The following is a 57,671-nucleotide window of genomic DNA, read 5'->3' on the forward strand; positions in this document are numbered from 1 at the left end:
GATCGGCCGGCTGGGCACCCTGGTCGCCGAGGTCATGCCGGGCGGCGTACGGCTGACCCTCACCGCGGCGACCGCCGAGGACGACCGGGTCGTGATCGAGGGCACGTCCCAGGGGGTCTCCCCGGCGGGAAAGACGTACGACAACCAGATCTGCTTCAGCCTCGTCGTACGGGACGGGCTGATCCGGTCCGTGCGCGAGTACTACGACACCATCCACGCCAACGACGTCCTGTTCGACCGGACTTACCCCGCCGAGACCCTCGGCGCCCGCCAGGAGACCGTCTGACGGGAGCGGGTTCACGGATGGCTCGCGCCGATCCGCGCCAAGGGCAGCCGTTATCATGGGGCCGACCGTCAGGAAGCCCGGCGTCCCCTGTTGCGAGAGGGCCATGGACCGACCCGCCAAGCGCGCCACCAGCGCTGATGTCGCCCGCGTCGCCGGTGTCTCCCGCACCACCGTCAGCTTCGTCCTCAACGACAAGCCCGGCCAGACGATCCCGGCGGAGACCAGGCGCCGGGTCCTCGAAGCCGCCCGGAGCCTCGCGTACCAGCCGCACTCCTCCGCGCGCGCCCTGGCCGCCGGGCGCAGCGACATCGTCCTTCTCTCCCTTCCCGCGATGCCCATCGGCGCGGGCATCAGCAGGTTCATCGAGGAGCTGGCGACCGCGCTGGCGGAGCACGGGCTGACCCTGGTCACGCATCTGTCGGGGGCGCAGGTGCGACCGCTGCCGGCCGTGTGCGCGAGCGTCAACGCCTCGGCGGTGATCGGGTTCGAGCCGTTCGACGCCGACACCGCGCGGGCCCTCCATGGCGCGGGCGCCGTGTTCGTGTTCCCGTTCCGTACGGCGGACGCGGACCCGATGCGGTCGGTCGGCCGCCTCCAGGCCGCGTATCTGATCGGCCGCGGACACCGGCGTATCGGCTACGCGATGCCGCTCAGCCGGGGACTGCGCGCGATGGCCGAGGACCGGCTGGACGGCGCGGCCGAGGCGTGCGCCGAGGCCGGGATCGACGCGCCCGTCGTCGCGAGCACGGACCTGGAGGCCGCGACCGCGGCCCGGGCGGTGAGCGAGTGGACCGCGCGGTCCGTCACCGGGGTCTGCGCCTTCAACGACGAGACGGCGATCGCGGTGCTGGCCGGTATGCGGACACACGGACTCGCCGCCCCCGCCGATCTGGCCGTGGTCGGGATGGACGACATCCCCACCGCCCGCCTGACGGTCCCGCCGCTCACCACTTTCGCCTTCGCCCTGGCCGATCTGAGCAGACGCCAGGCGAAGGCGATCGTGGCCGGGCTCGCGGGCGGCGTCCCCAGCGCTCCCCTCGCCGCGATCGCCCCCCGGCTCGTGGAGCGCGCGTCCGCCTGAGGCGGCCCGAAGAAGCAGTCCGGCGGGGCTGCCGGCTATTCGGCGACCGTGACCGTCACCTCGGCCGGCTCGCACCCCGCGGCGGTGGCGGTGAGGCGGATTCCGCCCGGCCCGGTCGGGCGGACGACCGCGAGGACACGGCCCTGGTACGTACGGCGCTCCTTCGCGTCGAACCGCTCCTCGGTCGACGGATCCGCGCTCCCGAACCCGGCGAGCACACCGTCCCCGCCGACCTCGACGCTCACCGTCCGGTCGGCGCCCGTGTGGAGCGTGCCGGCGGCGTCGGTCAGGCTGAGGGTGATGTACGCGAGATCGCCGCCCCCGGCCGTGATCACCGGCCGGTCGGCCTCGGCGCGCAGCAGCACCGGTCCGGTGGCGGAGCGCAGGACGGCACGGCCGCTCTCGGCGCCGTCCCGGTAGGCGACGGCGAGGAGTTCACCGGGCTCGTGGACGGTGTCGTACTCCGTACGGAAGCGGTGGTCCGCGCCGGCCGGCCGGCGCCCGAGGGAACGGCCGTTGAGCAGCAGCTCCACCTCGTCGGCGTCGCTGTAGACCTCGACGGTGACCGGGGCGCCCTCGAATCCGGGCCAGGTCCAGCTGGAGACGGTGTCGCTCCAGGCCCAGGGCGTCGAGGCGACGGTCCGCCCGTGGTGCTCCGGGCGCCGGACCGCCAGATACGGCGCGGCGCGCCGGCCGAAGACGATCTCGCGGTAGTAGGAGGCGGGCCGCCGGTGCCCGGTGATGTCGATGTCGCCGCAGCCCGCCAGCAGATACGGGTACGGGGCGACGAAGGCGGGCCGGGGGGCGTCGGGGGTGAGGTACTGGGGCCGGCCGATGCCGACCTCGCCCAGGTAGTCCCAGCCGGTCCAGGTGAAGTCGCCGATGACATGGCCGTACCGCTGGACCAGCCGCCAGTTGCCGTCGATACGGGTCGGGAAGGTCTCCGTGCCCAGGATGATCCTGTTGGGGAAAAGGTCCTTGTCCAGGGCGTAACGGCTCTCGGCGTAGTTCATTCCGGCGACGTCCAGCAGGGCGAACGACTCGGCGGTGCGCCGCGAGACCAGCTCGGAGGAGCTGACCGCGTTCATCATGTCCCCCGGGTCCGCCATGGAGGTGTTGATGCCGCCGCCCTCCTGCGCACCGTCGGCTGCCTTCTCCCCCGCCGACTGCCTCATTTTCGACAGCTCTGCCATCACCGCGAGCATCCCGTTGACCGCGTTGGTGACATAGCGCGTACCGTCCAGCGAGCGCACCTTCTCGGCGAGCGCGCGGCCCTGCGCGGCGCCGACGGCCGAGCCGGTCTCGGGAATCTCGTTGCCGATCGAGTAGAGGATGACGCTGGGGTGGTTGAAGTCCTTGGCGACCATCGCCTCGATGTCGCGCTCCCACCATTCGGGGAAGCTCAGGCTGTAGTCGAACTCGCTCTTGGCCGAGGTCCACACGTCGAACGCCTCGTCCACGACGAGCATGCCGAGCCGGTCGCAGGCGTCCAGCATCGCGCGGCTCATCGGGTGGTGGGACATCCGGACCGCGTTGAAACCGGCCTCCTTGAGGATTTCGACGCGGCGTTCCTCGGCGCGGGCGAAGGTCGCCGCGCCCAGGACTCCGTTGTCGTGGTGGACGCACGCGCCGCGCAGTTTCACGGTCTCGCCGTTGATCCGGAGGCCGCGGCGCGGGTCGAGGCTCAGTGAGCGGATGCCGAAGCGGGCGGTCGCGGCGTCCACCTCGCCGTCGTCGTCCGTCAGGCGCACACCGCACCCGTACAGCGCGGGTGAGTCCGGGCTCCAGAGGGCCGGGTCGTCAATGTAGAGGCGCTGGCGGCAGAGCGCGGGCTCGCCGGGCAGCACGGTGATCCTTGATACGTCGCTCGCGACCACCGTCCCGGCGCCGTCCCGGATCTCGGTGTGTACGTCGACGGTCCGGATCGCGATCGAGTCGTTCTCGACCCTGGTCACAACCTCGGCCACCGCGGTCTCCGGCTCGATGCCGGGTGTGGTGACCCGGAGGCCGTCGGGTGCGATCCGGACCGGGTCGCCGACGAGCAGCCAGGTGTCGCGGTAGATGCCCGCTCCGGTGTACCAGCGGGAGTCGCGGTGGCTGCGGGCCTCGACACGGATCTCGTTGTCCTCCCCGAACCGCAGGAAGCGATCGGCGTCGATGAGGAACTGCGAGTAGCCGAAGGGGCGTTGGCCGGCGTAGTCGCCGTTGATGTACACGGTGGCGTCCCGGTGGACGCCCTCGAACTCCAGGGCGATCCGCCGGCCCCGGTACTCCTCGGGTACGGGGAAGGTCTTGCGGTACTCGAAGGTCCCGCCGGGGAAGTAGGCCCCCGCGCCACCCTCCGCGCCACCCTCCGCGCCGCCCTCCGCACCGGCACCGGGCGGGACGCGCTCCTGCCCGAGCATCGCGTCGTGGGGCACGGTCACCGGACGGTACGGGGCCGATTGACCGCCCAGCTCGGCGAAGGGGTTGACCTTCGGCCTGGCCTGCCAGCCGTCATTGAACGAAACGCGGATCAAGGGAACGTCCTCACTTCGGGGTGTCCATCAGCGCGGGATCGGCGGGGTGCCGCGTCACCGAACGGGCCCCTCCCCGACTGATGCGCATTAGTGACGCGCGTTAGTACGCTAAATCCGCCGACCCGGAAGCGACAAGCCACGGGTTTATCACGTTCCCGTAACGGACGAAACGGTGTGGACCCCCTGCCGGAGCAAGGGGTCCACACCGTCTCAGCGCTGCCGGAGGAGGGACTCAGGACACGCCGCGGGTGAGGACCGCGGCCGTGCCGTCCGCCCTCGGGTCGCTCGCCGCATCGAGTACGCCCGTACGCAGCCGGGCCGTCTGGACGTGGCCCGCCTCGTCGTGCGGGCCCGGCACCTCGGCCACGTCCAGGCCCAGCCCGCCCGCGACGGCGGTCAGCCGGTCCGCCTCCGGAGTGCCGGGCTCCAGTACGAGGGTGGGCCGCGGCCGGTCGAGGTCCCGGGAGCCGATGACCCAGCGCGGGCGGGCCAGCAGCGCCGCCGGGTCCGGGGCGTCCAGCAGCGCGTCGGCCACCTGCGACAGGATCCACGCCTGGGCCCGGCCGCCCTGGCAGCCGAGCGCCACGACCCGCCCCGGCCCGGTGGCGAGCGCCGGGCACAGGGTGTGCGGCGGCCGTGCCCCGGGACGCAGCGCACCCGGGTGCGCCGGGTCCAGACTGAACGCCGAGCCCCGGTTGTGCAGCACCACACCGGTCGCCGGGTCCGCGATACCGGATCCGAAGGTCTGGAACACACTCTGGATGAGGGTGACCGCGCCGCCCTCGTCGTCAACAGCCGTGACGGCCACCGTGTCCCCGGCCGGCTTGGGCCCGGCGGGCAGGGCCGCGAGGTCGCGCTCCTCGCGCAGCAGCAGACCGTCGAGGTCGATACCGCCCGCGCGGGGGTCGCCCAGGAGCGCGTCCCGGCTCAGCTCCGCCCGCCGGGCGGCGGTCAGCGGGTCGCCGCTCCCCCGCTCCAGTACGGCCAGGAGCGCCGCGCCCTGGCTGGGCGGCGGGGCCACCCACCAGGTGACACCGTCACGGGTCGCGCTCAACGGATCGGTGTTCTCGGCCCGGTGGGCGGCGAAGTCCGCCAGGTCGAGGAGGCTGCCGCGGGCGCGCAGGCCCGTCACCAGGCGCCGGGCGGTCGGCCCGGTGTAGAAGTGGCGCCAGTCCGCGGCGAGTTCGGCCAGCGTCGCGGCCAGCGCGGGCTGGCGCAGCGTCGCCCCGGCGGGCAGCGGCTCCCCCGCCGGGTCCAGCAGCAGCGCGGCGAGTCCCGGGTCGGCCCGTACGACATCGAGGCGGTGCCGGATCGCCCGCGCCAGGCCCTCGCTGACGGCGACGCCCTCCTCGGCCAGGGCCGCGGCCGGCGCGAGCGCCCTGGCGAGCGGCAGGCGCGCGCCGAGGCGGGCGAGTTCCGCCCAGCCGGCGACGGCGCCGGGCACCGTCACCGTGTGCGGGCCGCCGGCGGGCATCCGGTCCCCGGCCGCCCGCAGCGGCGCGGGGTCGGTGGCCGCGGCGGCGGCGCCCGCTGACACGATGGCGCGTACGGTGCCGCGCGCGCCGTCGCGGAACAGTGCGACGAGGTCGCCGCCGAGGGAGCACTGATGGGGGTAGGCCACCGTGAGCGCGGCGGCGGCGGCGAGCGCGGCGTCGACCACACCGCCGCCCTCGGCCACCACCCGGCGGGCCGCCGCCACCCCGGCGGGATGGGGTGCGGCGATCGCGATCGAGGCCATGGTCAGTCCCGGGTGGTGAGAATGGCGCGGGCGAAGGAGCCGTCGGCGCCGACCAGTTTGGCGGGCAGACAGGCCAGATCGTACGTACCCGGGGGTACGTGGTCGAGGTCGGCGTTCTCCAGGATGAGCACACCGGCGCCGAGCAGGGAGTGGTGGACGTCCCAGGTGTCGGTGCGGTGGTGGCTCTCGATGGTGAGGTAGTCGATGCCGACGAGTTCGACCTCGTGCGCGATCAGCCAGTCGGCGGCCTTCGGGGACAGGCCCACCCAGCTAGGGGCGCGCTCGGTCTCCTTGAGCGGACCGGCGGAGTTGGAGGTCTTGAGCAGTACGCGCCGGTGTCCGGCCGCGCCGCCCTCCTCCAGGTGGTGCGGTTCGACGTCGCCCTCGACATGGGTGAGATCGAGGACGAGCGCGGGCCCGACCAGCGCGTGCAGGGAGACCTCGTCGATGGGTGTGGCACCGTCGCGGAAGTGCGCGGGGGCGTCGACATGGGTGCCGGTGTGGGCGCCGAGCCGCCAGCGGGTGACGTTGGAGGCGTCGCCCCGCGCCAGCGACTCGACGGTCTCGACCTCGGGCTTGCGTCCCCAGTGCAGCATCTCGGGGTGGATGGGCAGGGTGATGTCGTAGATCTTCACGCGGTCGCTCCAGGACGGTGGGCCGGGTCGGGCCAGGGCTCGCGGACGGCGGCGGACACGGCGCGGGCGGTGGTGAGCAGACAGCGGTCGAACTCCTCGCCGCCGTGCTTCGCGTCGGCGTCGGCCACATCGCGGCCCCAGACGCCGGTCTCGCTGACCTGGTCCATCCGGTAGTCCCAGAAGGAGTCCACGTCGAGGTGCGAGGTGGCCCGGTCCATCCGTACGAGTCCGGGGTGGAGGTGGAGCATGACGGAGGTCTCGAAGAAGTTGGCGTGCATCAGGCCCCGGCCGTACTGGACGTGTCCGTCGACCTCGGGGCCGGGGTACATCGTCACGTAGCCCAGGGCCCGTACCCGGGCGTCGCGGTGGCGCACACGGAGCTTCTCGGCGGAGACGTCGAGCGCGCCGTTGTTCCAGATGTGTCCGTTGAGCAGGATGAACTGCCGTACTCCGGAGGCGTACAGGGAGTCGATCACATCCTCGACGACGGCGATCATGGTCTCGGGGCGCAGCGCGACCGTACCGCCGAAGTCGCCGTGGGAGGCGGAGACGCCGAAGGCGAGCGGCGGCACCACCGGTACGCCGGTCAGCGCGGAGACGCCGAGGGCGACCGCCCGGCAGATGAGGGTGTCGACGGCGAGCGGCAGGTGCGGGCCGTGCTGTTCGGTGGCGCCGACGGGGATGATCACGGCGTTCCGGTCGGCGGCGGCGGTCTCGGCCTCCGGCCAGGTCAGCTCCTCCCACCGTACGGGGGCTCCGGAGCCGCCCAGTTCGGCGGCGAGGGAGGCGATGTCCAAGCCGGTGGGGATGTCCGAAGCGGTGGCCGGGGGGACGGGAACGGCGGTCGGGACGGGGGCGGTTGGGGGCATGCTGCTTCCTTCTCTCTCGCGGCCGGGGCTCACCACGCGCGCCGGCTCTTGTCGGGCAGCAGGTCGAGGGCCCGGACGGGGACGACCTCGTTCTCCTCGACCGTGGTGATCCAGACGGTCGCGTCCGGGCTGTAGTCGCTGATCAGTTCCCGGCACACACCGCACGGCGCGATCACCCGGAACCGGCCCGCGGGTTTGATCTGTACGGAGACGACCGCGGTGACCTCCAGCGGCCGGCCGCCCGGATAGGCCCCGCGGGCCGCGCCCAGGGCGACGCCCTCGGCGCAGATGGAGCTGCGCCGGCAGGACCCCTCCAGATGGACCCCGGTGTGCACGGCGCCGTCGGCCGTACGTACCGCGGAGGCGACCTCGTGCCGGCCCTCCCGCCAGACACGGCCCAGCAACTCCTGCGCCAGGGTGAGCAGTTCGGCGTCCTCGGTGCTCATCGAGGCGGGTACGGAGACGGGCGCGGCGATGTCCGCCGCCGCACCGGGGGACGCGGCGCTCACGCGGTGATCCCGAGCAGGCGGGCCATGTTCCCGCCCTCGACGAGCGCGCGGTCCTTCTCGTCCGGTACCGCCTTCGCGATCTTCATGCGCTCCAGGTCGAAGTCGGAGCCGGGCCACTCGCTGCCCATCAGGATCTTCTCGGGCCCCAGCCGGGCGTAGGCCCGCTTCACATCGCTCATCAGCGTCGCCGAGGTCTCCAGATACACATGGGGCTGCCGCTCGGCGACGATGATCGCTTCGGGGACGTTCCACACGGCGCCCATGTGGGCGATGACCGTCGGCACTTCCGGGTGGTCGCGGGCGATCTCCTCGATGGCCAGCGGCGCGCAGAAGGAGTCGTCCAGGGCGTTGACCAGCACCATCAGCCCGCGCCGGGCGCATGCCTCGAACAGCGGGTCCAGCAGGCCGTGGTCGGCGACGTGGTAGCCGTGCAGGCTGGGGTGGAGCTTGAGGCCCACCAGCCCGGCGTCGGCCATGCGGTCGATCTCCTCGATGGCGTCGTCGGCCTGCGGCAGGACCTGCCCGAAGCCGAAGAAGCGGTCCGGGTGCGCGGCGACCAGGGAGGCGATGAAGTCGTTCTCGATGCGCTGGGCGAGCGAGCAGATCATGGCCATGTCGACGCCGGCGGCGTCCATCCGGTCCAGGATGCGCCGCGGTTCGAACGGGGTGTACGGCGGCGGCGCCTCCCCCTTGCGGACGCCGGTGAGGTAGTCCGAGCGTCCCCGGACGTCCTGAGTGGTGTTGTACGCGTCGATGATCACGCGGGTTCAGCCTTTCTCTCTGTTGCCGGGAGGGGCACTGGGCACCAGCGGCAGATGGCAGCGCACGGTCCGGCCGGGCGCGATCTCGCGCGGCTCCGGCATCCGGGTGCGGCACTCGTCCTGGGCGAAGGGGCAGCGGGTCTGGAACAGACAGCCGTCCGGCGGGTTCGCCGGGTCGGGCAACTCGCCCTCCAGCAGCTGCCGTTCACGCCGTCCGCCGGCCCGCAGCGACGGGACGGAGGAGAGCAGCGCGGCGGAGTAGGGATGGGCGGGGCCGGCGAAGAAGTCGTCGCGGGACGCGATCTCGATGATCTGCCCCAGGTACATGACGGCCACCCGGTCGGCGATATGCCGTACGACGCCCAGGTCGTGGGAGATGAACAGCATGGTCAGACCGCGCTCGCGGACCATGTCCGTCAGCAGGTTCAGCACCTGCGCCTGGATGGAGACGTCCAGCGCGGAGACCGCCTCGTCCGCCACGACGAATCTGGGCGAGGAGGCCAGCGCGCGGGCGATACCGATGCGCTGGCGCTGGCCGCCGGAGAACTCGTGCGGCTTGCGCCGGCCCGCGTCCGCGCCGAGGCCCACCCGCTCCAGCAGCTCCCGTACGACCGGCTCGGCCTCCGCGCGGCTCGCGCCGCGGGCGCGCAGCAGCGGTTCCGCGACGATGTCGGCGATCCGGCGCCGGGGGTTCAGCGAGCCGAAGGGGTCCTGGAAGATCATCTGGAGGTCGGCCCTGGTGCGCCGCAGCCGGGGTCCGCTGAGCCCGGTGATGTTCAGGCCGAGGAAGTCGACGGTGCCGGACACGGGCTCGACCACCCGCAGCAGGGCCCGGCCCAGGGTGGACTTGCCGCAGCCCGACTCACCGACCAGGCCCAGCGTCTCGCCCTCGACGATCTCCAGGTCGATGTCGCGCAGCGCCCGGACCCGGCCGCCCGAGCGGCCTCGGTACTCGACGCGCAGCTTCTCCGCGCGGATGAGCGGGGTCCCGGGCCTGGCCGGCGGTACGGGCCCGGTGGCGGCCGGGGTGACGGATGCGGTGGGCGGCGGGGTCATGCGTGCCCCCTTTCGTTCGGTGCCAGGACGCAGGCGTCCAGATGGCCGGGACCGCCGTACCGGCGCCGCAGCTCGGGCGGCTCCTCGCACGCGTCCCGGGCGTGCGCGCAGCGCGCGGCGAACGCGCAGCCGCTCGGGCGGTCCACGCCGGTCAGCGGGGTGCCGGGGATGGCGGGCAGCCGGTCGGTGACCGGGCCGTCGATCGGCGGTACGGAGCCCAGCAGGCCGATGGTGTAGGGATGCTGGGGGTCGAACAGCACCTCGTCCCGCGAGCCCTGCTCCACGATGCGGCCCGCGTACATCACGGCGACCCGGTCGGCGACCTCCGCGACCACCCCCAGGTCGTGGGTGATGAGGAGGATCGCGGTGCCGTGGTCGGCGCGCGCCCGCTCCAGTACGGAGAGGACCTGGGCCTGGATGGTGACGTCCAGCGCGGTGGTGGGTTCGTCCGCGATCAGTACGGCGGGGTCGTTGGCCAGGCCCATGGCGATCATGACCCGCTGGCGCATACCGCCGGACATCTGGTGGGGCAGGGCGCGGGCGTTGTCGCGGGGGCTGGCGATACCGACCTCGCCGAGCAGTTCCACGGCCCGGTCCATGGCCCGCGCGCGGGGCATCGCGCGGTGGGCGCGCATCATCTCCACGACCTGGGCGCCGACCCGGTGCAGCGGGTTGAGCGCCGCCAGGGAGTCCTGGAAGACGACGGCGATGTCCTTGCCGCGGATCGCGCGCAGTTCGCTCTCGGACGCCTCGGCCAGATTGCGTCCGCCGAAGTCCACCTGGCCGCTGATGTAGGTGCGCGGGCCGCGGTTGAGGCCGACCAGGCTCATGGAGAGCGCGGACTTCCCCGAGCCCGACTCGCCGACGAGCGCCAGGATCTCGCCCTGACGCAGGGTCAGATCCACTCCGGCGACGGCCGGGAGCCGCCCGGCGGGCACATCGAACGCGACCCGCAGATCACGGATTTCGAGAACGGCGGGCGGCGCTCCGGCGGCCGGCCTCTCCTGCCCGGTCGCGGCGGGCCCGGTTTTTGCGTGCCCGGTCACGGTGTGCCGCTCACAGCCGTGGCCGCGGTGTGGACGAGGTCGGCCACCCGCCGGGGGTGCACGAGCGTCGTGTAGTGGCTGCCCGGTACGTGCTCGGTGACGGCGCCCATCCGGGCGGCCATGTCCCGCTGCGCGTCCGGGCGCAGGGTGCGGTCGTCGTCGGCGACCAGATACCAGCTGGGCAGAGTGCGCCAGGCGGGCTTGCCGGTCGGCTGGGTGAAGATACGGTTGTCCGCCTGGCGCCCCTCGGCCTCGACAACGGCCCGGTGCGCGGGCGACAGATCGGGGCCGATCTCCGCCCAGAACTCCTCGCTCGCCTCCGACTTCCACTCCCCGTTCGGGCCGCGCCGCATGAACGCCGAGATCTCGGCGGGTTCGTACCGTTCGACGATGCCGTTGACCGTCTCGCCCTCCTCAGGGCCGAAGGCGGCGACGAACACCAGGCCCCGGACGGAGGGGTGCTGGCCGGCGTTGGTGATGACGGCGCCCCCGTACGAGTGGCCGACGAGCAGCACGGGTCCCTCCGTCTCCTCAATGGCGGCGGTGGTGTGCGCCACGTCCTCCGCCAGGGAGGTCAGCGGGTTGGTGACGGCGACGGTCCGGTGTCCCCGGGCGGCGAGCAGGGGCTCGACCTCCGTCCAGGTGGTGGGACGTCCGCCCGCTCCGTGGACCAGCACGATGTTCATGCGGCTCAGCCCTTCCGTATACGTGGATCGAGGATCATGTAGAGCACGTCCACCGCGTAGTTGACGAGGACGAAGAGCAGGGCGATGGCGAGCGCGGCGCCCTGCACCACGGGGTAGTCGCGCTGGAGCACGCCCTGCACCAGCAGCCGGCCGACACCGCCGTAGGAGAAGACGGTCTCGGTGATCACGGAGCCGCCCAGCAGGGACCCGAACTGGAGGCCGAGGACGGTGACGATCGGGAGCCAGGAGTTGCGCAGCACATGCCGCCGGACGACCACGCCCTCCGTGAGTCCCTTCATCCGGGCGGTGCGGACGAAGTCGTCGCCGAGGACGTCCAGCACGGAGGCGCGCACGATACGGGTGATGTATCCGGCCATCGACAGCGCCAGGGTGGTGGCGGGCAGGATCAGATGCTGGATCCAGGGGCCGATCAGTTCGGGACGGTTCTGGAGCACGGCGTCGAGCAGGACGAAGTTGGTCGTGGGCCGGTAGTCGAGCGAGCTGGGCAGCCGTCCCAGGACGGGCAGCCAGCGCAGCCAGACACCGAAGACGACAATGGCGATCACCCCGAGCGCGAACCACGGCAGGGAGAAGCTCACGGTCGCCACGGCCCGGGTCGCGGTGTCGATCCAGGTGCCCTTGCGCAGCGCGGCGGCGATGCCCGCGCTCACGCCGAGGAGTACGGCGACGGTCATCGCCGCCAGGGTCAGTTCGATGGTGCCGGGCAGGGCGTCGCCCAGCATGTGCAGGACGCTGTTGGAGCCGAAGAACGAGGAGCCGAACCGCAGATGCACCAGGTCGTCGAGGTAGCTGACGTACTGGGTGAGGAGCGGCTTGTCGAGGCCGAGGGCCTCGCCGGCCCGGGCCTCGTTACGGGCTATCTCCTCGGCGGTGAGGTTCGTCCCACCGCCCGCGAGGGCGGCGGTGGGTGATCCGGGCAGCAGCCGCATGGCGACGAAGACCAGGGTGGCCAGCGCGAACATGACGAGCGGGATGCCGAGGAGTCTGCGGGCCATCGCCCGCAGGGTGGCGGTCCGTTCGGAGCCGGTACGGCGCGGACGCCGGACGCGCGGCAGCGGGAGGGCGCTCATGCGGTGCCCTTCGGGTCGAACGCGTCCCGCAGGTCGTCGCCCACGAAGTTGCAGGCCACGACGGACAGCAGGGTCAGGGTCGCGGGCAGCACCACCAGCCGGGGCGCGGAGTAGAGGAACTCCTGGCCGGCCTGGACCATATAGCCCCAGTCGGCGGTGGGCGGCTGGATACCGAGGCCCAGATACGACAGGCCGGCGGCGAAGCCGGCCGCGACCGACAGGGTCATGACGACCTGGGCGACCATCGGTCCGGCGATGTTGGGCAGGATCTCCTGCACCAGGACGCGCGGGGTACGGGTGCCGCCCAGCCGTGCGGCGACGACGTAGTCCCGGGCCGTCTCACGGGCCGTGAGCGCCCGGGCCAGCCGGGCCAGGCCCGGGGCGAGGGACACCCCGACGCCGACGACGAGGCTCGTGGTGCCCGGTCCGGCGGCGGCGACCAGCAGGATGACCAGGAGGATGGACGGGAAGGCGAGGGCCAGGTCGACGGCGCGCATCAGCACCTGCTCCACGGCCCCGCCCGCGTACCCGGCGAGCAGCCCGGTGCCGGTGCCGAGCACGGCCGCCAGCGCGGTCGCGGCGAACGCCACGAACAGCAGCGGCCGTCCGCCGTGCACCAGCCGGGACAGCTCGTCGCGGCCCAGGTCGTCGGTGCCGAGCGGATGACCGGGCGAGCCGAAGGGCAGCAGCGCCGAGGAGGTCTGGCGGACCGGGTCGGCCGTGATCAGCCAGGGCCCGACGAGGACGGTCAGGGCGATCGCGATCAGGAACACCCAGGACACCAGGGCCGGCCAGGAGGTGCCGATCCCGCGCCGCCGGAGCGCCGCCGGCCATCCCCGGAGACCGGCGGCCCGGGACGGGGGCGTGGACGGGGACGGAGACGAGGGCGGCGCCGCGGCCGGGGGCCCGGTGATGCCCGTCGCGGCACCCGCGGGGTCAGACACTGGCTTTCTCCATGAAACACCGGTGGTTGCCCAGCGCCGCCGCGTTGATCCCCTTCACCTTGGAGCCGCTGACCACGAGGTTGGTGGAGCAGGCCAGCATGGCGATCACCATGTACTCCTCCGCCCAGCGCCGCTGGATCCTGGAGTAGGCGGCGGTGCGCTTCTTGCCGTCCGGCAGGTTCTTGGCCGCCACCAGCTCCGCGGCCAGGGTGGCGGCGCCGTCCAGGGTGTCCAGGCCGGTGATGGTGGAGCCGTAGAGACCGGCGGGGTTGGCCATGGAGCCGACCATGTTGTTGGGGTCGGGGACGTAGGAGTTGCGCTCCCAGATCATCAGGTCGTGGTAGTCGTCCTTGCCGTCGCTGAGCCGGCTGAAGTACGAGGCGGGGTCGACGGAGGTGGTCCGTACCTTGAAGCCGGCGTCCTCCAGGTTCTGCTTGACGATCTGCGCGGCCTTGGGGTGCCAGGAGTCGCTGGCCGCCATGAGGCCCAGCTCGCGGCCCTCCGCGCCCGCCTCCTTCAGCAGCTTCCTGGCCTGCGCGAGGTTCTTCGTGCTCAGGTCGGCGAGGCCGGGGTCGTAGCCGTTCTGGGCGGGCGGGATCGCGTAGCCCTTGGGTTCGCTGCCGACGCCGAAGAACGCCTGCTGGACGATCGTCCTGCGGTCGATGGCCAGATTGATGGCCTTGCGCACCTTCAGCTCGGGTATGCGCCGGGCGTCGATCATCAGGATGGCGTCGAAGCCCTCCGGGGTTTCGTGGACGGTCACCGACGGGTCGGCCTTGAGCTGTGCGACGGCGGAGTAGGGGGTGAACTGGGTGGCGGACACATCGCCGCTGAGCAGGGAGCTGACGATGGCCGAGGGGTCCTGGACCTGACGCAGGACCAGCCGGTCGATCGGCGGCCGGCCGAGCCGGAATCCGTCGAACGCCGTGAGGGTGATGGACTGGCCGGAGGTGGCCGAGGAGAACTGAAAGGGCCCGGTGCCGACGAGGTGCTTGCCGATGTCGGCGCCGTACTTGTCGAGGGCGGCCTTGGAGATGACGCGCCCGCCGATGTCGGAGAGCTGGGCGAGGACGGTGCGGTCGGGTGCCTTGAGCACCAGCTTGACGGTGAGGTCGTCCTCGGCGGTCAGGGCGGCGACGTTCCCGCCGAGGGAGGCCAGCGGTCTGGAGGCGCCCTTGGGGAGGGTCTTGTCCTCCGGGTCGAACTGCCGGCCGAGGGAGGCCAGGACATCGGCGGAGGACAGTGTCGTACCGTCGTGGAACTTCACGCCCTTGCGGAGGGTGAAGGTGTAGGTGAGCTGGTCGTCGGAGACCTCCCAGCTCTCGGCCAGGTCCGGCGCGGGCTCGTTGGACTCGAAGGAAATGAAGGTGAGACCGCGGCAGACGCAGTCCACCGCCATCCAGTCCCCCAGGGTCGTGTAGAAGGCGGGGTCGTTGACCGCGCTGGTGGAGTCGATCGCGAGGGTCAGGGTGCCGCCCTTGCCGGATCCACCGCCGGACTTCGCGGACCCGTCGTCGGCCACACCGCAGGCGGTGAGCAGAGGGGTCAGTCCGAAGCCCACTCCGACGCCGAGGACACCGGCGCCGCGCAGCATGGAGCGGCGGGACAGCCGTGCTCCGGCCGGGCGGAGTGCGGGCGATCCCTGCGACTGATCCGGCATGAGGGCCTCCTTGGGGCACCGTTCCTCTGAAGGAATGGATCTAATCTTGCGTTGATTGGATCCAAATACATGCTGTCCGGCTCGCGCTTCCGCGCCATGTCCCGAACGTTACGAGCGTATGAAATCGGGATCTTGCATATTTTCTGCCGTGATGTGTTGACACATACGGCTTCTGACGCTTCGTCAACTCCCGCAGCATCCGTCGGCGGCGGTGGCCGACGGGTCGGGGATGTCCATGGCCGGGTTGCGGTCGAAGAAGCCGTCGGGTTCGAGGACCAGCCGCACCCGGTCGACCGGCATGACGGGCCACTGCTCGGGCCGGGGGAAGTGGTGTGTGCCCACGACCGGCCACAGCACCAGCTCCGCCCCGTCCAGCGAGCGGTCCTGACGCTGCCAGACCTGCACACCGTCCTCGCCGGGCTCCGCCTGGTTGGGGTACTGCCCGCCGACGTACCGCTCGGCGGCGTCGGACACCGTCGCCCACAGATGCTGGTGGACGAAGGGCGCCCGGCGGGCCATCACCGAGTCGGGCCGGGCGAAGGGCCGGGTGGTGTTCGGCAGCAGCAGCCGGTACGCGGTCGGCTCGCCGTAACGGTTCTCCTTGTCCGCGCTCTCCACCCGCCAGTGCCGGGACGTCGCCGGGTTCGTCCGGCGGGCCGCGCCCGCCTCCGACAGCAGCGGGGTGCGCACCATACGGACGGCGTTGCCGTACGGGTCGTGGCGGGGGTCGTCCTCCGCCTCCGCGTTCTCCTCCACCAGCCGGTTGAGCGGACCGTCCACGGCGACATCCAGCCGCAGCCCGAAGTAGTGCTGGTGGGTGGGGGTCTGGACGTGACGGGAGACCACCCGGCCGTGCCGCACCTCCGCGCCCTCCTCGATGCCGGAGGCCGACAGCATGCCCGTCAGCTTGATCTCCAGCTCGATACGGCCGTCCTGGTAGAGCGACCAGTAGAAGCCGTAGTCGTAGTTGGCGACCGTCTGGAAGCTGGAGATGATCAGCCGCCGCGAGCGGCGCACCTCGCTCACCCCGCGGCGCAGATCGTTGTGCTTCCAGAGGATGCCGTCGTCCTCCTCGTGCATACAGATCGCCTGGGCTATCTCCTGGGCGTCCCCGTCGCCCCCCAGACAGGCCGCGTCGAAGTAGTGGATGACGCCCAGGCAGTCGCAGCCGAGCGCGAGCGAGTTGGTCAGCGGACCGGCGCCGTACTCGCCCCAGTCGAAGAAGTTCTTGCGGAACTGCGTGGAACTCGGGTCGAGGTAGGGCACGTACATCTCGTTGCAGGCGGCCCGCTTGAGCACCGAGCGCCCCAGGAAGTTCAGGTCGTACAGCACCAGGCCCTCGCGGTGGGTGAAGCCCACCCGCAGCTCCCAGCCCTGCCAGCGCACCCGGTGCCCGTCGACGGTGAAGCTCGGCCCCTCGGGCTGCACCACCTCCAGCGGCTTCAGCCCCTCCCGGTCCGGCCCGAATCCGCCGGCCGACAGCGGCCCCGGCTCCTCGGAGACCGGGACGACACCGTGGTCCTCGACCTCCAGCACCTCCATCGTCGCCATGTCGATGAGCGGGATGACACCCTGCACCGGGCGCACATAGGCGTTGTCGTCCTCCCGCACCCGGTGCCAGACCGAACCCCAGGTGATCCTGCGGTCCTTGTACTTCTCCGGGACGAAACCGCCGATGGACTCCGCGTCGATCACCGTCAGCGACACGTCGTGGATGCCCCGCCGGGCCAGCGCCTCGCGGAAGAGCGGGCTCTCCCGGCACGCCCGCGCCGCCGCGCGCGCCTCCGTCGAGGTGATGCCGGGCCGCCGGATGTCCACCGGCCGCCACGCGGTACAGCGCGGCTCGGCCCCCAGGCGTACGTCGATCTCCCAGGCGCCGGGCAGATCGTGGTCCATCGCGACCAGTCCGACCAGCACCTCGCCCGCGCCGTGCCGGCCGGCCATCACCTCACGGGCGAAGGTCTCGTCCAGCGTCGCGCCCCAGAACCTGGTGCGCTCGCCGAGCCGTCCGTCGGCCCGGGCCACGGCGACCGCCGCGTCGATCTCGGCGGGAGACAGCGGGTCGAGGGGATGGGTGCGCTCCCGCCGCGCGAGGACACGGGTGCTGACACTTCCGGGGGAGTTGTTCATGGGGTGCTCCGCTCGCTTGCACAGATCGGAATTCTTGGATCCTGATTGCTATAGAATGGATACATAAAGCGGTACGTGGCCCGTCCCGGGCGCCCGCTCCGCGGCATCCCGCCCCGGCCACCGCCGGCCCTCGCCTCCCCGACCCCACGGAGACCCCATGGACACCGCCCCGCCCGCCGCCGCGGACTCCACCGCGGACTCCCCCGCGGGAAAGGGCAAGGCGCTCGTCGACGACACCGCCGCCGCGATCCGCGCGCGGATCCTCTCCGGCGAGATCCCCATCGGGGCCCAGCTGCGCCAGGCCGAACTCGCGGGCGCGCTCGGGGTGAGCCGTACTCCCGTACGGGAGGCGCTGCGGCAGCTCCAGGCGGGCGGTCTCATCGAGGTGCTGCCCAACCGCGGCGCCGTGGTCCGGGTCCCCTCCCCCTGGGAGGTCCGCGAGGCGTACGAGATCCGCGCCGAACTCGAAGGGCTCGCCTGTGTACGGGCGGTCCGCGCGATCACCCCCGCCATCCTGCGGGAGCTGCGCGAGGCCAACGAGACGGTGCGCGCGGTCAGCGGCGGCGGCACGCCGGGCGAGGGCGCCTCGCCCTCCACCGCGGCGAACGACTGCTTCCACACCCTCATCCACACCGTCGCCGGCAACCAGCGTCTCGCCCGCGCCATCAAGGACGTCAACGAGGCGTTTCCGCGCAATGTCTCCGCCCTCGTCCTGCACGACAACCCCCGCCACCGCGAGGACAACATCCGTGAGCACGAGCGCATCGTCGAGGCGCTCGCCGCGGAGGACGCCGAGCGGGCGCGCGCCGAGATGAAGGCCCATGTGACCAGCGCGGGCGAGCAGTTGGCCCGCTGGTACGAGCAGCGGTCGGCCACCGTCTTCCGGGGCTGAGCGGCCGGCGGCCCGCCGGGACCCGGGGCTCACGCGCCGGCTCCCGGGCCGGGCGCGTCGGTGATGCCCATCGCGGCCGGGGACAGGAAGTCCAGGTCCGGCCGTGCCTTGCCCTCGGCCAGGTCAGCGAGCGCGGCCCCCAGCGCGGGCCCGAACTTGAAGCCGTGCCCGGAGCAGGCCGCCGCCACGGACACCCGGTCCTCCCCCGGCAGCGGTCCCACGGCGAACCGGTTGCCCGGCGCCATCGTGTAGCGGCAGGTGACCGTCTCCTCCACCGGTCCGTCCGCCGCCGGCAGGAAGCGGGCGGCCAGGCCGAGCAGCCGGTCGCGCTCGGCCCCGGTGACCGGGCCGGCGGGCACCGAGGGGTCCTCCGGGGGCCCGTCGTCCAGCCCGATCTTGACGCCCGCGCCGCCCAGGGCCGGGATGCCGTACAGCAGGCCGATGTCCGGGACTTCGACGGAAAAGGCGCCCAGCAGCGGCGGTTCCAGCAGATGCGCCCGCGAGGAGCCGAGGTGCGCATTGACGATCCGGACCACCCGCAGCGGCGCGGCGAAGGCGGGCAGCAGCTCCCCGGTCCACGGGCCCGCGCAGACGACCAGCCGGTCCGCGCGCAGCACACCGCGCTCCGTCTCGACCCGCACCCCGTCGCCCTCCCGGCGCCAGCCGCGTACCGCGCAGCCGTCCCGCCGGTCCACACCGTGCGCGCGGCCCAGCGCGGCCAGCGCGGTGAGCGCTCCCTCGGCGTCGATGACACCGGCGGCCGGGTCGTGCACCGCGGTGAAGCCCTCGCACAGGCTCAGCCCGGGGAAAAGCTCTCCGGCGCGGACGTGGTCCACCTCCGCGCAGCCGGGGCCGCGCAGGGTGCCGGGGGCACCGACGGCCCGGGCGTACAGGCCACCCGTGATCGTCAACAGCCGCTGTCCGGCGGCCTGTTCGAGTTCCTCCCAGGCCCCGTACGCGGTGTCGACCAGGCCGTCCCAGACCTCGGCGGGGTAGGCGCGCCGGATCATCCGCGTCCGGCCGTGCGAGGAGCCCCGGGTGTGGCCGGCGGGGAACCGGTCGAGGTGGATGACGCGCGCGCCGCGGGCCGCGAGGTGCCAGGCGGCGGCGGAGCCGTGGATACCGGCCCCGATCACGATGACATCGGCCCGGTCCCGTCCGCCGCCCGCGGGCACGGGCGCGGACGAAAGCGCGGGTACGGGTACGGATTCCGGGAGTACGGGCGCGGTCTCGCGAGCGCCGGCGGCGGCAGCGGCACCCACAGCGGCCACCGGCCCGCGCCGGCGCTCACGGGCCGTCAGCGCCGCGACGAGCGCGTCCACATCGTCCTCGGTGTTGTACACGTGCAGGGAGGCCCGGGCGACCCGCTCCAGACCGCGCCTGCCCAGGTCCCACTGACCGTGCGAGGCGGGCACCGTCGACAGCCGGAATCCGGTGGTGCGCAGGTCCCGTACCGTCTCGCGCGGATCCTCCCCGTCGCGCAGGAAGGTCACGATGCCCGAGGCCGCCGCCGCCGGATCGGTGAGCCGTACGCCCGGCACGGCCGGCAGCGCGGCCCGCAGCCGGCCGGCCAGCGCGGCCACATGGTCCCGGATCCGCTCGACACCGAGGTCGAGCGCCTCCTCCAGGGCCGTGCCGAGCCCCAGCCGCAGCGCGTGGGACGCCTCCCATGTCTCGTAGCGCCGCGCGCCCGGCACCACCTCGTAGCGGTAGGCCGCCGACCACTGGGCGCCCCGTACGTCCGGCGCGTCCGGCCGGGCCCTCGCGCGCAGCCCGGGGGCGACGTACAGCAGTCCCGTACCGCGCGGCCCGCGCAGGAACTTCCGGCCGGTGGCGACGACGACACCGCAGCGCAACTCCTGCACGTCTACGGGGAGTTGGCCGAGCGACTGTGTCGCGTCCAGCAGCAGCGGCACCCCCGCGCGGGCGGCCAGCGCGCCGGCCTCGGCGACCGGCTCCACCAGTCCGGAGGAGGTGGGGACATGGGCGAGGGTGACGAGGGCCGCCGGTTCGCGCAGGGCCGTCTCCAGCGCGCCGAGGTCGAGCCGGCCGTCCGCGTCGGCGGGCAGCACCTCCAGCACGATGCCGTGCGACTCCCGCAGCTCCAGCAGGTGCAGGGCCGAGCTGACATAGGTGGAGGACGAGGCCAGGACCCGGTCCCCCGCCCTGAGCCGCAGCGCGCCCAGCGCCCGCTGCCACGCGGTGGAGGCGCTCTCCACCAGGGCGATGTCCTCCGGAGCGGCGCCGAGCAGCCGGGCCGCCGAGCGGTAGACCCGCTCGGTGCGCGCGCTCAGCGCCTCGGCCGCCTCGTAGCCGCCGAGCAGCGACTCCATGCGCAGGTGTTCGGTGACGGCGGCCAGCGTCGCCCGGCTGGGCAGTGCCGCGCCGGCGGCGTTCATGTGGCGGGCGTGGAGCGTGCCGGGGGTGGCGGCGCGCAGGGCGGCCACGTCGAGGGCCGCGGTCCGGGACGCGGGCGGCGGGAGGGGAACCGCGGCGGTGTGGGTACTCATAGTGCGACGACCACCGCCTTGCGCTCGCAGTAGGAGAAGAGGGCGTCGTCGCCCAGCTCCCGGCCCAGTCCCGAGTCCCCGAACCCGCCGAAGGGCAGCGCCGGGTCGAAGATGTTGTACGTGTTGATCCACACCGTGCCGGCGCGCAGCCGGGCGGCGGTGCGGTGGGCGCGCGACAGGTCCCTGGTCCACACTCCGGCGGCGAGCCCGTAGGAGGTGTCATTGCCGAGGGCGACGGCCTCCTCCTCGTCCTCGAAGGGGATCACCCCGAGGACCGGGCCGAAGATCTCCTCCCGGGCGATCCGCATGGTGTTGGTGACGTTCGTGAAGAGCGCGGGTTCGACGAAGTAGCCCGGCCGGTCGGGGACTTGGCCGCCGGTCACGAGTGTCGCGCCGTCCGCGACACCGGCCTCGATGTACGAGAGCACCTGTGCGCGCTGCTCCTCCGAGACCAGCGGGCCGACGGTGATCCCGCCGTCCAGGCCGTTGCCGACGGGGACCTTGCGCACCGCTTCGGTGAGGCGCTCCTCCATCTCGGCGAGCACGGAGCGCTGGACGAGCAGCCGGCTGCCGGCCGTGCACATCTGCCCGGAGTGGCCGAAGGCGGCGCGGATCGCGGTGGTGACGGCGGCGTCCAGGTCGGCGTCCGCGAAGACGATGTGCGGGCTCTTGCCGCCGAGTTCCAGGGTGAGGCGCTTGACGGTGGGGGCGGCGGCGCTCATCACCAGCCGGCCGACCTCGGTGGAGCCGGTGAAGGACACCTTGGCGACATCCGGGTGCGCGGTGAGCGCGGCGCCCACCTCGCCGTCGCCGGTGAGTACGTTGAGCACCCCCGGGGGCAGCCCGGCCTCCGTACACAGGGCGGCGACGCGCAGCATGGTCAGCGGGGTCTGCTCGGCGGGTTTGACGACGACGGTGCAGCCCGCGGCGAGCGCGGGGGCGAGCTTGAAGCAGCCCGTCATGATCGGGAAGTTCCAGGGCAGGATCAGCGCGGCCACGCCGGCGGGCTCGGGCACCGTGTAGACGTGGTGGCCGGCGTCGAGGGGGACGACCGTGCCGGTCAGCCGGGTGGGGGCGCCCGCGAAGTGACGGAACGTCCGGGCGCTCATCGCCGTGTCGGCGCGCGAGCGTTCGATCGGCTTGCCGTTGTCGCGCGTCTCCAGCACCGCCAGCTCCTCGGCGTGCTCCTCGATCAGCTCCGCGATCCGGTGCAGCACCCGGCTCCGCCCGGCGGGCGGCAGGCCGCGCCAGCGGCCGTCCGCGTGCGCGCGGGCGGCGGCGGCGACGGCGGCGTCCACGTCCTCGGGCGTCGCCTGCGCGACCCGGCTCAGGACCGCTCCCGAGGAGGGGTCGAGGACGGGGAAGGTGGTGCGGTCGCCGGGGTCGGTCCAGCGGCCGTCGACGAGGAAGGGTTCCCGTGGCGAGGGCTGGGCGTTGAACGTGGTCATAGGTCTTCCGTAAGGTGTCGGCCGGCCGCGGGGGCCGGGGCGGATCGTGGCGGGCCGGGGCGGGCCGGACGAAGCGCCGTCAGACGAGGTCGAAGTACTCGCGCTGCTCCCAGTCCGAGACGTACGCCAGATAGCGGGCGAACTCCGCGCGTTTGATGGTGGTGATCCAGGAGACGACGTCCCGGCCGAGGGCCTCGGCGAAGACCGGGTCCGCGTCGAGCGCGTCCAGCGCCTGGCCGAGCGAGCCGGGCAGCCGGCGGGCCTCGGCGGCGTACGGGTCGGTGACCGGCGGGCCGGGGTCGAGCCGCCGGGCCATCCCGTCCATCCCGCTGACCACCTGCGAGGCGATGTAGAGGTACGGATTGGCCGCGGGCTCGCCGGATCGGTTCTCCAGCCGGGCGCCGCCCCCGCCCTGGGCGGGGACGACCCGTACCATGGCGCCCTTGTTGTCGATGCCCCACACCACCCGGTCGGGGGCCAGGGACATCGGCAGGTACCGCTTGTAGCCGTTGACGGTGGGGGTGGTGAAGACGGTGGCGGCGGGCGCGTGGGCCAGCAGCCCGGCGAGGTAGTGCCGGCCCACCGGGGACAGCGGCTCCTCGTCCACCGGGTCGAAGGCGGCGCCGCCGGTCGCCCGGGAGCGCAGCGACTGGTGCAGGTGCCAGCCGGTCGACGCGGTCTCCGCGCCGGCCGGGCGGGACATGAACGTCGCGTGGTAACCGTTCCGGCGGCAGATCTGCCGTACCGCCGCCCGTACGAGCAGCGCGTCGTCCGCGGCCCGTACCGCCTCCCGCGCGTCCAGGGTCAGTTCCAGCTGGCCGGGGCCGAACTCCAGCTCCAGGGAGCGCAGCGGCAGATCGAGCCCGGTGAGCCCGGTGTGCAGCAGACCGACCAGTTCGTCGAGCCGGTCGAGTCCTTCCTCGTGCAGCAGCTGCGCGCCGCTGCTCAGCGGTGTCACCTCGGGCGCCGGGCCGGGCGCGCCGGGCCGTCCCACACTGACCGGCGCCGTCCCGGGGGCCGCCGGGCGGTACACGTGGAACTCCAGCTCCACCCCGACATCGAGGTCGTACCCCGCCTCCGCGAGCGCGGCCAGCCTACCGCGCAGCAGACCGCGCGGGCAGTACGCCGCGGGTGTGCCGTCCGGGTGGTGGACGTCGCAGAGGATCCAGCCGGTGCGCTCGGCCCAGGGCAGCACGCGGAACGTCGTCATGTCGGGCACGAGCACGATGTCCCCGGCCCCGGCGAAACCCCCGGGGACCAGCGGGTCGTCGCCCGAGAAAACGGGCAGGACGGTCCGGCCGGAGGTGTCCTTCAGCAGCAGCGAGGAGGGCGCGGTGACCCCGGAGCGCAGCGCGCCGGGCACCGCCTCCCGGGTCAGGGTCTTGCCGCGCAGCACCCCGTGCTGGTCGGCGAAGGAGAACCGCACCCGGTCCAGGCCGAGTTCGTCGATCACCCGGCGGACCTGGCCGGCCGCGACGTACTGCCGCTCGTCCCACAGACCGTGCCGCTCGACGAAGCCGCCGGCCCCGGCGGGGACCAGCGGGCGGGCGCTCGGCCCGTCACCGCTCTCGGCCCGCGGCCGCTCGTCAGCGCTGCGCACGCGGCACCTCCCGCCCCGCCCACGGGGACCGGGCGCGCCGCGCGGACTCCCGCTGTCGCCACGCGTCTTCCCAGCCGTCGGCGGGGGTGACGGTGTCGATGGCGAGGGGGCCGGTCAGCTCCTCGGCCGACCGCGCGTCAAGGGGCAGGCCGGGCACGGGATTGCCGTTCTCGAAGGAGGTGATCGCCTTCAGCAGCAGTCGGCGGTTGGCGGTGACGGCGCGGTCGGAGACCCCGAGCCGCTCGACGGTCCGGTCCTGGATGGGGCCCATGCTCTCGACGGCCCACTGGTCGTGGACGTTGATGTCCAGTCCCATGCCGGTGTAGGTGAGTTCGCGCTGCTCCCCGGGGTCGAAGCCCCAGTCGTTCGTACGGTTGCGCAGCGGCCGGTAGTCGGGCAGCGAGACCTCGCTCAGCCGCTGGGCCAGCAGCGTCCCGGTGTCGGTGACCTCCTCGAAGTCGTAGAGGATCATGAACCAGTGGTGGTTCTCGTCATCGATCGGGACATGCCACTGGCAGAAGACCTTGCCGTTGCCGAAGGGCACCACGAAGGCATTGGGGAACACCAGGTTGGTGATGCGTACGTGCCGGACGTTCCCGGCCAGCTCGCGCAGCGCGAAGACCCGCAGCCCGTGCTCGGCGCTCTCCACCTCGATATCGGGGCGGAAGCCGGCCCCGACCAGCTCGGAGAGCTTCCGGCCGGTGCCCTCGACCTCCTCGCTGAACTGCTGCCCGTACTCCTCGCGGGGGTCCTCGCCGACGAAGCGGTGCAGGAAGGAGACATGGCTCGGGTCGATGCCGCCTTCCACGCCCTGGAGCCAGTTGCACTCCCACCGGCCCTTGAAGGCGAAGGTGTACTCCTCGGGGGCGCGGAAGCAGTCGTACGCCGGGAAGGGCGGCGGGTCGCCGGTGCCGAGGTAGCCGAAGACGATGCCGTTGCGCTCCACGCAGGGGTGGCTCGGGATCCGCACCTTGGCGGCGAAGTTGCTGTGCTCGGGTTCCGCGGGCTGCTCCCGGCACTGGCCGTCGGGCCCGTACAGCCAGCCGTGGTAGAGACACCGCAGCCCGCCGTCCTCCCGGCGGCCGTAGGAGAGGTCGACGCCCCGGTGGGCGCAGTAGCGGCCGACCAGGGCCCAGGCGCCGGCCCGGTCGGGGACGTCGTCGCGCCGGAAGAGGACCAGGTCCTCACCCATGATCCGGACCGCCTTGACCGGTCGCTCCTCCGGCATCTCCGAGACGAGGGCGACCGGCTGCCAGTAGGCGCGCATGAGCTGCCCGAGGGGGGTGCCCGGGCCCGTGCGCGTTATGCGCTCATTGTCCTCGCGTCTGAGCATCGCTCTCCTCGTGCATACGATCAATGAGTGATTGGATCCAATAATTACATATCGAGATCCAAAGCAACAGGGCCGCTGTCCGGAGGACGCTCCGCGCCGCCGTCAGGGCCGCCCGGTCACGACGGAGTCGGTCAGGTCAGACCGGTCAGGGCAGATCAGTCACGGCGGACCGGTCACGGCAGGCCGATCATGGCCGCCATGGTGGTCACCATGAGCACACCGCCCGTCTCCCCCAGCAGCAACGCGCGCCGCTCCGGCCGGTGTTCGGGGGACCCGGACGGCCACGCCAACCGGACGAGCACGGCACCGGCGCGGGCCACGACCCAGCACGCGACAAGAAACAGCGCCGTCCACGGCGTGAGCGCGGCCGACGCGACCCCGGCGGGGCCGTCCGCGACGGCTGCCGCATGGTCGCCGTGGTGGCCGCTCTCCAGGCCCGCGGCGCCCGCCGCGACGGCCGTCAGCACCGCCATCGCGGCCAGATCCACCGCCTCCGCGGGCCCCCGGCAGCGGCACCCCGCGCGCATCTGCCACAGCCACGCGAGACCGAGCGCGCCGGCCCCCACGAGCAGCCCGCGCCGGCTCCCCGCTCCGGGGGCCATGGCCAGCATCGCCGCCAACGCGACCGCGTGCGGCATCCACTGCCGTACGGAAGCGGCCGGATGCCCGGCGAGACACAGCACTCCACCCACCAGCCCGGTCACCCACAACACGTCATGCATGGGCCCGGCACCGAACGGCCGCCACCACTCCCGCGACCCCACCGCCGGCGCCATCGCCACCGCCGGGCCCACGCGGACGCGGACACGGACGCGAACGCGGACCGCCGGAACCGCGCGGCGGAAGGATCGTCTCGTACGACGTGCTCACAGCCCTCCTGGTGTCACTCGCGCGGGACGGCACCCCGCGGACACCGACAAAGCTGCGTGCCCCATGTTTCATCGCGAACCGGCGTCTGTTGCCCACCGGTAACAGCTGCCGCGGCGGACCGCTCAGCGGTCCAGCACACTCCCGACGAAGTCCAGCGCCAGGTCATGGGTGTCGTGGAACGGCAGCGGAGGGTCCTCGAACCAGTCGGCGGTGGCCTCCGGATGCGGCCCCACGACGGCGACACGGCCCGCGCCGTAGGAGGTGACGAGCGCGGCGGCCCGACCGTTCGTGTACGTGGCGAGGACGGTCGTCCCCGGACCGGGGTCCGGTGTGAAGTAGGCGCCGTCCTGGAAGAAGAGCACACGCGAGCGCCCGCGCCACTCGACTTCGACCAGGGTGTTGTCCTCGGTCACGACCGTGGCGCCCTCCGTACCGATGTACTGGTCGACGGTGCCGGACAGCAGACCGAACCCCTCCTCACGCCCGGCGAGATATCCGCCGAGGCAGAATCCGAGATAGCGGCCGCCCTGCCCGACGAAGTCACGGATCGCCTTCTTGTACGGCTTGAGCTGCTGGTAGGCGGGCGTCAGATCACCACCGCCGGGCTGCGCGTACAGCTGGGCGGTCGCCAGCAGTTCGGCGGACAACGGCCGCTCCCCCTTGGGCCCGGCGGTACGGACGTCCAGCCCCCAGGGCCCGTTGGCGAGGAGGTCGACGACCGTATCGGCACAGTCCATGTCCTCCTGGGCGGGCCCCCGGTAGACAAGCGCCACCGGGCGCGCGCCGGAATGGGAATCGAGAATTCCGTTGGATTTCACAGTTCCTCACCAACCTGTCGTGCATACGATTTCCCGGCACCACGGCCGCGGGCCCCGTTCCGGCGGGGTCATACCCGTCTCCTTTATGACGCCTGAAACGCGCCGGCGCCAGAGCGGTCAGCGCTTATCACCCGTACGGGACAACGGATGCCACGGCTCCGGCCGCGCACGCGCTTAAACGCACCTTTCGCGAGTTTCGTGCCATCCCACTATCGTGTGAGGCAAGAGCGGAAATCCGTACATGTTTCACCATTCAACGGAGGTGTTCCCTCATGACCGCGATGACCCTTGGCACGGAGCGAATGGACAACGCGTTCGACCTCGATGTGCGGGAGGAAACCGGCAGCGCGGCATCGGCCGACCGTCACCTGTCCACACACGCCTCCGCCCGTCACCTCTCCACGCACGCCGCCGCGCGGAACCTCTCCACCCACGCCGCCGCACGGGGTCTGTCGACCCACGCCCGGTAGCGCCGGATGCCCGAAGCCCCGTTGTTCCGCTGCTCCGGAGCGGGGCTGTTGCGGGCACCCGTTCATCCCGTGACGCGTGCCGATGAGGTGCGCTGGGACGCGGACTCTCCGGAGGAGGACGAGAGCGGCCGGCTGGCCGAGGCGGTGAGCCGGCTGGCCCGTCCGCGGCCGGTGGCCGAAGCCATCGCCGTGGCATCGCCGTCATTGGCGCGGACCTTGGCACAGACCTTGGCCCAGACCGCCGGAGACACCGACAAGGAGCCGGCCGCGCTGCGGCGCGCGCTGCGAGCACTGGCCGGCTACCGGCTGCGGATGGCGTCGCGGGAGACACCGTTCGGGCTGATGTCGGGGGTGGCACCGGTGCGGTTCGGTGACGACGCGCAAGCAGTAGCCGCGCAGGAAGTAGCCGCGCAAGGTGCGAACGCGCAAGAAGTGAAGGTCCGTTGGGGTGACGCGCACCGGCGTGCGGTACGACCCGACCGCGCGTGGCTGACCGCGCTGGTGACCGAGTGGGAGCAGCGCCCGGAGGTGCTGCGGTGGCTGCGGGTCGTGGCAAACGGTCTGTGTTTCGTGCGCGACGGGAGAGTCGTGCTTCCCTACCTGCCGCACTCCGCTCCGGGCGGATCCGCCGAGGCGCCGGTGCGGGAGGTGAGCGTCCGCCGCACCGACGCGGTCGCGCTGGTCATGGAGCAAGCTGATACGCCGGTGCTCTGCGGTGAACTGGCCCGGCGGCTGGGCGCCGCCTTCCCCGCGGCACCCCCCGGATCTGCGGAGGGAATGCTGGTTCGGCTTGTGGCCAAGGGGTTTCTGCTCTCCGAGGCACATCCGCCGCTGGAGGCCGCCGATCCGCTGGACCATCTGCTGAGCGCCCTGGCGGCGGTGCCGCCGGAGGATCTGCCGGAACTGCCGGAGCTGCGCGCGATCCGGGTCGCGCTGGGTGCGTACGCCGCGCTTCCCCTGGGTGCGGGCCTGACGGCGCTGACGGAGGTCAGCGAGCGGATGCGCGGCCTGCGCGCCGCGGATCAGCCCGTACACGTGGATCTGGCGCTCGACGCCGAGGCGCGGCTGCCGGGCGCCGTGGCCGAAGAGGCCGCCCGGGCCGCCGGCTTGCTGTGGCGGCTGTCGCCGCCGGAGCCCGGCCCCGCCCATCTCCGCGAATATCACGCGGAGTTCCTCGAACGGTACGGAGTCGGGCGGCCGGTCCCCGTGAGGGAACTCCTCGATCCGGACATCGGGCTGGGCGCGCCGGCGGGCTACCGCTGCCCGCCCGGCCCGCGTCCCGAGCCGGCCGAGGACCGCCGGGACACCGCGCGCGACGAGGTGCTGGCCGCACTGGCCCAGCGGGCGCTGCTCGCCGGGGAACGCGAGATCCTGCTGAGCGACGACCATCCGGCGGTGGCCCGCCTGGCCCACGACGGGGGAAGGCCGCCCTTGGGGATGGACCTGTGCGCCCACCTGCTGGCCGATACCCCGGAAGCCCTGGCGGAAGGGCGTTTCCGGCTCGTACTGAGCAGCCACTCCGGCCGGGCCGGGGCGATGCTCGGACGTTTCGCCCACCTGCTCCCGGAGGACATGCGGGCCTCGCTCACCGAACTCGCCCGGGATCCGGGGCCGTCGGACGCGGACGCGGACGCGGACGCGGACGTGCTCAACGCTCAGGTCAGCTTCCGGACCGGCCGCGCCCGCGCGGCGAACATCGCGCAGGCGCCGCGGTTGCTGGAGTACCGGCTGCCGGTGGGCACCTTCGCCGACCGGGGCGATCCGGCCGTGCTGGACCTGGCCCGCCTCGCTGTCACCGCCACCGCGGAGCGGCTGCTGCTGGTCGAGACCCGGACCGGGCGCCGGGTCCGGCCCGCGGTCTTCCACCTGCTCGACCCGGAGTGGGATCTCCCCAACGCGGCACGGCTGTTGTGCGACCTGACCACCAGCGGCGTACGCGGCTGGCGCGGCTGGAGCTGGGGGGCCGCGGAGGCGCTGCCGTATCTGCCGAGGGTCCGTTACGGGCGTACCGTGCTCGCGCCGGCCCGCTGGCGGCCCGACGACACCCTCCGCGATCGGAACACTCCCCGCGACACGTGGACGCGCGCGGTCGCGGCCTGGCGCGACACCTGGCACGTGCCCCGGCGCGTCCGCGTGGGCTCGGCCGACCGTCACATCGAACTGGATCTGGACCTCCCCGCGCATCTGGACCTGCTGCGCCACGAACTGGGCCACGGACCGGGGACCTTCGTACAGGAACTTCCCACCGCCGCCGGATGCGGTGACGGATGGCTGGCCGGACCGGACGGAGTCCACCGCGGCGAGATCGTCTTCCCGCTCCTGGCCCGGACGGCTGCCACCTCCACCACCGGGCCGCGTGCGGGCGTCTCCACGACCGGGCCACGCGCGCCCGGTCACCCTGTTGTGACCGGCCTGCCTGTTGTGACCGGCCGGCCACAACAGATCCGTCAGGGCCGGCGCGAACACCTGCCCGGCGGCGAGTGGCTCCACGCCTCGCTCTACTGCCTCCCCGCCCGTCAGAACGAGGTACTGACAACGCACCTCCCGGCCCTGCTGGAGACGCTTCCACCGGAGGTCGACCGCTGGTTCTTCGTACGTTACGCGGACAGCCACGACCACCTCCGGCTGCGCTGGCACGGCCCCGCCCATCTGCTCACCGGCCGGCTCCTGCCCCAGGTGCACGCCTTCGCCACCGCCCTGCGCGACGCCGGACTGACCCGGCGCCTGGTCCTGGACACCTACGCCCCGGAGATCGAACGCTACGGAGGCCCCCGGGCCATGGCCGCGGCCGAACGGGTCTTCCACACGGACAGCCTCGCCGTCCTGGAAACACTGCGTCTGGCCCGTACCGGCACACTCACCGTCGACCCGCTGCCGCTCGCGGCGGCCGGCCATATGGCGCTCACCCACGCCTTCTTCACCGGATACGCCCCGCGGACCGCCGAAGACTCCCCCGATCCCCCCGGGCTGCGCTGGCTCCTGGAGACCTTCCCCAAGGACGAAGCCGCTCACCGCGGCTTCCGGCGTACCCGCCAGGAGGCTCTCGCCACCGTGAATCCCTACACGGCCGGGAGCTTCCCGTCCGGCATCACCGGCTCAACGGCGCTGCGCCGGGCATGGGCCGCCCGTACCGAGGCAGCCGTCGCCTACGGCAGTGTGCTGCGGGAACTCGGCACCCGTTCGGAGGCGCCGCCCACCGAAGCGCTGGCATCCCTGCTCCACATGCATCACAACCGCCTCATCGGCGCCAACCCCCTTACGGAGCAAGGCTCCTACGCCGTGGCGCGCGGCGCAGCCCAGGCACACGAGGACCGCCGGCGCGCCTCCCGGGCAGCGAGCCCCGAAGCCACGGGATGACGAGCCCTCCACCTATCGTTACGGCGGAGGCACTTGGCGACGGAGCCGACCTGGACGAGCTGCTGGCCGCCCGTCGCCGGCTGCTCGGCTGAACCCCGTTCGGTCGCCGCGGTGCGGGCGGATCCGGCACCGGTCCCGTACGAGGTGCAGTTCCTGATCGCGGTCACCGCGTACGCGGCCCATGTCGCCCCGCCGCGGCCCGTGTTCCTCTCCAAGCCTCACCGCGTCCCCGCCCGAGCAGCCCCAGCGGCCCCAGCGTCCCAGGCGGCCCACGTCACCCAGGCCGCCCCCGTCGCTCCAACCGTCCGAGGCCGTCCGTGACGCTCGCCGCCGGCGAGGCGCTGCGCGCCGTCGAGGTGCTGGCCGCCACCGGCATGCTGATCACTTCCGCCGAGTTCCTGGGCCGGCCGGCGCTTCTCGGGCGCACCTCGCTGGCCAGCTGGGACATTCTCCGGCTGCGCCATCGCCGCGGTCCCCGCCGGGACCGTCTGCTGGCCCACCCCGGCATCCTCGCCGTGCTCGCCGGGAGAGCCGCGGCCTCGGCGGCATTGATCCCGTGGCCGCTCCCCGCGCCCGCGCACGCCCTCGCGCTGGGCACGGTCGTCCTGACCTCGATCACGCTCCAGTCGCGAGGGCCTTACGGGGGCGAGGGCTCGGACCAGGTGCTGCTCCTGGTCTTCACCGCGCTCGCGCTGGCCGCGCTGCATCCCCATGCCACCACGATGCGCCTGACCCTGTACTTCCTCGCGCTCCAGTCCGCCCTGGCGTACTTCACCTCAGGGATCTACAAGGTGGCGTCTCCCCCATGGCGCAGCGGCAGCGCCCTCAGCGGCGTCCTGGGCACCCGATGCTTCGGAAACCGGCGGCTGGCCGCCCTGGCCACCGCGCACACCGCGGCCACCGCCTGGACCTCCCGGGGTGTCGGCGTCTTCGAGGCCGCCTTCCCCCTCGTGCTGCTCACCCCGCCGGCGGCACTGCCCTTCTTCCTGGCCTGCGGAGTCCTCTTCCACCTGACCTGCGCCGTGGCGATGGGGCTGAACGTCTTCCTCTGGGCCTTCACGGCCTCGTACCCGGCTCTCGCCTTCATGGTTCTCTCCCGTTGACGCCTCGCCACGACGGCGTGCCCTGACGGGCGGATCGTCGTTGAGAGGGCGTACGTCCCCGGCCGTCCGGCGCGGGGCGTGATCGCGGCAGTGAGGAGCGACTGGTGAGCGAGTGCGTTCAGGAGCACGAGGACGGAAGCGGCACCCGGCAGTTGGGCAGGCGCGCCGCCGCTGTGGGGGTGGCGCTGGGGGCTGCCCTGGCGCCGGCCGGAGCGGCGCACGCCAGTGTGATCGGCGTCGGGAACGCGGTGTTCGGCAATACGTGCGTCACCCAGGGCGGTACGCAGGCGGCGGGCGGCACCGCGGCCGGGAGCGGCGCGGTGAGCGCGAACCTGGCGCAGCTGCCGCTCTCCCTGCCGCGCAACCACTGCGGCAGCAGCGGCATCGTCTGCACCGCGGTGTTCAGGGCCAGTGTGTAGCGCCGAATCGGTGACCGGTATGGCCGGCGTCTCTCTGGAGGACGCTCCCGTAAGGGAGTTGGCGTCCCTCAGCGGGCACGCCCTGCCGCTCGTACGGCAGTGGGTGGCGCGGCAGCCCCGGCACGGTGTGGCGCGGGCGCTGCTGGTTCTCGCGACGAGCGACGGGCTGAGCGACACGGAGCTGCGCGAGCAGCTCACGACCGCCCATCGCGACGCGCTGCGGGAGGACGGGGGAAGCGCCGGTGAGCGGTCGGTGAGCCTCGTGTACGGCGTCTTCCTCCACACCCACCGCCAGTACCGGCTGACGGCCGAGCATCTCCTCACCCACTTCGAGCGGTGGCCCGGGGACGAGGTGGCGGGTCTGATGTTCGACGCCTTCCACGCGACCGGCGACCCGGCCCACCGGGCGCGGGGCGATGCCCTGGCCGAGCGGTTCCAGGCGCTGCGGGGCCGGGACAGCTGGGCCTGGACGAGCCGGCTGGCATGGGTACGGGCGGAGCAGGGCCGCGCGGCCGAGGCGCTGGACCTCGCCGGGCTGGCCCTGACCGCGCATCCCCGCTCCGGGCTCGCCGCACACGCCCGCGCGCACGCGGACCACGAACGGGGAGCCGGCCCGGCGGCCACCGCGTTCCTCGACCGGTGGCTGGCCGCCGACCCGGGCGCCGTCCAGTTCAGGCACCTCAACTGGCATGCCGCCCTCCAGTCCCTGGCCTGCGGGGACTTCACGGATGCCCGCCGACGCGCCGACGAGGCCCTGGCCCGTGGCGATGTGGGCATGCGCGCGGCGACGAACTGGCGGCTGCTGCTCGCCGGACAGTCCCCGGCCCGCCGCTCCGACCCGTCCCACGTCAGGGAGTTGCTGGCCGGTCCCGGCGGGATGGCCGAGGTCTTCCACACCTTCAGCCTCGCCCTCGCGCTGGCCGTCGAGGCCGCCACCGACGAGCTGCACGCCCTGGCCCGCCGGGCGGCCCGGGACGAACGGCCCGACTTCCGGGAGGTGCTGGCCCCGGTCGTCCGGGCGCTGGCCGAGGTCACCGCGGGCCGCCCCGGGGCGGCGGTGGACCTGCTGACGGGCCTCGGCGAGCGGACGAAGCGGCTTGGCGGAGTCCGGGTGGAGCGCGAGATCGTGCAGGACACCCTCGCCCGCGCCCTGCTCGGCACGGGAGAACACACCCGCGCGGTCCATCTGCTGCACCACCGCACCTCCACCCGCCGCCACCACACCTACGAGGACCTTCTCCTCTCCCCCACCGCGCCCGCACCGCCCGCCCCTCCCACCGGAGTTGCCCCATGACCCCGCCGGCGCCCCACGTGATCGTCGTCTCGCCGCGCGGCAGCGGCACCCCGCTCCTGGCCGACGCCCTGACCCGGCTCGGCCACACCCCGTACGGCACGATGAGCGGCCACGCCCTTGAGGGCGCGGACCAGCCGGGACCGGGCGAGGTCCACGCGCTCCTGACCGCCGCGTACGGCGAGCAGCGAGCGGCCCGGCTCCTGCACCGTCAGGGACCGGAGTACGCGGAGCTGACCGCCGCCTTCCACACGGCGGTGAGCGCCCTGTGGCGGACCTGGTGGACACGCCTCGGGCAGCCGGTCACCGGAGCCTCACCCGTCACCCCCGACGTGGAGAACCGGCTGACCCGCCTCCCCGACGCCGAACTGCGCCGGCTCCTGCCCGGCCGCGGCTGCTGGTACCTCAACAGCCTCGACCTCCAGCGCGCCGACGCCGGATTCCTCCGTACCTGGCACACCGAAGCACGGCCCCCGATCGTCTACCACCACCGCGATCTGCGCGACCGCGTGATCAGCCTGGTCCTCCTGCTGTCCGGTCCCGCGAGCCAGGCCGGCACCCTCCCCGACCAGCTCATCTACCGCGACATCCTCGGCGCGCTGCCCACCGTGGAGGACCGCGTCACCCTCGCCCTGACCGACCCGGACTTCCCCGGCATGGCCGAAACACGACGCTGCCAATGGCTGCTGCGCCACCCCGCCGTCACCGTAATCACCCACGAAGACCTCGCGGGCCCCGCCCACGGGGGTACGGCGGAAGCCCGCGAACGCGCCCTGACCCGACTCGCACAGGCCACCGGCCACCCGCCCACCACCGCCACCGAAGCCGCCACCACCGTCGGAGCCGCTGCCCAAGCCGGCTCCGACGATCTGGCAGTGGGTCTCTGGCACGAGTACTTCACCCCCGCGCACGAACGCCTCCTCAACCAACACCACGGCGACCTGCCGGCCCCGGGCGCCCGGTCACCTCACCGCGCCGCCGCGACCTGAGCGGACTGAGCCTCCATGTGCCAGGCGTACATCCGGTCTCCGCTGTCGCAATACGCCTGGGAGGAAGGCCCGTTGACCCACTGCCAGGGGCCGGTGGCGGTGTACTTGTCACTGCTGGGCCTGACACACTCCGCGAACCCCCTGAACCGGTCCCCGGGACCTCAGCAGGACGTCGTGGGCCGCGCGGTATCGCCCTCGACACCCGCCCGCCGGCGCACCCTGTCTTCCGCCGCCTGCTGATGAGGTGGTCTCACGTGGCACGTTCCGCGAGCTTCTTGAGCAGCCCGGGCGGTGGCCATGGCAGGCTCATGCCGCATGATCGATGAATTCGCGAAGAACAGCCTGCACGGGAGACTGCGGCGGGACCGCGAGGCGCTGCTCTGGAAACTCGACGGCTTGTCCGAGTACGACGCCCGCCGGCCTTTGACGGTGACCGGGACCAATCTTCTCGGCCTGGTCAAACACGTGGCCGGCGTCGAGGCCCGGTACTTCGGCGAGGTCTTCGACCGGCCGTCCCCGGAACCGCTGCCCCGGTGGCAGAACCACGACGGCAGCGATCTGTGGGCGGCAGAGGACGAGACCCGCGATCAGATCGTCAAGTCCTACCGGCGCACGTGGGAACACTCGGACGCGACGATCGATGAACTTGCCCTCGATGCCCCCGGCCATGTGCCGTGGTGGCCGGATCCTTATTCGAACACGAACCTGTTCGCCGTCATGGTCCACGTCCTCGGCGAGACCAACCGGCATGCCGGGCACGCCGACATCCTGCGTGAAGGCGTCGACGGGCGAACCGGGATGCGCCCCGAACACGAGACGCAGATCGATGAGGACGCCCGCACCGCCTACTGCGCGAAGATCGAACAGGCCGCCAGATCGGCCGCAAGGCGGCGGGACCGCTCCGCGTGACGAGGGCAACGCAGCACGTCGGTGCCAGGCGTGACGTCGGACGCCGTGGTGTTCGGCCACAGAGCCGCCGCGAAAACCCGTTGGCGGAGCCACGGCAGCCACTGCTACGTTTCCGGAGGCCGTGCAAGAGAGCGAGGAGGTGGTACCCGTGAACGTATCGACATGGGCGCTCCCCTCCGGGGTCACGGCCGGGCGATAGGTCGTCCGGGAGCGCCGTTCCATGGCACTCCCGAAAGGCACGACCATGCAGTTCACTTCTGAGCGGCGTCTCGACGGCGCTGTCCGCGAGCGCGAATTCGCCCTCGGCGAGATCCCCGGCATCCTGTGGACGCCCGGATCCGTATCCGCACCGGCGCCGCTGATCCTGCTCGGCCCGCCGCCTCTCGGGCTGCGCAAAACGTACCCCCGGCTGGTGGCCCGAGCCCGGCACTCCGCGGCGGCCGGCTTCGCCACGGCCACCATCGAGCTCCCCGGACGCGGCGACCGGCCCCGCTGGCCCGCCGCCGAGCAGGCACTCGCCGAGCTGCGCCGGGCCATGGAGGCGGGCGAGCCGGTCAGCGACGAGATCGTCGACGCCCTCATCCTCCCCCTGGTCGACAGGGCGGTCCCGGAATGGCAGGCCGCCCTGGACGCCCTCCTGTCGCTGCGCGAGATCGGCGGCCCGGTCGGGTACTCGGGGGGAGTGATCTCCATCGGGACCCGGCTGGCGGTGGTCGAGCCGCGTATCTCGGCCGCTGTTCTGTTCGCCGGGAGTTTCGTCCCTCGCGCCATGTTCCAGGAGGCCCGCCAGGTCACCATTCCGCTGCACGTCCTGCTTCAGTGGGACGACGAAGGGAACGACCGGCAGGCGGCGCTGGACCTGTTCGACGCCTTCGGCTCGAAGGAGAAGACACTGCACGCCAATATGGGCGGGCACACCGGCGTCCCGCAGTTCGCGGGGGACGCCGCGGCCCAGTTCTTCACCCGGCACCTGAAGTGACGCCGGGCCGTCGGGCCACCAGCAGGTGCTGAGCTTCGAGTGCCGCCGGCTCGTGAACAAGGCGGCTTGATAGGCAAGCCCACGCTTGCCTATGCTGCGGTCGTGGCCGACGACCTGTTCAAAGCCTTGGCCGACCCCACCCGCCGTACCATCCTCGACGTGCTCACGGAGAGGTCCGGGCAGACACTGTTCGAGATCTGCTCGCGACTGAGCGCGAAGCGTCAGCCCGGTATCTCGCGTCAGGCGGTCTCCCAGCACCTCGCCGTGCTGGAGAACGCCGGACTCGTCGAGACCAGGCGGGAGGGCCGCTACAAGTTCCACGACCTGGACACGGCCCCGCTGCGGCAGATCGCCGAGCGGTGGCCCGCGCCCGACACCTCAGGACCGGAGGAGAGCACTCCATGAAGATCCATCTGACCAGCGTCTTCGTCAACGACCAGGCCAAGGCCCTGGCCTTCTACACCGAGATCCTCGGCTTCGTGAAGAAGCACGACGTCCCGCTGGGCGGCGAGGACCGGTGGCTGACCGTCGTCTCCCCCGACGCGCCCGGCGGCACCGAACTGCTCCTGGAGCCCGCCGGCCACCCAGCCGTCAAGCCCTACCGCGACGCGCTCGTCCAGGACGGCATCCCGCTCGCCCAGTTCACCGTCGACGACGTGAAGGCGGAGTACGAGCGCCTGAGCGGCCTCGGCGTCCGCTTCACCCAGGAGCCCCTGGAAGCGGGCCCTGTCACCACCGCCGTCTTCGACGACACCTGCGGCAACCTGATCCAGATCGCGACACAGCCCCAGTAGTCCGGACAGCCTCGTGCGCGGGCGCCCCTTTGTGGCGTCGACAGTGACAGCCCCCGGCCGTCGCATGCCGTGCTACTTGGCCGGGTTCGATCGATACTGGATCCGTACGGCGAAAATCGCCGCGCCGAGCCGCCCCGCAAGGAGCTGACCATGCGTCAGGGAAGTCGGCACGAGGTCAGCACAAGCACCGCCGGGAACCGCTTCGGACCGCCAGGAACCGCCAAGATCGCAAATCGGACACACGCCGCCTGAGCTGCAAAAACGCGGGTCAGGGGCAGAGCTGTAAGCCTATCTGGGAGGCACCCTTGAAGATGTTGATCAACGTGCCGGAGACCGTTGTCGCGGATGCGCTGCGGGGGATGGCGGCCGCGCATCCTCAGCTCACGGTCGATGTGGAGAACCGGGTGGTGGTACGGCGGGACGCGCCCGTCGCGGGGAAGGTGGGGCTGGTCTCCGGGGGCGGGTCGGGGCATGAGCCGTTGCACGGGGGGTTCGTGGGGCCGGGGATGCTGTCGGCGGCGTGTCCCGGGGAGGTGTTCACCTCGCCCGTACCCGATCAGATGGCGCGGGCCGCCGCGGCCGTGGACAGCGGGGCCGGGGTGCTGTTCATCGTCAAGAACTACACCGGTGACGTACTGAACTTCGACATGGCCGCCGAGCTGGCCGAGGACGAGGGCATCCAGATCGGAAAAGTCCTGGTCAATGATGATGTGGCGGTGACCGACAGCCTGTTCACGGCCGGGCGGCGCGGTACGGGCGCGACGCTGTTCGTGGAGAAGATGGCGGGGGCGGCGGCCGAGGAGGGGCTGCCGTTGGAGCGGGTCGAGGCGATCGGCCGGCGGGTGAACGAGAGCTCCCGCAGCTTCGGGGTCGCGCTGAGCGCCGTCACCACGCCCGCCAAGGGCAGCCCGACCTTTGATCTGCCCGCCGGTGAGCTGGAGCTGGGCATCGGGATCCACGGCGAGCCGGGGCGCGAGCGGCGGGCGATGATGACCTCCCGCGAGATCGCCGACTTCGCCGTGAACGCCGTACTCGACGACCTCCGGCCCTCGGGTCCGGTGATCGCGCTGGTCAACGGCATGGGCGGGACGCCGCTGCTGGAGCTGTACGGGTTCAGCGCCGAGGTGCAGCGGGTACTGGGCGAGCGGGGCGTCGCGGTGGCCCGTACGCTCGTCGGCAACTACGTGACCTCGCTCGACATGGCGGGCTGCTCGGTGACCCTCTGCCAGGTCGACGAGGAGTTGCTGCGGCTCTGGGACGCGCCGGTGGAGACCGCCGCGCTCCGCTGGGGCCGGTAGTCGACGGCAGGGCCCGTCAGGGCGTGGGCGGGCTGGATCGGGCCGGGAGGCCCGTTGGGGTGAGGAGATCGCGATGGACCGGATGCTCGACACGGCTTTCTTCGTCCGCTGGCTGACCGCCACCGCGGCCGCCGTGGAGCGGGACGCCGATCTGCTGACCGAGCTGGACTCGGCCATCGGCGACGCGGACCACGGCAGCAATCTCCAGCGCGGTTTCAGGGCCGTCACGGCCAGTCTCGGCGAGGAGCCGCCGGCCACGCCCGGCGCCGCCCTGACGCTGGCGGGCCGGCGGCTGATCTCCACGGTGGGCGGCGCGTCCGGGCCGCTGTACGGGACGCTCCTGCGGCGTACGGGCAAGGCGCTGGGCGACGCGGCCGAGGTGTCCCCCGCGCAGCTGGCCGAGGCGCTGCGCACCGGCGTCGCGGCGGTGGCGCAGCTCGGCGGGGCCAAGGCCGGGGACAAGACGATGCTGGACGCGCTGGAACCGGCGGTCGAGGCGCTCGGTTCCGCTCCGCCTCCGGACGGCTCCTCGTCGTTTCCGGCGGCGGCACGCGCGGCTGCCGAGGGCGCCCTCGCCACCGTGCCGCTCCAGGCGCACAAGGGCCGGGCGAGCTATCTGGGCGAACGGAGCATCGGGCACCAGGACCCGGGCGCGACCTCGTCGGCCCTGCTGATCGCCGCCCTCGCCGAAGCGGCGGAGGCAGACGGGGAGGTGAGCGAATGAGCATCGAAGCGCCGGTCGGCATCGTCCTCGTGTCGCACAGCGGCCCGGTCGCCACGGCCGTCGCCGCGCTGGCGCAGGGGTTGGCGGGCGGCGGTGGCACCGCGCCCGTCGCGGCGGCCGGCGGCACCCCGGACGGCGGTCTCGGTACGAGTTCCGAGCTGATCGCGGCCGCGGCGGCCTCGGTGGACCGGGGCGCGGGCGTGGCGATCCTCGTGGATCTCGGCAGCGCCGTGCTCACCGTCAAGGCGATGCTCGCCGAGGGCGACGAACTCCCGCCGGAGGCACGGCTCGTCGACGCGCCCTTCGTCGAGGGAGCGGTCGCCGCCCTGGTCACGGCCTCCGCGGGCGGGGACCTGGACGCGGTGGAGGCGGCGGCCTCGGAGGCGTATCAGTACCGCAAACAGTGATCGCGCCGTCCCTCCGTCACAGCGGTGTGGCGGCCCGCAGGACGAGGACGAGGGTGACGGCCGCGTTCGCCGAGGAGAGGGCGGAGCCCAGTGTTCCGACCGCCGCCGCCCATACGGCCAGCCCCACCGCCGTGAACACCGGCGGCCAGCGCACCGCCGCCGGCGCGGGCCCCAGCAGCGCGGCCACCCGGCGCGGCACCGGCCCGGGTCCGGTGCCGGCGGTTCCCGGGCCCGCGATCCCCGCCAGGGTCGGGCTGGGGGTGCCCCGGGAGACGAGCGCGGCCTTGCCGATGGCGCGGGCCACGACCGTACGGTCCCCGGTGGCCCGTGCCGCCTCCTCGTCCGCCCAGCGTTCGCTGGTGTACGCGACCGCCGACCGGAGCGGGCGCAGCAGCGGATTGGCCCGCGCGGCGAGCCGTACGGTCAGCAGGAACCGGTGGTGGCCCCCGGCGAGATGCGCGCGTTCGTGCGCGACCAGCGCCGCCCGCTCCCGGGGGCCGAGGCACGCGAGCATGGCCGTGGACACGACGATCCGGCCTCGCGCACGGGCGGTCGTACGGGCGGTCGCACGCGCCGTCGTACGGGCGTCGGTTCCGCCGGAGGACACGGTCCCCGTCCGGGGCAGCGGCAACGGGAGCGGCAGCGCGTACGCGTACGGTGCCTCGTCGGTCACGACGGCCAGCTCCCCGTCGGGCAGTCCGGCGAGCGCGCGCTGCGCCCGGCGGCGTACGCGGCGATGGCGCAGCGCGGCCTCCGCGCAGCCCACGGCGACCGCGGCGAGGGCCACGATCGCCGCCTTGCCGGTTATCCCGTCGTACGGGACCGCCTCCCGGACCTCGGGGTCCGACCAGGCGTCGGGCAGCGGGTTCCCGGCCAGTTGCGCGGTGCCGACCACCACCAGGAGCCCCAGGCACAGCGTGCTGCACACCGCGAGGACGGCGGCGAGCGCGGCGAGCAGCCGGGTGGCGACGCGCGGGTGGAGACGGTACGCGGCGAGGCGCGCGACGGGCAGCGCGGTCAGCGGCAGGACGAGCGGCAGATAGACGAAGACCCCCACGCGGCTCAGCCCTCCGCCCCGGCCGGGCCACTGCCCGTGGGGCCTTCCATGGGGCCTTCCGTGCGGCCTTCGGCGTAGCCGGCCACATCGCCGTCCTCGGGGAGTCCGAGCAGGTCGCGCAGGAGCCGTTCGTCGTCGGGCGAGAGCGTGGTGACGAACCGGGCCAGTACGGCGCCGCGGTCCGCCTCGGCGTCCAGCACCCGGCGCATCCGCAGGGCGGCGAGCCCCGCCTCGTCCGAGGCCGCGCGCCACAGGAAGGAGCGGCCCGCGCGCTCCCGGGTGACGGCGCGCTTGACATGGAGCCGGGTGAGGATGGTCATGACGGTCGTGTACGCGAGATCGCCGCCGAACCGTTCCCGCACCCAGGCGGCGGTGACGGGACCGGGCGCATCGCTCAGCGCGGCGAGGATCTGGGCCTCCAGTTCGCCCTGGCCCCGGCGGCGGGGCCGCTCGTCCGGCAGCGCGCCGGCGCTCGGATCGCGGCTCGGATTTCCGGGCACCCTCACGGTCGATCGCCTCCCTCCGGCCGCGTGGCCGTGCCACGGGACATGAGGCCCATGCTACTGAGGCGCGCCCGGTGCTACAGAGGCGCGCCCGGCGGCACCGACGCCCTCTGCCGTGAACTTCTACAGTCCTGTAGATTTCGATTCCGGCCGGACTCCGGCCGTACCGTACCCGGCCCGGTCATCGGTCCGGCAGGGGCACAGGGCGCAGGGCGCGCGTCCTGTGCCCCGCACTCGTCCTGTGCCCCGTACTCCGTACGGAAGGGCCGAGCCCCGAATCAGCCGTGGCTGGGGGCCGCGTCGGTGGCGGCGTCCGTGGATTCCGTCTTGACGGTCTCCACGCTCACGCTCGACACCGTCGACACGGCCGCCTCCGGTACGGCGCTCTCCGCGTCGCCCGCGACAGCCGCCGCGGCCACGGGCCCGGAGACGGGCGCCGGGGCGGGCTTCTTGCGCGTCAGGCGCCGGGCCAGCGGCTCCGTCCAGCGGGCGGCCAGCGGCCCGAGGATCACCAGGATCAGCACGTACGCCGTGGCCAGCGGCCCGATGCGCGGCTCCACGCCGACGGCGAGCCCCGCGATGACGATGGAGAACTCGCCGCGTGCCACCAGGGTGCCGCCGGTGCGCCAGCGGCCCGCCGTTCTGACCCCGGCGCGCTTCGCCGCGTACCAGCCGGTGCCGATCTTGGTGAGCGTGGTGATGGTCGCCAGGATGAGCGCCGGGACGAGGACCGGCGGAATGGCGGCCGGGTCGGTGTTCAGCCCGAAGAAGACGAAGAAGACGGCGGCGAACAGGTCACGCAGCGGCGCGAGCAGGTTGTGCGCGCCCTCCGCGACCTCGCCCGAGAGCGCGATCCCGACGAGGAACGCGCCGACCGCCGCCGAGACCTGGAGCTGCTGCGCGACCCCGGCGACCAGCACGGTCAGGCCGAGGACGACCAGGAGCAGCATCTCGGGGTTGTCGGAGGAGACGGCGCGGCTGATCAGCCGGCCGTGCCGCAGGGCCAGATAGAGCACCGCGCCGACCGTACCGAGCGAAATCAGCAGGGTGAGGCTGCCGCCCGCGAGGCTGAGCCCGGCGAGCAGGGCGGTGAGCAGCGGCAGATAGACGGCCATGGCGAGGTCTTCTATGACCAGGACGCCGAGGATCACCGGTGTCTCGCGGTTGCCGAGCCGGCCGAGGTCGCCGAGGACCTTGGCGATCACCCCCGACGACGAGATCCAGGTGACACCCGCCAGGGCCACCGCCGCGACCGGGCCCCAGCCCAGGATCAGCGCGGCGACGGCACCCGGCACGGCGTTCAGGACGAAGTCGACGATGCCCGAGGGGTACTGGGTCTTGAGATTCGAGACCAGCTCCGAGGCGCTGTACTCCAGACCGAGCAGGAGCAGCAGCAGGATGACGCCGATCTCCGCGCCGGTGGCGACGAACTCCTCGCTGGCGTTGAGCGGGAGCAGGCCGCCGTGGCCGAAGGCGAGTCCGGCGAGCAGATAGAGCGGGATGGCGGAGAAGCCCACACGGCCGGCGAGCCGGCCCAGGATCCCCAGGCCGAGGATGATGGCCCCGAGTTCGATGAGCAGTTCGGTCGTTTCGTGCACGGGCGCTTATCCTCCGGTGATCAGTTCGGCGACGGCGTCCACGCCTTCCCGGGTTCCGACGACGACGAGCGTGTCCCCCAGGGCGAAGCGGAAGTCCGGGGTGGGCGAGGGAAAGGCATCGGTGCGGCGCAGCACGGCGACGATGGACGCGCCCGTGCGGCTGCGCACCTGGGTGTCACCGAGCGTCCGGCCCACGTAGGGGGAGCGCTTGGTGACCGGGATGTGCTCGGTGAGCAGGTCGATCTCAAGGTGTTGATGCAGATGCGCGACGGGATCGGGCATCAGCAGCTTCGAGAGCGCGTTCGACTCGTGCGGCGCCAGGGGGGCGGCGTCCCGGCAGTTGTCGTCGTCCTCGGGGTCGTGGAACGCGAGAATGCGCCGCCCGTCCTGGTGCACGACCACCGACAGGTGCTTTCCCGCTTCGGTGTTCAGGTCGTAGCGGGTACCGACCCCGGGCAGGGGGGTCTTGCTGACGTGAGCTGTGGGCTCCATAGGAAATGCTCCATGCGGGCGTGGGCGTGCGGTGTACGGGCATGACGGCCTCCGCGAGCGGCGACCGGGCGGCGGGGCAGGGTGCTGCGCCCACCGCCGGACAGGGATTCTCCATCATGCACCGCGGGGAAGCACCGGTAAGGGCACCCTCGACGGGATCGGCACGGCCTCGGCCGGCGGGTGCGGCGGATCACCTGGGGAGCGCGCACAGTGGAACCGCCCCTCCGCCCCCCGCGTGAACCGACCGTCAGCCCGGTGATCCGGGTAATGGGGAGACCATCGCTCAAGGCAGCGTTGGTCAGCCACGCGCCATTTTAACGTAAAATAAAATGTGCTTATTGGGCCGCTATACAACGAAAAGGGCCTCGGTAACGAGGCCCTGAGTGTGAATGAGTGAACAAGTAAGCGGATGAATTCATGCAGCGCGTGCGCGGAGTACGGATCCGGGCTAGCCCGGCGGCGGTGCGATGCCCTGCCGGACCCGGTTGCGGTCGGGGTCGAAGCGGTGCGCGGCGGCTCCCGCGAGCACCAGCCCGCCCGCTATGAGCAGCCCGTGGCCGATGGCGATGCCGAGGGCGAGCCCGCCGAGCGCGACGGCCAGCATGGCCCAGGCGGCGCCCCGCCGGTACTCCTGCGGGCTGCACGGGGTTCCGGAGCGCATCGCGTGCGCGAACCGGGGGTCGTCGCGGCCGAGCCGCTCCGCCAGGTCGTCGAGCCGTCGGTCCTCGTCCGTCGCCATGACCGTCCTCCCCTGCCGCCTTGCCCCGCCGCTGTGCTGCCGTGCCCTGCCCTGCCGCTCCTGCCTTACTGCTTCTGCCCGTGCGCTCTGCCTTGCTGCCCGTTGCCCTGTGCCGCTGTCGCTCTTGTCCCGTGCCGCGGTCCGTCCCGCCCGTCCCGCGGCCCCGCTCGCATTCCCTGTACGCCCGTCCGCCCCTCTACGATCGCCCGCCGCCGTACCCTCCGGCCATCGGCATCAGCACCCAAATCCGGGGGTGCCCGACATGTAGGCGGGTGGGGTACGGCACCCATGGCGCGCCGGGCGGGCGATAGTGGGGGGCCATCCACTGAGAGGAGGCCCTGTTCGTGTCCCTGTTCTGGCGGATCTTCCTGCTCAACGCGGCCGTACTGTTCGCGGCGACCGCGCTGCTGCTGCTCGGCCCCGTCACCATCTCCGCCCCCGTCCTGCTGACCGAGGCGCTGATCATGGCGCTGGGGCTGGCGGCCATGCTCGTCGCCAACGCCGCGCTGCTGCGGATCGGGCTCAGCCCGCTGCAACGGCTCACCCGGGCCATGACCACCACCGATCTGCTGCGGCCCGGGCGCCGTCCCGCGGTGTCGGGGCACGGCGAGATCGCCGAGCTGATCATGACGTTCAACACCATGCTGGACCGGCTCGAAGCCGAGCGGGCGGCCAGCAGCGGGCTCGCGCTCTCCGCCCAGGAGGCCGAACGCCGCAGGATCGCGCAGGAGTTGCACGACGAGATCGGCCAGACCCTCACGGCCGTCCTGCTCGAACTGAAACGGGTCGCCGACCGGGCGCCCGCACCGCTCCGGGCCGAGCTGCACCACGTACAGGAGACCACCCGGGGCAGCCTCGACGAGATCCGCCGGATCGCCCGCCGGCTCCGCCCCGGGGTGCTGGAGGAGCTGGGACTGATCAGCGCGCTCAAGGCGCTCACCAACGAGATCACGACCCACAGTCGGCTGTCGGTCCGGTGCGGCTTCGACAGCGAACTGCCGCCACTGGGCGAGGATGTCGAGCTGGTCCTCTACCGGGTCGCGCAGGAAGGGCTCACCAATATCGTGCGCCACGCCGACGCCCACCGGGTCGAACTGGCGCTCCGGCGTACGCCCTCGGGGGTGGAACTGCTGCTCCGGGACGACGGCAGGGGCATCGGTACGGCGACGGAGGGCGCCGGGATCCGCGGGATGCGGGAGCGCGCCCTGCTCATCGGCGCCGAGGTGTCGGTGGAGCGGGGACCGGGGGGCGGCGCGGGGGGCGGCGGTACGGACGTACGGCTGCGCGTCCCGATCTGCGCGCGACCGGACGAGGACGCGAGCGAGGGGAACGGCGAGCCCGGCCGGCACGACGGGCACGAAGGACAGGACCGGCACGACCGGCAGCTCCGGCACGACCGGCTCAACGGAAACGGGGACGACCGACCATGACCGACACGACGCGCAAGACCCGCATCCTCCTCGCGGACGATCACGCGCTGGTCCGGCGGGGGGTCCGGCTGATCCTCGACAACGAGCCGGATCTGACGGTCGTCGCGGAGGCGGGCGACGGTGCCGAGGCCATCGAGATGGCCCGCGCCGACCGGCCCGACCTGGCGATTCTGGATATCGCGATGCCCCGGCTGACCGGCCTTCAGGCCGCGCGCGAACTCTCCCGGCTCCAGCCGGAGCTGCGCATCCTGATGCTGACGATGTACGACAACGAGCAGTATTTCTTCGAGGCGTTGAAGTCCGGCGCCAGCGGCTATGTCCTCAAGTCCGTCGCGGACCGGGACCTGGTGGAGGCGTGCCGGGCCGCCATGCGCGACGAGCCGTTCCTGTATCCCGGCGCGGTGACGGCCCTGATCAGGAACTATCTCGACCGGGTACGGCAGGGCGACAGCATCCCCGACAGCGCCCTCACCCCGCGCGAGGAGGAGATCCTCAAGCTGGTGGCCGAGGGGCACACCTCCAAGGAGATCGCCGGGATGCTGCTCATCAGCGTCAAGACCGTCGAGCGGCACCGCGCGAACCTGCTCCAGAAGCTGGGCCTGCGCGACCGGTTGGAGCTGACGCGCTACGCGATCAGGGCCGGTCTGATCGAGCCATGAGGGGCGACCGGCGTTTCGCGGCGGTTCCCGGTCTTTCCCGCTGATTTCCCTGGGGCGCGGGAAGAGTCCGCGCGCCCCCCGGTGGGCAGAGAGTGGATGGCGCCCCGTACGAACCCACGTACGGATACGCGTCCAGGACACCGCACCAACACAAGCGGAACGAGGCGAGGCATGAACCCGGGCAACAGCTGGGAGTTCACGGACGACCGTGGCCACCTGACCGTGGCGGACCACCACCCGGCACGCGTGGTGGCCTATATACAGGCGGGCGCGACGCTGTGGGACCACGGTCTGCGTCCGCTGGGCATCTTCGGTTCCCATCACGACGGAGACGCGCCGGATCCGGCGAAGGCCGGCGAGCTTCCCCTCGCCGAGCTGCACCACTTCGGCGCGGGCAGCGCCCTCGACATGGACGCGCTCCTGGCGGCGGAGCCGGATCTGATCGTCGCCGTCAGCTATGGCGGCGGACAGGTGTACGGGATCGATCCGGAGGCCGCCAAGCATCTGGAGGAGCGGATTCCGGTGGTCGTCATCGAGGTGGGGAAGGACCGTTCGCTCGATGGCGTGCGGGATCGTTTCTCCGCGCTGGCCCGCTCCTTGCGTACCCCGGTCCGGCCCGCCGAGGCGGAGCTGGAGCGCGCGGAGGAACGGCTGCGCGCGGTGGTGGCGGCGCGGCCGGGCGGCCCCGGGGTGCTGGCCCTGTCGGCGGCGGGCGCGGAGTCCGCGTATCTGGCCCGGCCGGGGACCTGGCCCGATCTGCGGGCCCTGACCGAGCTGGGTGTGGCACTGATCGAGCCGGCGGAGGACGGCGGGGCGAACTGGCGTACGGCGCCGTGGTCCGAGGCCGCCGCGCTGGCCCCCGGCATCGTCCTCGCGGACGTCCGGGCGAACGCGGCACCGCGTGACACGCTCCTGGCCAACGCGGACTGGCGGACCCTTGAGGAGAGCGCGCGGATCGTGCCGTGGAACCCGGAGGCGCCGAGCAGCCACCGGGCGCACGCCCGCTTCCTCGACGCGGTCTCCGACGCGCTGGAGGCGGTCGCGGCGGACGACGCCGCGTAGCCGACGCCGTGTAGGTGCCCTGTCGGCCGCGTGTAGGCGCCGGCTGTCAGCGTGGTCCGTATGACCGACAAGGACCGCACGGCACACACCGAACCCGCCGAACGCGCCGAAAACACTGGCCGCGCCGAACCCTCCGGACCCGTCGAGCACACCGATACGCCCGGCACCGGGCACCAGGCCGCAACGCTCCCGGTCCGGACCGTCGAGGTGACCGGCGTCGCGCGGATCTCCCCGCGTATGACGCGCGTCACTTTCGGCGGTCCGGACCTCGCGGACCTCGCGACGGCCGGGCCCGACCAGCAGGTGAAGCTGTACTTCCCGAGGCCGGGACAGCGCGTTCCCCAACTCCCCGCGACGGACGGGGATGTGATGAGCTGGTACGGCGCGTTCCTGGCGATCCCCGAGGCGGAGCGGCCCTGGGCACGGAGTTACACGATCCGGGCGCACGACCGGGCGCGCGGCACGATCGACATCGACTTCGTCCTGCACGACGAAGAGGCGCCGGCGGCCGGGGACACCGGACCCGCGACCCGCTGGGCCCGTACCGCCGCGCCCGGCGATGTCCTGGGCATGTTCGGGCCGTCCGCGTACTTCGCCACGCCCGTACCGGTCGGCACGGCCGACTGGATGCTGCTGGCCGGTGACGAGACGGCCCTGCCCGCGATCGGCACCCTGATCGAGGCGCTGCCCGAGGGCGCCCGCGCGCTGGCCTGGATCGAAGTGGCGGACGCCGCCGAGGAGCAGCGCTTCGTCACGGCGGGCGAGGTGACGGTCCGCTGGCTGCACCGCGGACCCGCACCGTCCTCACCGTCCGACTGCACCGACAGCACTGACGGCCCCGGTCACCCCGGCGCTCCGCTGCTCGCGGCGGTGCGCGGCGCGGTGTTCCCCGGGGGCTCGGCCCTCGCCTGGCTCGCGGGCGAGGCGAGTACGGTCCGGGCCCTCCGGCGCCATCTTGTCGAGGAGCGCGGGTTCGACAAGCGGTCGGTGCACTTCTCCGGCTACTGGCGGCACGCGCTCACCCAGGACGACGCGCCCACGGAAGCGGACCTCGCGGAGGCCCGGGAGCGGTCGGAGGGCGCGTAGGGTCTGGCCCCCGCGCGGCGTCACCGTTTCTGTCCGTCACACCAGGGCCGCCGCCTCTCCCACCGGGAGCGCGGCGCCCTCCGCGCGGGCGACGGCACGGGCGTGTTCGTCCAGTGCGGCGCGGATCGCGGATTCGGCGCGGGCGAGGGTCTCCGGGTCGGCCGGGGACGGGAAGGGCCGCAGTCCCGGCGCCTCGGACCGGTCGGTGTGGCGCGCGTACGCTCCCAGCAGCCGGGCCGCGTCCGCCGCCTCGCCCAGGCGCGCCTTGGCCCAGGCGGCGCAGACGAACTGCTGGGCCATCAGGTGCGGGGCCACCAGCCGGCCCAGGGCGTCGAGCCGTCGCACCGCCTCGCGGGACTGGGTCCGCGCCTCCTCGTACCGCCCGTCCAGACAGTCGAGCCAGGCGTGCGTGCCCGCGACCGCGCCGCCGAGAAGCGTCTGCGCGGCGGGCCCGGCGAGCGGTTCCAGCGCGCGCAGCTGGCTCCGCGCGGCCTGTCTCCTGCCGGTGCGCGCGTAGTGCCGGGCCAGCAGGAGGCGCGCCACGCCTTCGGCCTGGCATCTGCCCTCGGCCGCCTCCTCGACGGCCGCCACCAGCAGCTGTTCGGCGGCCGTACGCGCCGCCGGGTCCGGCGCCGCCACCAGCCGTACGGAGGCCAGCCGGGCCTTGAGGAGGGGCACCTGCGCGTGGGCGCCCACGCGGGCGCAACTCTCCATGGCGCGCTCGAAGTCGAGGGCCGCCGCCTCGTACCGGCCCTGGCGCTCGTATGTCTCGGCGCGGGCGGCGAGCGACTCGGCGATGCCGACGAGGTCTCCCGTACGCGTGAACAGGGCGAGCGCCTCGTCCGCGTCGCGGGCCGACCGGTCCAGCCCGTCGGGCCGGTCGCCGAAGAGCTTGGAGCGCAGCATCAGCGCCAGGCCGAGATCCCAGTCGATGCTCCCGCCCGCGCCCCCGTCTCCCGCGCTCTGGGCGTCCGCCTGCGCACGGCACGCCGTCACCAGGGCGTCCATGGCCTCCATGAGCCCCGGCAGCTCCCCCGTCATCAGCCGGGCGAAGAACCAGAGCGAGCCCGGCTGGCGGCAGTTCTGCGGCAGCCCGGACCCGTACGCGTCGATCATCGCGCGCAGCCGGGCTCGGGTGCGGGGCAGCTCCAGCTCGCCGGGGGCCGCCTCGTCGCTCCACAGGACGATCAGCCGTACGCCGCGTCTGGCCTCCCAGAGCTGCTCCTCCTTCCAGGGCGGCGGCTGTCCGGTGCACGGCTCGGTGAGCGGCACGGCGGGGCGCACCGGCGTCCGGAAGGGGTCGGGGCCGAGGGCCGCCGCCGCGCTCGACCAGGTGTGCGCGTCACCTCGGTGGCCGCGCAGCTGCCAGAACCAGCTCAGCGAGAGCGCGAGACAGAGCGCGTCCTGTTCCTCCCCCCGGTCGACGGCCGTGCGCAGCGCGGCGCGGAGGTTGTCGTGCTCCCGCTCGAAGCGGTCCAGCCGGCCCAACTGCCCCCGGCCCCGAAGCTCCAGGTCACCGGTGCGGGCGAACTCCCGGTAGACGACGAGGTGGCGGTGGGCCACGGCCGCGCGCTCCCCCGCCGCGTCCAGCCGTTCGGCGGCGTACTCGGCGACGGTCTCCAGCAGCCGGTAGCGCAGGCCCCCGGATCCGTCCGGAGCGGTGGGCTCGGCGGGTTCCGCGACGACCAGCGACTTGTCCACGAGGGAGGCGAGGAGCCCCGGGGTGTCGTCGGAGCCGGTCCCCGCCGGCGGTCCGCACACGGCCTCGGCCTCGGTGGGTCCGCAGCCGCCCGCGAACACCGACAGCCGCCGCAGCACGGTCCGTTCGTCCTCCGTGAGGAGGTCCCAGGACCAGTCGACGACGGCCCGCAGGGTCTGCTGCCGGGGCAGCGCGGTCCGCCGGCCGCTTCCCGGGCCGAGCAGCCGGAAGCGGTCGTCGAGCCGGTCGGCCAGCTGGCGCGGGGCGAACGCGCGCAGCCGGGCGGCGGCCAGCTCGATGGCGAGCGGCAGTCCGTCGAGGCGGCGGCAGATCTCGGCGCAGGCGAGCGGGTCGTCGTCGGGGGTGAATCCCGTACGGGCGGCGGCGCCGCGTTCGGCGAGGAGCCGCAGCGCCATGTCCTGCGGCAGCGGGCCCACGGTCCGTACGGTCTCGCCCGGGACGCCGAGCGGTTCGCGGCTGGTGGCCAGCAGGGTCACCCCGGGACAGCGGGTCAGCACGGTCTCGGCCAGTTCGGCGACGGCGCCGATCACCTGCTCGCAGTTGTCCAGCAGGATCAGCACCCGCCACTGTGCGCAGTGTTCGGCGAGCTGGAGGAGCGGATCCGCCGGTGCCGGGCCGTCTGTCACCGTCGCGCCCCGGACCACCGTCTCGCGGGCGCCGAGCGCCGTGAGAACGGTCTCGGCGACGGTCCCCGCGTCCCGTACCGGCGCCAGTTCGGCCACCCACACCCCGTCGGGCCACGCGGCGGCCCCGGCGCGGGCGGCCTCCAGGGCGAGGCGGGTCTTGCCCGCACCGCCGGCGCCGGTCAGAGTGACCAGCCGTACGGTACGGAGCGCGGTGGCGAGCCCGGCCAGTTCGGCCGCGCGGCCCACGAACGAGGTGAGCGGGGCCCGGAGGTTGCCGGCGGCCCGGGTGGCCGCGCCTCCCCCCACGTGGAACGTGCTCCGCGCGCTCGGGGCGCCGTTCCGTACGGGCACCCGCGCGGGCGGCGGGGGCGCGCCGCCGGTGAGCAGTTCGGCGTACAGGGCGCGCAGTTCGGGTCCGGGTCCGGTCCCGAGGCGGTCGGCGAGGCCGGTCCGTACGTCCTCGTACGCCTGGAGCGCCTCGGCGGGGCGGCCGGCCGCGCGGAGGGTACGGATCCGCTGGGCCTGGAGGGGCTCGTCCAGCGGGTGTTCGGCGGCGAGCGCCGCGAGGCCGGCCAGCGCCTCCTGCGGCCGGCCGCGCTCGGCCTCGGCCGCGAGGCGGGCGCGCCGGGCCTCGCGGCGGCCCCGCTCGGCCCGTACCGCCCGGGGGTCGGTGGCGTGGCCGGGGAGGTCGGCCAGCGCGGGTCCGTCCCAGAGCGCCAGGGCCTCGTCGAGGATTCCGGCGGCCCGCCCGGGCTCGTCGGCGGCGAGCGCGGTGGCGCCCTCGGCCGCGAGGCGTTCGAAGCGGAAGAGATCGATGTCGTCCCGCCCGGCGGCCAGCCGGTAACCCCCGGGCACGGAGGCGACCGCCTCCCGGCCAAGCGCTCGCCGTACCCGCCCCACCAGTGCCTGGAGGGCCGCCGTTCGCCCGGCGGGCGGATCGTCCGCGCCGTCCCACACCTCGCCCGCCAGCCGGCCGCCGGGGACGGCCCGCCCGCCGGCGGCGGCCAGCGCGGTCAGCAGCGCCCGCAGCCGGGCACCGCTGAGCGGCACCTCGGTGCCGTCCTGGCGGAGGGCACGGGTGACGCCGAGTACGCGGTAGAAGTGGCTCACCCGTTCATTGTCCGGGTAACGCGCCCGGGCCGGGCCGGCCTGTGGACAACTCGCGGTCAGTGCTCGGGGTCCGGCTCCGGGGCGCGCTCGAATTCGCACCAGACGGCCTTGCCGTCGCCGCGCGGCTCGACCCCCCAGCGGGCCGCCAGCGCCTCCACCAGCAGCAGACCGCGCCCCGAGGTCGCGGCCTCGCCGGGGTCGCGGCGGCGGGGCCAGGCGCTGGAGCGGTCCTTGACCCATAGGCGTACGCGCCGGACGGGTTCGGGCAGCACCTCAAGGGTGAGGACGGCGCCGCCCTCGGTGTGCAGCAGCACGTTCACCAGCAGTTCGCCGGCCGCCAGCTCGACATCGTCGGCCAGCTCCGGCAGGCCCCAGTCGGTGAGCGCCCGGCGCAGCGCGGCGCGGGTCTCCGCCAGGCCCTCCGGGTCGGCCTGGTGGATGTACTGGTGGATTCGGGGTGCCGGGCCGCCGCCGGGGCCGGGGCTGCGGCGCAGGACGAGGAGCGCGACGTCGTCGCCGGTCCCCCAGCGCTCCCACAGCCGCTCGGAGAGGTGGTCGGCGAGCGCGCCCGCCCGGCCGGGTCCGGACCGTACGGCTTCGGCCAGGAGCGCCATGCCCTCCGCGATGTCCCGGCCGGGCTCCTCGACGAGCCCGTCCGTGCAGAGCACGAGGGTCTCCCCGGGCACGAGGTCGAGCCGGGTCTCGGGGAACTCCTCGAACCCGAAGGCGGTGGCGGCCCCCAGCGGAAGGCCGCCGCGCAGATCGGGCCAGCGGGTCCTGCCGTCGGGGTGCCGCAGGAGCGGTCCGAGGTGGCCGGCGCGTACGGCCAGGATCGCGCCGGTCTCCGGGTCGAGCTGGGCGTACACACAGGTCGCGAAGCGTTCCGTGTCGAGTTCGGCGAGGAAGCGCGAGGCGCGCGCCAGGACGGTCGCGGGGGTGTGGCCCTCGCCCGCGAAGGCGCGCAGGGCGATCCGCAGCTGTCCCATGACGGCGGCGGCGTGCGTGTCGTGTCCCTGGACGTCGCCGACGACGATGCCGACCCGGCCCCGGGGCAGCGCGATGACGTCGTACCAGTCGCCGCCCACCGCCCGGCCGTTCCACGCGGCGTGGTAGCGCACGGCGATCTCCGCGCCGGGGAACTCGGGGAGGTCCCGGGGCAGCATGGCCGCCTGGAGGCCGGTCGCGAATTCGCGTTCCTGGTCGAAGAGGATGGCGCGCTGGAGCGACTGGGCGACGATTCCGGCCAGTGTCAGGAACGCCTCGCGGTCGACCGCCGGGAAGTGGGTGCGGGAGCGGTAGAAGACCGCCAGACAGCCGATGCAGCGGGCCTGGGCGACCAGCGGCAGGAAGGCCGCCGCGTTGGCCCCGAGCCTGCGGATGTAGGGCCGCAGCCGGGGGAACCGGTCGGCGACGAGGTCGCGCAGCGAGGTGACGAAGCGCGGCTGCTGCCGGAGGACCGCGTCGGCCAGGGGGAGGGAGCCGTCGAGCCGGTGCAGCCGCAGATCGTCCAGGACCTCCATGGACTCGCCCGCCATGGCGATCAGCCGCAGGGCGCCGCCCTCGACCAGGCCCAGGGCCAGCCCGTCGGCGCCGAAGCGCTCCAGTCCGCCCGCGCCCGTCAGTACGGCGGCGACGTCGTCGACGGTGATGGCCGCCGACAGCGCCTCCGTGGTGGTCTGGACCACGGTGGTCAGGCCGGGCCGGGCGGTCTCCGCCGGGCCCGCGGCGGTGAACTCGGTGAACTCCGCCGTCGCGTTGCGGACGATGCCGACGACCCGGTACGGGCGGCCGTGGCCGTCGCGCAGGATATGGCCGCGGGTGTGGGTCCACTGCCGGTGGCCGGTGCGGCGGGTCACCTGGAAGTACGAGCCGTACGAAGTACGGCCCCCGCGCACGGCCGCGTCCACCACGGCCTCGATCCGCAGCCCCTCCTCGGGCGGCACCCGGGAGACCAGGGAGGCGGCCCGGCCGTCGTACTCGTCGGGGCGCAGGTCGAAGACGGCGAGGCCGGCGTCGTCCAGGTCGAAGGTGCCGCTCTCCAGGTCCCAGTCGAAGCTGCCCATACGGTTGAGGGCGAGCCTCTGGTCCGCGCCGATCACCGGCCGGTCGCCGATCGCCGGCCGGTCCGGGTCCCGATCGACTCCTGCCATGCGCCCGCTCCGGAGGTGGGCCGGCAGCCCGGTCGGACGGCCGGGCTCCTTCACGCAGCCTAACTTTTCCGTACAGGTGTCGCATTACGGGCGGAGAGGACCGGGGTGGCCCCGGACGGCGACCGCTCAGCGTAGCGCCCGGCCGGCTCCGATCGCCGCGCCCCGCGCGCCCCCGCCGCGCACTGTCACCCCCGCTGTCACTCCGCCGCCGTTCCCCGGCGGGACACGGCGCGAATGACCCCCGCCGAGGCCGTCCGGGCGTGCTTTCTTGGGTCCCGCACCCCACCCGTCCGACGACCCCGGAGACCTGCCCATGCACGCTCCTCCGCCCGCGCTGATCGGCTCGCTCGCCTCCCTTCTGCTCCTCGTCTCCTGCTCGACCCACGCCGCGCCGGACGGCGCCGCCGGCGGGGAGCCCCGGGGCGGCGGCGACCTCGGGCCGAACGTGCTGGTCCTCGACCCGTCGACGCCCGGCATCCAGGACACGCTCGACCGGATCCACCGGCAGCAGGAGAAGGCGCAGTTCGGCACGGGCCGCTACCAACTCCTCCTCAAACCGGGCACGTACGACCGCCTCCGTATCGATCTCGGCTTCTACACCTCGGTCTCCGGCCTCGGGCTCTCCCCCGACGACACCACCGTCAACGGCGATGTGACCGTCGACGCGGGCTGGTTCGAGGGCAACGCCACACAGAACTTCTGGCGCTCCGCCGAGAATCTGACGCTCCGTCCCGCCAGCGGCACCAACCGGTGGGCGGTCGCCCAGGCCGCGCCGTTCCGCCGGATGCATGTCAAGGGCGACCTCACGCTGGCGCCCACCGGGAACGGCTGGGCCAGCGGCGGCTACATCGCCGACAGCAAGATCGACGGCACGGTCACCGCCGGCTCGCAGCAGCAGTGGTACACCCGCGACAGCGCGGTGGGCGGCTGGAGCAACGCCGTGTGGAACATGGCCTTCTCGGGGGTGGAGGGCGCGCCGGCGCAGAGCTTCCCCGATCCGCCATATACCACGCTGGACACGACTCCGGTCGCGCGCGAGAAGCCGTTCCTCTATCTCGACGGGAGCGACTACAAGGTGTTCGTGCCCGCGAAGCGCACCGACGCGCGCGGCACCACCTGGGGCGGCGGGAAGCCGCGCGGCCGTGCGCTGCCGCTCGACCGGTTCTACGTGGCCAGGCCCGGCACGAGCGCCGCGGCCATCAACGCCGCGCTCGCCCGGGGGCTCCACCTGCTTCTCACCCCGGGCATCTACCATGTCGACCGGCCGATCGAGGTGACCCGCCCGGACACCGTCGTCCTGGGGCTCGGCCTGGCCACGATCGTCCCGGACAACGGGGTGACCGCCCTGAGGACCGCGGACGTGGACGGGGTGCGGCTCGCCGGTTTCCTGGTCGACGCCGGTCCCGTGAACTCCCCGACGCTGCTGGAGATCGGCCCCCGGGGCGCGCGGAAGGACCACTCCGCGAACCCCACGACCGTCCAGGACGTCTTCGTCAGGGTCGGCGGCGCGGGTCCGGGCCTGGCCACCACCGCGATGGTGGTCAACAGCTCCGGCACGGTCATCGACCACAGCTGGATCTGGCGGGCCGACCACGGCTCGGGGGTCGGCTGGGAGACCAACCGCGCCGACTACGGCCTCCGGGTCGACGGCGACCATGTGCTGGCCACCGGACTCTTCGTGGAGCACTTCAACAAGTACGACGTCCAGTGGAACGGCGAGTACGGCCGTACGGTCTTCCTCCAGAACGAGAAGGCGTACGACGCGCCGGACCAGGAGGCGATCCGGGACGGATCCGTCCGGGGCCACGCGGCCTACCGGGTCGCCGACTCGGTCGACCACCACGAGGCATGGGCCCTGGGCAGCTACTGCAACTACACCACCGACCCGGGCATCCGTCAGGAACACGGCTTCCGGGCGCCGGTCAAACCGGGCGTCAGGTTCCACAACCTGCTGGTGGTGACCCTCGGCGGCGGTATGGGCCACTACGACCATGTGATCAACCGGACCGGGGCGCCGACGGTCGGGTCCGCGCCGATTCCGTCGACGGTGACCTCCTTCCCGTAACACGCCGTACAGCACCCCCGTACGGCGCAATGATTCATACGATCGGACCGGCGACCTCGCCGTGACGGACGGACACCCCCGGCACCGCCCCGGGCCGTTCCCCGCCCGCGCGGTGCCGGGCGGCCGGCCGCGCGGGGCGTGGCGCGGCGCCCGTGTTCGCATGGCGACCCGGTTTGCCCGTGCACAGACTGACGGCATGTCGGGCAAACGAAGCGCGGGGCTCCTGGTCCACCGGGCCGGTGACACCGGTACCGAGGTGCTGCTCGGCCACATGGGCGGCCCCTTCTGGGCCGGCCGGCACGCCGCCGCCTGGTCGGTCCCCAAGGGCGAGTACGGCCCCGGGGAGACGCCGGAGGCCGCCGCGCGCCGGGAGTTCCGGGAGGAACTGGGGCTGGAGCCGCCCGAGGGGCCCTGGATCCCGCTCGGCGAGTCCCGGCAGCGCGGCGGCAAGACGGTCACCGTCTGGGCCGTCGAGGGCGACCTCGATCCGGCGCGGGTCGTGCCCGGCACCTTCACCCTGGAGTGGCCGCGCGGGTCGGGGGTGCTCCGCGACTTCCCCGAGCTGGACCGGGTCGGCTGGTTTCCGCTGGCGGACGCGGTGGAGCCGCTGGTGGCCGGTCAGCGGGTCTTCCTCGAACGGCTGGACAGCTTCATAGCCACCGGCCGCCGCCCCTCCGCGGCCGGTCACGGGGAATAGCGCCTTCTCCCCCACCGGTCCGCTCCGCCGGGTCCGCCGTTCCGGACCGTCCCCCGGTCCGTCCCCCCGGACCCGTTTCCCCGGCTCAGCTCAGCCCCTGCCGCCGTCGCCCCTGTCCCGGGGCCGGCCGCCAGGAGCCGCCGAGCCATGCCCGGCGCGGCCGTCCCCGCCGCGCCGGGCGCCCGCGGCCGGGCCCGCCCGGCCGGCCCGTCCTGTCCGTCCCGCCCCGTCCCGCCCGTCCCAGGAAAGGGATTTCCCCGTGCATTCACGCACTTCTGTGTCCGTCGCCGTCGGCACGGCGCTGCTGGCCGCGGCGATCGTCCCCGCCGCCGTGCTGCCCGCCCTGGCCGTCCCCCTGCTCCCGTCGTCCGCCGACCGGCCGGCCGCCCGGCAGGGGGCGGCGGGTCCGCCACCGGGGGAACGAGCCATCGGGCCCGGAGGTTCCACCCAGGAGGGCACCGTCAGCGCGGCGGCCCTGCTGGCCAGGACCGGCGCCTGCGACCAGATCTCCAAGGGCCACTACCGGGCCCGGGAGGAGGCTCCGGCCGACATCGCGGTCTGCGACGCCAACGGCGCCGTGTTCTTCAAGGCCGACATGGACATCGACTGCGACGGCCAGATCACCGAGCGGTGCAACCTCGACACCGATCCGTACTTCCAGAACTCCACGGCCTACACCGAGTCCGACGGCCGGACGCTCAACGCCGAGACCCTGCCGTACATCGTCGTGCCGATGCCCAGCGAGATCTGGAACTACCGCGCGTCGGGCATCCGGGGCGGGTCCGTCGCGGCCGTCATCCACGCCAACAAGGTCGTGTACGCCGTCGTCGGGGACACCGGGCCGCCCGGCATCATCGGGGAGGCGTCGTACGCCGCGGCCCGGGCGCTGGGGATCCAGGCCGACCCGTTCGGGGGCGGCGTCCCGTCGGGGGTGACGTACATCGTCTTCAAGAACGCCAAGGTCTCGCCCCTGGAGGATCCCGGGGCCGCGGCGAGGCTCGGTGACCGGCTGGCGCGGAAGTTCGTCGCGGAGAACTGACGGACGCCCGGGGCGGGAAACACGGGGCGGGAACGCCGGACGGAGCGCGGGACAGACAGAACGACCGGACTGAACGCGGGACGGAACGCGGCGGGGGCCGGCTGCACCGCCGGCCCCCTCCCCCGCGCACACGCACGCGCGCGTGCCGGTCAGACGATCCCCTCGGAGATCTCCGACTGCTCGCGGGCGTTGCCGTACGCCTGCGGGGTGCTGTACGAGCCGCGGGCCACATACCACCAGATGGTCGCCAGGACCAGCACGACGGCCAGCGCGATCACGGCGTAGTTCATGGAGTCGACGGTCACCGGGTTCGTCTGCGGCAGGCAGAAGAGCACGGTCACCATCGCCACCCACACCACGGCGATCCAGCCGATCGGCTTGCTCCAGCGGCCCAGGGTCCAGGGACCCGGCTCGAA

General features: G+C 73.3%; 50 protein-coding genes (2 of these 50 only partly in view). 23 read left to right on the forward strand and 27 right to left on the reverse strand.

Annotation, left to right across the window (positions count from 1 at the left end; all coding sequences use genetic code 11):
• Positions 1–286, forward strand: partial view of a nuclear transport factor 2 family protein gene (locus DVK44_RS00480; RefSeq protein WP_162793605.1) — the 3' portion only. 170 nt of this gene lie to the left of the window's left edge; only the last 286 of its 456 coding nucleotides appear in the window; its start codon lies beyond the left edge, outside the window; its stop codon occupies positions 284–286.
• Positions 287–389: 103 nt separating this feature from the next.
• Positions 390–1,367, forward strand: a complete 978-nt coding sequence (locus DVK44_RS00485; protein ID WP_162793607.1) for a LacI family DNA-binding transcriptional regulator — start codon at positions 390–392, stop codon at positions 1,365–1,367.
• Positions 1,368–1,402: 35 nt separating this feature from the next.
• Here DVK44_RS00485 and DVK44_RS00490 read toward each other — a convergent pair whose 3' ends face one another.
• From DVK44_RS00490 to DVK44_RS00550, 13 genes are all read right to left on the reverse strand, one after another.
• On the reverse strand, positions 1,403–3,886 hold the full coding sequence (locus tag DVK44_RS00490) for a glycoside hydrolase family 2 TIM barrel-domain containing protein (protein WP_114657620.1): 2,484 nt from the start codon (positions 3,884–3,886) through the stop codon (positions 1,403–1,405).
• A 232-nt stretch (positions 3,887–4,118) separates the two neighbouring features.
• A complete protein-coding gene (locus tag DVK44_RS00495) occupies positions 4,119–5,624 on the reverse strand; it encodes a gamma-glutamyltransferase (RefSeq protein ID WP_114657622.1) in 1,506 nt (501 codons plus the stop codon).
• A 2-nt stretch (positions 5,625–5,626) separates the two neighbouring features.
• Positions 5,627–6,259, reverse strand: a complete 633-nt coding sequence (locus DVK44_RS00500; RefSeq protein ID WP_228446927.1) for a cyclase family protein — start codon at positions 6,257–6,259, stop codon at positions 5,627–5,629.
• Positions 6,256–7,128, reverse strand: a complete 873-nt coding sequence (locus tag DVK44_RS00505) for a creatininase family protein (RefSeq protein WP_114657624.1) — start codon at positions 7,126–7,128, stop codon at positions 6,256–6,258. Before DVK44_RS00505 ends, DVK44_RS00500 begins: the two co-directional genes overlap by 4 nt.
• A gap of 29 nt (positions 7,129–7,157) precedes the next feature.
• Complete coding sequence (locus tag DVK44_RS00510; protein ID WP_228446928.1) at positions 7,158–7,637, reverse strand: cytidine/deoxycytidylate deaminase family protein; 480 nt, start codon at positions 7,635–7,637, stop codon at positions 7,158–7,160.
• Complete coding sequence (locus DVK44_RS00515) at positions 7,634–8,398, reverse strand: amidohydrolase family protein (RefSeq protein ID WP_114657626.1); 765 nt, start codon at positions 8,396–8,398, stop codon at positions 7,634–7,636. Before DVK44_RS00515 ends, DVK44_RS00510 begins: the two co-directional genes overlap by 4 nt.
• A gap of 6 nt (positions 8,399–8,404) precedes the next feature.
• A complete protein-coding gene (locus tag DVK44_RS00520) occupies positions 8,405–9,454 on the reverse strand; it encodes an ABC transporter ATP-binding protein (RefSeq protein ID WP_114657628.1) in 1,050 nt (349 codons plus the stop codon).
• Positions 9,451–10,500, reverse strand: a complete 1,050-nt coding sequence (locus DVK44_RS00525; RefSeq protein ID WP_114657630.1) for an ABC transporter ATP-binding protein — start codon at positions 10,498–10,500, stop codon at positions 9,451–9,453. The genes DVK44_RS00520 and DVK44_RS00525 overlap by 4 nt, the downstream gene beginning before the upstream one ends.
• Positions 10,497–11,186 (reverse strand): alpha/beta hydrolase, encoded by a 690-nt coding sequence (locus tag DVK44_RS00530; RefSeq protein ID WP_114657632.1) that lies wholly within the window; start codon positions 11,184–11,186, stop codon positions 10,497–10,499. The genes DVK44_RS00525 and DVK44_RS00530 overlap by 4 nt, the downstream gene beginning before the upstream one ends.
• A 5-nt stretch (positions 11,187–11,191) precedes the next feature.
• The gene (locus tag DVK44_RS00535) at positions 11,192–12,277 is read right to left on the reverse strand and encodes an ABC transporter permease (protein ID WP_228446929.1); all 1,086 of its coding nucleotides are present in this window, start codon (positions 12,275–12,277) and stop codon (positions 11,192–11,194) included.
• Positions 12,274–13,221 (reverse strand): ABC transporter permease, encoded by a 948-nt coding sequence (locus DVK44_RS00540; protein ID WP_228446930.1) that lies wholly within the window; start codon positions 13,219–13,221, stop codon positions 12,274–12,276. Before DVK44_RS00540 ends, DVK44_RS00535 begins: the two co-directional genes overlap by 4 nt.
• Positions 13,214–14,881, reverse strand: coding sequence for an ABC transporter substrate-binding protein (locus DVK44_RS00545; protein WP_114657634.1), 1,668 nt, complete (start codon positions 14,879–14,881; stop codon positions 13,214–13,216). The genes DVK44_RS00540 and DVK44_RS00545 overlap by 8 nt, the downstream gene beginning before the upstream one ends.
• Positions 14,882–15,064: 183 nt before the next feature.
• Complete coding sequence (locus DVK44_RS00550) at positions 15,065–17,011, reverse strand: primary-amine oxidase (protein WP_114657636.1); 1,947 nt, start codon at positions 17,009–17,011, stop codon at positions 15,065–15,067.
• Between the two features lie 157 nt (positions 17,012–17,168).
• Between DVK44_RS00550 and DVK44_RS00555 the strand changes: the two genes are divergently transcribed.
• The gene (locus DVK44_RS00555) at positions 17,169–17,903 is read left to right on the forward strand and encodes a GntR family transcriptional regulator (RefSeq protein ID WP_114657638.1); all 735 of its coding nucleotides are present in this window, start codon (positions 17,169–17,171) and stop codon (positions 17,901–17,903) included.
• A 29-nt stretch (positions 17,904–17,932) separates the two neighbouring features.
• Here DVK44_RS00555 and solA read toward each other — a convergent pair whose 3' ends face one another.
• The 6 genes from solA to DVK44_RS00585 form a co-directional block, all read right to left on the reverse strand.
• Complete coding sequence (solA, locus tag DVK44_RS00560; protein WP_114657640.1) at positions 17,933–20,413, reverse strand: N-methyl-L-tryptophan oxidase; 2,481 nt, start codon at positions 20,411–20,413, stop codon at positions 17,933–17,935.
• Positions 20,410–21,861 (reverse strand): aldehyde dehydrogenase family protein, encoded by a 1,452-nt coding sequence (locus DVK44_RS00565; RefSeq protein WP_114657642.1) that lies wholly within the window; start codon positions 21,859–21,861, stop codon positions 20,410–20,412. Before DVK44_RS00565 ends, solA begins: the two co-directional genes overlap by 4 nt.
• 79 nt (positions 21,862–21,940) lie before the next feature.
• Complete coding sequence (locus tag DVK44_RS00570) at positions 21,941–23,461, reverse strand: glutamine synthetase family protein (RefSeq protein ID WP_228446931.1); 1,521 nt, start codon at positions 23,459–23,461, stop codon at positions 21,941–21,943.
• The gene (locus DVK44_RS00575) at positions 23,448–24,794 is read right to left on the reverse strand and encodes an aromatic ring-hydroxylating dioxygenase subunit alpha (protein ID WP_114657644.1); all 1,347 of its coding nucleotides are present in this window, start codon (positions 24,792–24,794) and stop codon (positions 23,448–23,450) included. The genes DVK44_RS00570 and DVK44_RS00575 overlap by 14 nt, the downstream gene beginning before the upstream one ends.
• A gap of 173 nt (positions 24,795–24,967) precedes the next feature.
• A complete protein-coding gene (locus tag DVK44_RS00580) occupies positions 24,968–25,516 on the reverse strand; it encodes a hypothetical protein (protein ID WP_162793609.1) in 549 nt (182 codons plus the stop codon).
• Between the two features lie 270 nt (positions 25,517–25,786).
• A complete protein-coding gene (locus DVK44_RS00585) occupies positions 25,787–26,401 on the reverse strand; it encodes a BPL-N domain-containing protein (RefSeq protein WP_114664794.1) in 615 nt (204 codons plus the stop codon).
• A gap of 353 nt (positions 26,402–26,754) precedes the next feature.
• On the opposite strand from DVK44_RS00585, the gene DVK44_RS36220 reads away from it, so the two are divergent.
• From DVK44_RS36220 to DVK44_RS00645, 13 genes are all read left to right on the forward strand, one after another.
• Entirely contained in the window at positions 26,755–26,952 is a 198-nt protein-coding gene (locus tag DVK44_RS36220; protein WP_162793611.1) for a hypothetical protein, read from the forward strand.
• A gap of 69 nt (positions 26,953–27,021) precedes the next feature.
• Complete coding sequence (locus tag DVK44_RS00590; RefSeq protein ID WP_162793613.1) at positions 27,022–30,309, forward strand: lantibiotic dehydratase; 3,288 nt, start codon at positions 27,022–27,024, stop codon at positions 30,307–30,309.
• A gap of 317 nt (positions 30,310–30,626) precedes the next feature.
• Positions 30,627–31,412, forward strand: coding sequence for a hypothetical protein (locus DVK44_RS00595; RefSeq protein WP_114657650.1), 786 nt, complete (start codon positions 30,627–30,629; stop codon positions 31,410–31,412).
• A 104-nt stretch (positions 31,413–31,516) separates the two neighbouring features.
• The gene (locus DVK44_RS00600; RefSeq protein ID WP_228446932.1) at positions 31,517–31,831 is read left to right on the forward strand and encodes a chaplin family protein; all 315 of its coding nucleotides are present in this window, start codon (positions 31,517–31,519) and stop codon (positions 31,829–31,831) included.
• 19 nt (positions 31,832–31,850) lie between these two features.
• Complete coding sequence (locus tag DVK44_RS00605) at positions 31,851–33,125, forward strand: hypothetical protein (protein ID WP_162793615.1); 1,275 nt, start codon at positions 31,851–31,853, stop codon at positions 33,123–33,125.
• Positions 33,122–34,111, forward strand: coding sequence for a hypothetical protein (locus DVK44_RS00610; protein WP_114657654.1), 990 nt, complete (start codon positions 33,122–33,124; stop codon positions 34,109–34,111). Before DVK44_RS00605 ends, DVK44_RS00610 begins: the two co-directional genes overlap by 4 nt.
• A gap of 315 nt (positions 34,112–34,426) precedes the next feature.
• Positions 34,427–35,020 carry a DinB family protein gene (locus DVK44_RS00615; protein WP_114657656.1) on the forward strand — a complete coding sequence of 198 codons (594 nt, stop codon included), beginning with the start codon at positions 34,427–34,429 and terminating at the stop codon, positions 35,018–35,020.
• Positions 35,021–35,264: 244 nt separating this feature from the next.
• Positions 35,265–35,999, forward strand: a complete 735-nt coding sequence (locus DVK44_RS00620) for a dienelactone hydrolase family protein (RefSeq protein ID WP_114664796.1) — start codon at positions 35,265–35,267, stop codon at positions 35,997–35,999.
• 102 nt (positions 36,000–36,101) lie between these two features.
• Positions 36,102–36,404, forward strand: a complete 303-nt coding sequence (locus tag DVK44_RS00625) for an ArsR/SmtB family transcription factor (protein WP_114657658.1) — start codon at positions 36,102–36,104, stop codon at positions 36,402–36,404.
• A complete protein-coding gene (locus DVK44_RS00630; RefSeq protein ID WP_114657660.1) occupies positions 36,401–36,793 on the forward strand; it encodes a VOC family protein in 393 nt (130 codons plus the stop codon). The genes DVK44_RS00625 and DVK44_RS00630 overlap by 4 nt, the downstream gene beginning before the upstream one ends.
• A gap of 305 nt (positions 36,794–37,098) precedes the next feature.
• Positions 37,099–38,091 carry a dihydroxyacetone kinase subunit DhaK gene (gene dhaK / locus DVK44_RS00635; protein ID WP_114657662.1) on the forward strand — a complete coding sequence of 331 codons (993 nt, stop codon included), beginning with the start codon at positions 37,099–37,101 and terminating at the stop codon, positions 38,089–38,091.
• A gap of 82 nt (positions 38,092–38,173) precedes the next feature.
• The gene (dhaL, locus tag DVK44_RS00640; RefSeq protein ID WP_114664797.1) at positions 38,174–38,815 is read left to right on the forward strand and encodes a dihydroxyacetone kinase subunit DhaL; all 642 of its coding nucleotides are present in this window, start codon (positions 38,174–38,176) and stop codon (positions 38,813–38,815) included.
• A complete protein-coding gene (locus tag DVK44_RS00645; protein ID WP_114657664.1) occupies positions 38,812–39,222 on the forward strand; it encodes a PTS-dependent dihydroxyacetone kinase phosphotransferase subunit DhaM in 411 nt (136 codons plus the stop codon). Before dhaL ends, DVK44_RS00645 begins: the two co-directional genes overlap by 4 nt.
• A gap of 16 nt (positions 39,223–39,238) precedes the next feature.
• Here the strand turns inward: DVK44_RS00645 and DVK44_RS00650 are convergent, their stop codons facing one another.
• The 5 genes from DVK44_RS00650 to DVK44_RS00670 all read right to left on the reverse strand — a co-directional run bounded on the left by DVK44_RS00650 (position 39,239) and on the right by DVK44_RS00670 (position 43,611).
• On the reverse strand, positions 39,239–40,279 hold the full coding sequence (locus DVK44_RS00650) for a M56 family metallopeptidase (RefSeq protein WP_114657666.1): 1,041 nt from the start codon (positions 40,277–40,279) through the stop codon (positions 39,239–39,241).
• 5 nt (positions 40,280–40,284) lie between these two features.
• Positions 40,285–40,779 carry a BlaI/MecI/CopY family transcriptional regulator gene (locus DVK44_RS00655; RefSeq protein WP_408055384.1) on the reverse strand — a complete coding sequence of 165 codons (495 nt, stop codon included), beginning with the start codon at positions 40,777–40,779 and terminating at the stop codon, positions 40,285–40,287.
• A gap of 281 nt (positions 40,780–41,060) precedes the next feature.
• Positions 41,061–42,380 (reverse strand): cation:proton antiporter, encoded by a 1,320-nt coding sequence (locus DVK44_RS00660; RefSeq protein ID WP_114657668.1) that lies wholly within the window; start codon positions 42,378–42,380, stop codon positions 41,061–41,063.
• Between the two features lie 6 nt (positions 42,381–42,386).
• On the reverse strand, positions 42,387–42,872 hold the full coding sequence (locus DVK44_RS00665) for a cation:proton antiporter regulatory subunit (protein ID WP_114657670.1): 486 nt from the start codon (positions 42,870–42,872) through the stop codon (positions 42,387–42,389).
• A 448-nt stretch (positions 42,873–43,320) separates the two neighbouring features.
• Entirely contained in the window at positions 43,321–43,611 is a 291-nt protein-coding gene (locus DVK44_RS00670; protein ID WP_114657672.1) for a DUF3040 domain-containing protein, read from the reverse strand.
• A gap of 344 nt (positions 43,612–43,955) precedes the next feature.
• Between DVK44_RS00670 and DVK44_RS00675 the strand changes: the two genes are divergently transcribed.
• The 4 genes from DVK44_RS00675 (at position 43,956) to DVK44_RS00690 (ending at position 47,848) form a co-directional block, all read left to right on the forward strand.
• On the forward strand, positions 43,956–45,041 hold the full coding sequence (locus DVK44_RS00675; RefSeq protein ID WP_114657674.1) for a HAMP domain-containing sensor histidine kinase: 1,086 nt from the start codon (positions 43,956–43,958) through the stop codon (positions 45,039–45,041).
• Complete coding sequence (locus tag DVK44_RS00680; protein ID WP_114657676.1) at positions 45,038–45,700, forward strand: response regulator; 663 nt, start codon at positions 45,038–45,040, stop codon at positions 45,698–45,700. The genes DVK44_RS00675 and DVK44_RS00680 overlap by 4 nt, the downstream gene beginning before the upstream one ends.
• Before the next feature lie 171 nt (positions 45,701–45,871).
• Positions 45,872–46,762 (forward strand): ABC transporter substrate-binding protein, encoded by an 891-nt coding sequence (locus DVK44_RS00685; protein WP_114657678.1) that lies wholly within the window; start codon positions 45,872–45,874, stop codon positions 46,760–46,762.
• 60 nt (positions 46,763–46,822) lie between these two features.
• Positions 46,823–47,848: a siderophore-interacting protein gene (locus DVK44_RS00690; RefSeq protein ID WP_114657680.1), complete on the forward strand. Its 1,026-nt coding sequence runs from the start codon at positions 46,823–46,825 to the stop codon at positions 47,846–47,848.
• A gap of 36 nt (positions 47,849–47,884) precedes the next feature.
• Here DVK44_RS00690 and DVK44_RS00695 read toward each other — a convergent pair whose 3' ends face one another.
• Both DVK44_RS00695 and DVK44_RS00700 read right to left on the reverse strand, forming a co-directional pair.
• Positions 47,885–51,304: an AfsR/SARP family transcriptional regulator gene (locus DVK44_RS00695; protein WP_114657682.1), complete on the reverse strand. Its 3,420-nt coding sequence runs from the start codon at positions 51,302–51,304 to the stop codon at positions 47,885–47,887.
• A gap of 56 nt (positions 51,305–51,360) precedes the next feature.
• On the reverse strand, positions 51,361–53,454 hold the full coding sequence (locus tag DVK44_RS00700; RefSeq protein WP_114664799.1) for a SpoIIE family protein phosphatase: 2,094 nt from the start codon (positions 53,452–53,454) through the stop codon (positions 51,361–51,363).
• A gap of 313 nt (positions 53,455–53,767) precedes the next feature.
• On the opposite strand from DVK44_RS00700, the gene DVK44_RS00705 reads away from it, so the two are divergent.
• The 3 genes from DVK44_RS00705 to DVK44_RS00715 all read left to right on the forward strand — a co-directional run bounded on the left by DVK44_RS00705 (position 53,768) and on the right by DVK44_RS00715 (position 57,255).
• The gene (locus DVK44_RS00705) at positions 53,768–55,519 is read left to right on the forward strand and encodes a coagulation factor 5/8 type domain-containing protein (RefSeq protein WP_228446933.1); all 1,752 of its coding nucleotides are present in this window, start codon (positions 53,768–53,770) and stop codon (positions 55,517–55,519) included.
• Positions 55,520–55,715: 196 nt separating this feature from the next.
• Positions 55,716–56,216 (forward strand): NUDIX domain-containing protein, encoded by a 501-nt coding sequence (locus DVK44_RS00710; RefSeq protein ID WP_114657684.1) that lies wholly within the window; start codon positions 55,716–55,718, stop codon positions 56,214–56,216.
• Positions 56,217–56,475: 259 nt separating this feature from the next.
• Positions 56,476–57,255 carry a glycoside hydrolase family 75 protein gene (locus DVK44_RS00715; RefSeq protein ID WP_114657686.1) on the forward strand — a complete coding sequence of 260 codons (780 nt, stop codon included), beginning with the start codon at positions 56,476–56,478 and terminating at the stop codon, positions 57,253–57,255.
• A gap of 149 nt (positions 57,256–57,404) precedes the next feature.
• On the opposite strand, the gene DVK44_RS00720 is transcribed toward DVK44_RS00715, so the two are convergent.
• A protein-coding gene (locus tag DVK44_RS00720) for an amino acid permease (RefSeq protein WP_114657688.1) crosses the window boundary here: on the reverse strand, positions 57,405–57,671 show its final stretch. Its footprint extends 1,263 nt past the window's final position; 267 of the gene's 1,530 nt are visible here — the last part of the coding sequence; the start codon falls outside the window, past its right edge; the stop codon is at positions 57,405–57,407.

The sequence above is a fragment of the Streptomyces paludis genome, from assembly GCF_003344965.1.
In the GTDB taxonomy this organism is placed as follows: Bacteria; Actinomycetota; Actinomycetes; order Streptomycetales; family Streptomycetaceae; genus Streptomyces; species Streptomyces paludis.

Excerpts from the sequence above, each read along its gene's own strand:
- DVK44_RS00580 (WP_162793609.1), bottom strand. The coding sequence starts at position 25,516 with ATGCATGACGTGTTGTGGGTGACCGGGCTGGTGGGTGGAGTGCTGTGT.
- DVK44_RS00615 (WP_114657656.1), top strand. The coding sequence starts at position 34,427 with ATGATCGATGAATTCGCGAAGAACAGCCTGCACGGGAGACTGCGGCGG.
- DVK44_RS36220 (WP_162793611.1), top strand. The coding sequence starts at position 26,755 with ATGACCGCGATGACCCTTGGCACGGAGCGAATGGACAACGCGTTCGAC.
- DVK44_RS00670 (WP_114657672.1), bottom strand. The coding sequence starts at position 43,611 with ATGGCGACGGACGAGGACCGACGGCTCGACGACCTGGCGGAGCGGCTC.
- DVK44_RS00485 (WP_162793607.1), top strand. The coding sequence starts at position 390 with ATGGACCGACCCGCCAAGCGCGCCACCAGCGCTGATGTCGCCCGCGTC.
- DVK44_RS00665 (WP_114657670.1), bottom strand. The coding sequence starts at position 42,872 with ATGGAGCCCACAGCTCACGTCAGCAAGACCCCCCTGCCCGGGGTCGGT.
- DVK44_RS00545 (WP_114657634.1), bottom strand. The coding sequence starts at position 14,881 with ATGCCGGATCAGTCGCAGGGATCGCCCGCACTCCGCCCGGCCGGAGCA.
- DVK44_RS00605 (WP_162793615.1), top strand. The coding sequence starts at position 31,851 with ATGGCCGGCGTCTCTCTGGAGGACGCTCCCGTAAGGGAGTTGGCGTCC.
- DVK44_RS00700 (WP_114664799.1), bottom strand. The coding sequence starts at position 53,454 with ATGGCAGGAGTCGATCGGGACCCGGACCGGCCGGCGATCGGCGACCGG.
- DVK44_RS00495 (WP_114657622.1), bottom strand. The coding sequence starts at position 5,624 with ATGGCCTCGATCGCGATCGCCGCACCCCATCCCGCCGGGGTGGCGGCG.
- DVK44_RS00520 (WP_114657628.1), bottom strand. The coding sequence starts at position 9,454 with ATGACCCCGCCGCCCACCGCATCCGTCACCCCGGCCGCCACCGGGCCC.
- DVK44_RS00680 (WP_114657676.1), top strand. The coding sequence starts at position 45,038 with ATGACCGACACGACGCGCAAGACCCGCATCCTCCTCGCGGACGATCAC.
- DVK44_RS00530 (WP_114657632.1), bottom strand. The coding sequence starts at position 11,186 with ATGAACATCGTGCTGGTCCACGGAGCGGGCGGACGTCCCACCACCTGG.
- solA (WP_114657640.1), bottom strand. The coding sequence starts at position 20,413 with ATGAGTACCCACACCGCCGCGGTTCCCCTCCCGCCGCCCGCGTCCCGG.
- DVK44_RS00575 (WP_114657644.1), bottom strand. The coding sequence starts at position 24,794 with ATGCTCAGACGCGAGGACAATGAGCGCATAACGCGCACGGGCCCGGGC.
- DVK44_RS00565 (WP_114657642.1), bottom strand. The coding sequence starts at position 21,861 with ATGACCACGTTCAACGCCCAGCCCTCGCCACGGGAACCCTTCCTCGTC.
- DVK44_RS00535 (WP_228446929.1), bottom strand. The coding sequence starts at position 12,277 with ATGAGCGCCCTCCCGCTGCCGCGCGTCCGGCGTCCGCGCCGTACCGGC.
- DVK44_RS00685 (WP_114657678.1), top strand. The coding sequence starts at position 45,872 with ATGAACCCGGGCAACAGCTGGGAGTTCACGGACGACCGTGGCCACCTG.
- dhaL (WP_114664797.1), top strand. The coding sequence starts at position 38,174 with ATGCTCGACACGGCTTTCTTCGTCCGCTGGCTGACCGCCACCGCGGCC.
- DVK44_RS00645 (WP_114657664.1), top strand. The coding sequence starts at position 38,812 with ATGAGCATCGAAGCGCCGGTCGGCATCGTCCTCGTGTCGCACAGCGGC.
- DVK44_RS00585 (WP_114664794.1), bottom strand. The coding sequence starts at position 26,401 with ATGGACTGTGCCGATACGGTCGTCGACCTCCTCGCCAACGGGCCCTGG.
- DVK44_RS00610 (WP_114657654.1), top strand. The coding sequence starts at position 33,122 with ATGACCCCGCCGGCGCCCCACGTGATCGTCGTCTCGCCGCGCGGCAGC.
- DVK44_RS00710 (WP_114657684.1), top strand. The coding sequence starts at position 55,716 with ATGTCGGGCAAACGAAGCGCGGGGCTCCTGGTCCACCGGGCCGGTGAC.
- DVK44_RS00630 (WP_114657660.1), top strand. The coding sequence starts at position 36,401 with ATGAAGATCCATCTGACCAGCGTCTTCGTCAACGACCAGGCCAAGGCC.
- DVK44_RS00620 (WP_114664796.1), top strand. The coding sequence starts at position 35,265 with ATGCAGTTCACTTCTGAGCGGCGTCTCGACGGCGCTGTCCGCGAGCGC.
- DVK44_RS00550 (WP_114657636.1), bottom strand. The coding sequence starts at position 17,011 with ATGAACAACTCCCCCGGAAGTGTCAGCACCCGTGTCCTCGCGCGGCGG.
- DVK44_RS00555 (WP_114657638.1), top strand. The coding sequence starts at position 17,169 with ATGGACACCGCCCCGCCCGCCGCCGCGGACTCCACCGCGGACTCCCCC.
- DVK44_RS00505 (WP_114657624.1), bottom strand. The coding sequence starts at position 7,128 with ATGCCCCCAACCGCCCCCGTCCCGACCGCCGTTCCCGTCCCCCCGGCC.
- DVK44_RS00690 (WP_114657680.1), top strand. The coding sequence starts at position 46,823 with ATGACCGACAAGGACCGCACGGCACACACCGAACCCGCCGAACGCGCC.
- DVK44_RS00705 (WP_228446933.1), top strand. The coding sequence starts at position 53,768 with ATGCACGCTCCTCCGCCCGCGCTGATCGGCTCGCTCGCCTCCCTTCTG.